The 57671-nt window shown below is 44.1% G+C and carries 59 protein-coding genes (1 of these 59 running past the window's edge); 30 read left to right on the forward strand and 29 right to left on the reverse strand.

Annotated features, from left to right (window positions below; translation table 11 throughout):
* Positions 1-267 precede the first annotated feature (267 nt).
* On the reverse strand, positions 268-1641 hold the full coding sequence (locus ACN0VI_RS00005; RefSeq protein ID WP_417445335.1) for a S8 family serine peptidase: 1374 nt from the start codon (positions 1639-1641) through the stop codon (positions 268-270).
* A 184-nt stretch (positions 1642-1825) separates the two neighbouring features.
* The gene (gene tyrS, locus ACN0VI_RS00010) at positions 1826-3022 is read right to left on the reverse strand and encodes a tyrosine--tRNA ligase (RefSeq protein WP_417445336.1); all 1197 of its coding nucleotides are present in this window, start codon (positions 3020-3022) and stop codon (positions 1826-1828) included.
* 368 nt (positions 3023-3390) lie between these two features.
* Between tyrS and ACN0VI_RS00015 the strand changes: the two genes are divergently transcribed.
* The 3 genes from ACN0VI_RS00015 to ACN0VI_RS00025 all read left to right on the forward strand — a co-directional run bounded on the left by ACN0VI_RS00015 (position 3391) and on the right by ACN0VI_RS00025 (position 7116).
* Positions 3391-4794: a peptidoglycan DD-metalloendopeptidase family protein gene (locus ACN0VI_RS00015; RefSeq protein ID WP_417445337.1), complete on the forward strand. Its 1404-nt coding sequence runs from the start codon at positions 3391-3393 to the stop codon at positions 4792-4794.
* Positions 4795-4801: 7 nt separating this feature from the next.
* A complete protein-coding gene (locus ACN0VI_RS00020) occupies positions 4802-5908 on the forward strand; it encodes an anhydro-N-acetylmuramic acid kinase (protein ID WP_417445338.1) in 1107 nt (368 codons plus the stop codon).
* An 80-nt stretch (positions 5909-5988) separates the two neighbouring features.
* Positions 5989-7116 carry a diguanylate cyclase gene (locus ACN0VI_RS00025; RefSeq protein WP_331891614.1) on the forward strand — a complete coding sequence of 376 codons (1128 nt, stop codon included), beginning with the start codon at positions 5989-5991 and terminating at the stop codon, positions 7114-7116.
* A gap of 31 nt (positions 7117-7147) precedes the next feature.
* On the opposite strand, the gene erpA is transcribed toward ACN0VI_RS00025, so the two are convergent.
* The 3 genes from erpA to ACN0VI_RS00040 form a co-directional block, all read right to left on the reverse strand.
* Positions 7148-7474, reverse strand: a complete 327-nt coding sequence (gene erpA, locus ACN0VI_RS00030; protein WP_012800345.1) for an iron-sulfur cluster insertion protein ErpA — start codon at positions 7472-7474, stop codon at positions 7148-7150.
* Between the two features lie 162 nt (positions 7475-7636).
* On the reverse strand, positions 7637-8152 hold the full coding sequence (locus tag ACN0VI_RS00035) for a polymer-forming cytoskeletal protein (RefSeq protein WP_331891613.1): 516 nt from the start codon (positions 8150-8152) through the stop codon (positions 7637-7639).
* Positions 8142-8894: a DUF6776 family protein gene (locus ACN0VI_RS00040; protein WP_331891612.1), complete on the reverse strand. Its 753-nt coding sequence runs from the start codon at positions 8892-8894 to the stop codon at positions 8142-8144. Before ACN0VI_RS00040 ends, ACN0VI_RS00035 begins: the two co-directional genes overlap by 11 nt.
* A gap of 163 nt (positions 8895-9057) precedes the next feature.
* On the opposite strand from ACN0VI_RS00040, the gene ACN0VI_RS00045 reads away from it, so the two are divergent.
* Positions 9058-10833: a chloride channel protein gene (locus ACN0VI_RS00045; RefSeq protein ID WP_331891611.1), complete on the forward strand. Its 1776-nt coding sequence runs from the start codon at positions 9058-9060 to the stop codon at positions 10831-10833.
* Between the two features lie 10 nt (positions 10834-10843).
* Entirely contained in the window at positions 10844-11263 is a 420-nt protein-coding gene (locus ACN0VI_RS00050; RefSeq protein ID WP_331891610.1) for a CopD family protein, read from the forward strand.
* Here the strand turns inward: ACN0VI_RS00050 and ACN0VI_RS00055 are convergent.
* The 6 genes from ACN0VI_RS00055 to ACN0VI_RS00080 all read right to left on the reverse strand — a co-directional run bounded on the left by ACN0VI_RS00055 (position 11199) and on the right by ACN0VI_RS00080 (position 15546).
* Positions 11199-12056, reverse strand: coding sequence for a DUF817 domain-containing protein (locus tag ACN0VI_RS00055; protein ID WP_331891609.1), 858 nt, complete (start codon positions 12054-12056; stop codon positions 11199-11201). The two genes, ACN0VI_RS00050 and ACN0VI_RS00055, sit on opposite strands and share 65 nt — an antisense overlap.
* A 92-nt stretch (positions 12057-12148) precedes the next feature.
* Positions 12149-13480 carry a peptide-methionine (S)-S-oxide reductase MsrA gene (gene msrA, locus ACN0VI_RS00060; protein WP_417445339.1) on the reverse strand — a complete coding sequence of 444 codons (1332 nt, stop codon included), beginning with the start codon at positions 13478-13480 and terminating at the stop codon, positions 12149-12151.
* Positions 13481-13595: 115 nt separating this feature from the next.
* Complete coding sequence (locus ACN0VI_RS00065) at positions 13596-14258, reverse strand: hypothetical protein (RefSeq protein WP_417445340.1); 663 nt, start codon at positions 14256-14258, stop codon at positions 13596-13598.
* A 2-nt stretch (positions 14259-14260) separates the two neighbouring features.
* On the reverse strand, positions 14261-14590 hold the full coding sequence (locus ACN0VI_RS00070; protein ID WP_331891606.1) for a YbjQ family protein: 330 nt from the start codon (positions 14588-14590) through the stop codon (positions 14261-14263).
* Between the two features lie 16 nt (positions 14591-14606).
* Complete coding sequence (locus ACN0VI_RS00075) at positions 14607-15044, reverse strand: zf-HC2 domain-containing protein (RefSeq protein ID WP_331891605.1); 438 nt, start codon at positions 15042-15044, stop codon at positions 14607-14609.
* Positions 15031-15546, reverse strand: coding sequence for a sigma-70 family RNA polymerase sigma factor (locus ACN0VI_RS00080; protein WP_331891604.1), 516 nt, complete (start codon positions 15544-15546; stop codon positions 15031-15033). Before ACN0VI_RS00080 ends, ACN0VI_RS00075 begins: the two co-directional genes overlap by 14 nt.
* Before the next feature lie 194 nt (positions 15547-15740).
* Between ACN0VI_RS00080 and yghU the strand changes: the two genes are divergently transcribed.
* Together yghU and ACN0VI_RS00090 are read left to right on the forward strand one after the other, a co-directional pair.
* Positions 15741-16610 (forward strand): glutathione-dependent disulfide-bond oxidoreductase, encoded by an 870-nt coding sequence (yghU, locus tag ACN0VI_RS00085; protein WP_331891602.1) that lies wholly within the window; start codon positions 15741-15743, stop codon positions 16608-16610.
* A gap of 14 nt (positions 16611-16624) precedes the next feature.
* Positions 16625-17236: a DUF2238 domain-containing protein gene (locus ACN0VI_RS00090; protein WP_417445341.1), complete on the forward strand. Its 612-nt coding sequence runs from the start codon at positions 16625-16627 to the stop codon at positions 17234-17236.
* 25 nt (positions 17237-17261) lie between these two features.
* Here the strand turns inward: ACN0VI_RS00090 and ACN0VI_RS00095 are convergent, their stop codons facing one another.
* Positions 17262-17870 (reverse strand): hypothetical protein, encoded by a 609-nt coding sequence (locus ACN0VI_RS00095; RefSeq protein WP_331891599.1) that lies wholly within the window; start codon positions 17868-17870, stop codon positions 17262-17264.
* 87 nt (positions 17871-17957) lie between these two features.
* Here ACN0VI_RS00095 and ACN0VI_RS00100 point away from each other — a divergent pair, with 87 nt between their 5' ends.
* The gene (locus tag ACN0VI_RS00100) at positions 17958-18245 is read left to right on the forward strand and encodes a hypothetical protein (RefSeq protein WP_417445342.1); all 288 of its coding nucleotides are present in this window, start codon (positions 17958-17960) and stop codon (positions 18243-18245) included.
* 45 nt (positions 18246-18290) lie between these two features.
* On the opposite strand, the gene ACN0VI_RS00105 is transcribed toward ACN0VI_RS00100, so the two are convergent.
* Both ACN0VI_RS00105 and ACN0VI_RS00110 read right to left on the reverse strand, forming a co-directional pair.
* Entirely contained in the window at positions 18291-18797 is a 507-nt protein-coding gene (locus tag ACN0VI_RS00105; protein ID WP_331891596.1) for a type VI secretion system tube protein Hcp, read from the reverse strand.
* Between the two features lie 140 nt (positions 18798-18937).
* Positions 18938-19126: a rubredoxin gene (locus ACN0VI_RS00110; RefSeq protein WP_012800329.1), complete on the reverse strand. Its 189-nt coding sequence runs from the start codon at positions 19124-19126 to the stop codon at positions 18938-18940.
* A 124-nt stretch (positions 19127-19250) separates the two neighbouring features.
* Between ACN0VI_RS00110 and ACN0VI_RS00115 the strand changes: the two genes are divergently transcribed.
* Together ACN0VI_RS00115 and hemL are read left to right on the forward strand one after the other, a co-directional pair.
* Positions 19251-20312 carry an aspartate carbamoyltransferase gene (locus ACN0VI_RS00115; RefSeq protein ID WP_417445343.1) on the forward strand — a complete coding sequence of 354 codons (1062 nt, stop codon included), beginning with the start codon at positions 19251-19253 and terminating at the stop codon, positions 20310-20312.
* A gap of 47 nt (positions 20313-20359) precedes the next feature.
* Positions 20360-21634, forward strand: coding sequence for a glutamate-1-semialdehyde 2,1-aminomutase (gene hemL / locus ACN0VI_RS00120; RefSeq protein ID WP_417445344.1), 1275 nt, complete (start codon positions 20360-20362; stop codon positions 21632-21634).
* Positions 21635-21752: 118 nt separating this feature from the next.
* Here hemL and ACN0VI_RS00125 read toward each other — a convergent pair whose 3' ends face one another.
* Both ACN0VI_RS00125 and ACN0VI_RS00130 read right to left on the reverse strand, forming a co-directional pair.
* Complete coding sequence (locus tag ACN0VI_RS00125; RefSeq protein WP_417445345.1) at positions 21753-22283, reverse strand: REP-associated tyrosine transposase; 531 nt, start codon at positions 22281-22283, stop codon at positions 21753-21755.
* Between the two features lie 59 nt (positions 22284-22342).
* Positions 22343-22753 (reverse strand): hypothetical protein, encoded by a 411-nt coding sequence (locus ACN0VI_RS00130; protein WP_417445346.1) that lies wholly within the window; start codon positions 22751-22753, stop codon positions 22343-22345.
* A gap of 180 nt (positions 22754-22933) precedes the next feature.
* Between ACN0VI_RS00130 and ACN0VI_RS00135 the strand changes: the two genes are divergently transcribed.
* Positions 22934-23722 (forward strand): SDR family oxidoreductase, encoded by a 789-nt coding sequence (locus ACN0VI_RS00135; protein ID WP_417446544.1) that lies wholly within the window; start codon positions 22934-22936, stop codon positions 23720-23722.
* 29 nt (positions 23723-23751) lie between these two features.
* Positions 23752-25197: an aldehyde dehydrogenase gene (locus ACN0VI_RS00140; protein ID WP_417445347.1), complete on the forward strand. Its 1446-nt coding sequence runs from the start codon at positions 23752-23754 to the stop codon at positions 25195-25197.
* A gap of 66 nt (positions 25198-25263) precedes the next feature.
* Here the strand turns inward: ACN0VI_RS00140 and ACN0VI_RS00145 are convergent, their stop codons facing one another.
* From ACN0VI_RS00145 to ACN0VI_RS00155, 3 genes are all read right to left on the reverse strand, one after another.
* Positions 25264-26373: a hypothetical protein gene (locus ACN0VI_RS00145; protein ID WP_417445348.1), complete on the reverse strand. Its 1110-nt coding sequence runs from the start codon at positions 26371-26373 to the stop codon at positions 25264-25266.
* A 24-nt stretch (positions 26374-26397) separates the two neighbouring features.
* Positions 26398-27162, reverse strand: coding sequence for a hypothetical protein (locus tag ACN0VI_RS00150; protein ID WP_417445349.1), 765 nt, complete (start codon positions 27160-27162; stop codon positions 26398-26400).
* A 287-nt stretch (positions 27163-27449) separates the two neighbouring features.
* Positions 27450-29387 (reverse strand): DUF885 domain-containing protein, encoded by a 1938-nt coding sequence (locus ACN0VI_RS00155; protein WP_417445350.1) that lies wholly within the window; start codon positions 29385-29387, stop codon positions 27450-27452.
* A 278-nt stretch (positions 29388-29665) separates the two neighbouring features.
* Between ACN0VI_RS00155 and ACN0VI_RS00160 the strand changes: the two genes are divergently transcribed.
* The 8 genes from ACN0VI_RS00160 to ACN0VI_RS00195 all read left to right on the forward strand — a co-directional run bounded on the left by ACN0VI_RS00160 (position 29666) and on the right by ACN0VI_RS00195 (position 37080).
* The gene (locus ACN0VI_RS00160; RefSeq protein WP_331891028.1) at positions 29666-30151 is read left to right on the forward strand and encodes a YajQ family cyclic di-GMP-binding protein; all 486 of its coding nucleotides are present in this window, start codon (positions 29666-29668) and stop codon (positions 30149-30151) included.
* Positions 30152-30480: 329 nt separating this feature from the next.
* Positions 30481-30903, forward strand: a complete 423-nt coding sequence (locus ACN0VI_RS00165) for a RidA family protein (RefSeq protein ID WP_331891027.1) — start codon at positions 30481-30483, stop codon at positions 30901-30903.
* An 11-nt stretch (positions 30904-30914) separates the two neighbouring features.
* Positions 30915-31457, forward strand: coding sequence for a 3-hydroxyanthranilate 3,4-dioxygenase (locus ACN0VI_RS00170; RefSeq protein ID WP_417445351.1), 543 nt, complete (start codon positions 30915-30917; stop codon positions 31455-31457).
* 3 nt (positions 31458-31460) lie between these two features.
* Positions 31461-32480: an amidohydrolase family protein gene (locus tag ACN0VI_RS00175; RefSeq protein ID WP_417445352.1), complete on the forward strand. Its 1020-nt coding sequence runs from the start codon at positions 31461-31463 to the stop codon at positions 32478-32480.
* On the forward strand, positions 32477-33346 hold the full coding sequence (locus ACN0VI_RS00180) for a cyclase family protein (RefSeq protein ID WP_417445353.1): 870 nt from the start codon (positions 32477-32479) through the stop codon (positions 33344-33346). Before ACN0VI_RS00175 ends, ACN0VI_RS00180 begins: the two co-directional genes overlap by 4 nt.
* Before the next feature lie 26 nt (positions 33347-33372).
* Positions 33373-34650 (forward strand): kynureninase, encoded by a 1278-nt coding sequence (kynU, locus tag ACN0VI_RS00185; RefSeq protein ID WP_417445354.1) that lies wholly within the window; start codon positions 33373-33375, stop codon positions 34648-34650.
* 7 nt (positions 34651-34657) lie between these two features.
* Positions 34658-36037 carry an FAD-dependent oxidoreductase gene (locus tag ACN0VI_RS00190; RefSeq protein WP_417445355.1) on the forward strand — a complete coding sequence of 460 codons (1380 nt, stop codon included), beginning with the start codon at positions 34658-34660 and terminating at the stop codon, positions 36035-36037.
* Positions 36034-37080, forward strand: a complete 1047-nt coding sequence (locus tag ACN0VI_RS00195) for a M20/M25/M40 family metallo-hydrolase (RefSeq protein WP_417445356.1) — start codon at positions 36034-36036, stop codon at positions 37078-37080. Before ACN0VI_RS00190 ends, ACN0VI_RS00195 begins: the two co-directional genes overlap by 4 nt.
* Positions 37081-37172: 92 nt before the next feature.
* On the opposite strand, the gene ACN0VI_RS00200 is transcribed toward ACN0VI_RS00195, so the two are convergent.
* Positions 37173-37601 carry an HIT domain-containing protein gene (locus ACN0VI_RS00200; RefSeq protein ID WP_331891015.1) on the reverse strand — a complete coding sequence of 143 codons (429 nt, stop codon included), beginning with the start codon at positions 37599-37601 and terminating at the stop codon, positions 37173-37175.
* Between the two features lie 77 nt (positions 37602-37678).
* Positions 37679-40000 carry a penicillin-binding protein 1B gene (mrcB, locus tag ACN0VI_RS00205; protein WP_417445357.1) on the reverse strand — a complete coding sequence of 774 codons (2322 nt, stop codon included), beginning with the start codon at positions 39998-40000 and terminating at the stop codon, positions 37679-37681.
* 91 nt (positions 40001-40091) lie between these two features.
* Between mrcB and thpR the strand changes: the two genes are divergently transcribed.
* Complete coding sequence (gene thpR / locus ACN0VI_RS00210) at positions 40092-40643, forward strand: RNA 2',3'-cyclic phosphodiesterase (protein WP_417445358.1); 552 nt, start codon at positions 40092-40094, stop codon at positions 40641-40643.
* A 26-nt stretch (positions 40644-40669) separates the two neighbouring features.
* Here the strand turns inward: thpR and ACN0VI_RS00215 are convergent, their stop codons facing one another.
* From ACN0VI_RS00215 to ACN0VI_RS00225, 3 genes are read right to left on the reverse strand one after another with little or no spacing between them, the layout of a single operon-like run.
* Entirely contained in the window at positions 40670-42457 is a 1788-nt protein-coding gene (locus tag ACN0VI_RS00215; RefSeq protein WP_417445359.1) for a diguanylate cyclase domain-containing protein, read from the reverse strand.
* An 8-nt stretch (positions 42458-42465) separates the two neighbouring features.
* Positions 42466-42717, reverse strand: coding sequence for a hypothetical protein (locus ACN0VI_RS00220; protein WP_417445360.1), 252 nt, complete (start codon positions 42715-42717; stop codon positions 42466-42468).
* 39 nt (positions 42718-42756) lie between these two features.
* Positions 42757-43518, reverse strand: a complete 762-nt coding sequence (locus tag ACN0VI_RS00225) for an SAM-dependent methyltransferase (RefSeq protein ID WP_417445361.1) — start codon at positions 43516-43518, stop codon at positions 42757-42759.
* 68 nt (positions 43519-43586) lie between these two features.
* Between ACN0VI_RS00225 and ACN0VI_RS00230 the strand changes: the two genes are divergently transcribed.
* Positions 43587-44129, forward strand: a complete 543-nt coding sequence (locus ACN0VI_RS00230; RefSeq protein WP_417446545.1) for a GNAT family N-acetyltransferase — start codon at positions 43587-43589, stop codon at positions 44127-44129.
* A gap of 17 nt (positions 44130-44146) precedes the next feature.
* Here ACN0VI_RS00230 and pepB read toward each other — a convergent pair whose 3' ends face one another.
* Positions 44147-45415, reverse strand: a complete 1269-nt coding sequence (pepB, locus tag ACN0VI_RS00235; RefSeq protein WP_417445362.1) for an aminopeptidase PepB — start codon at positions 45413-45415, stop codon at positions 44147-44149.
* A gap of 56 nt (positions 45416-45471) precedes the next feature.
* Positions 45472-46053, reverse strand: a complete 582-nt coding sequence (gene ribA, locus ACN0VI_RS00240; RefSeq protein ID WP_331890635.1) for a GTP cyclohydrolase II — start codon at positions 46051-46053, stop codon at positions 45472-45474.
* Between the two features lie 109 nt (positions 46054-46162).
* Here ribA and ACN0VI_RS00245 point away from each other — a divergent pair, with 109 nt between their 5' ends.
* Positions 46163-46696, forward strand: coding sequence for a hypothetical protein (locus ACN0VI_RS00245; protein WP_417445363.1), 534 nt, complete (start codon positions 46163-46165; stop codon positions 46694-46696).
* 55 nt (positions 46697-46751) lie between these two features.
* Here ACN0VI_RS00245 and ACN0VI_RS00250 read toward each other — a convergent pair whose 3' ends face one another.
* Positions 46752-47570: an alpha/beta hydrolase gene (locus tag ACN0VI_RS00250; protein WP_417445364.1), complete on the reverse strand. Its 819-nt coding sequence runs from the start codon at positions 47568-47570 to the stop codon at positions 46752-46754.
* A 119-nt stretch (positions 47571-47689) separates the two neighbouring features.
* Between ACN0VI_RS00250 and ACN0VI_RS00255 the strand changes: the two genes are divergently transcribed.
* Together ACN0VI_RS00255 and ACN0VI_RS00260 are read left to right on the forward strand one after the other, a co-directional pair.
* Positions 47690-48007 carry a Rieske (2Fe-2S) protein gene (locus ACN0VI_RS00255; protein WP_331890638.1) on the forward strand — a complete coding sequence of 106 codons (318 nt, stop codon included), beginning with the start codon at positions 47690-47692 and terminating at the stop codon, positions 48005-48007.
* Positions 48008-48146: 139 nt separating this feature from the next.
* Positions 48147-50810, forward strand: coding sequence for an EAL domain-containing protein (locus ACN0VI_RS00260; RefSeq protein ID WP_417445365.1), 2664 nt, complete (start codon positions 48147-48149; stop codon positions 50808-50810).
* 614 nt (positions 50811-51424) lie between these two features.
* Here ACN0VI_RS00260 and ACN0VI_RS00265 read toward each other — a convergent pair.
* Entirely contained in the window at positions 51425-52582 is a 1158-nt protein-coding gene (locus ACN0VI_RS00265) for a hypothetical protein (protein ID WP_417445366.1), read from the reverse strand.
* Between the two features lie 47 nt (positions 52583-52629).
* Positions 52630-53211, reverse strand: coding sequence for a hypothetical protein (locus ACN0VI_RS00270; RefSeq protein WP_417445367.1), 582 nt, complete (start codon positions 53209-53211; stop codon positions 52630-52632).
* Positions 53212-53502: 291 nt separating this feature from the next.
* Between ACN0VI_RS00270 and sfsA the strand changes: the two genes are divergently transcribed.
* From sfsA to folK, 5 genes are all read left to right on the forward strand, one after another.
* Positions 53503-54237, forward strand: coding sequence for a DNA/RNA nuclease SfsA (gene sfsA, locus ACN0VI_RS00275; RefSeq protein WP_417445368.1), 735 nt, complete (start codon positions 53503-53505; stop codon positions 54235-54237).
* A 202-nt stretch (positions 54238-54439) separates the two neighbouring features.
* A complete protein-coding gene (dksA, locus tag ACN0VI_RS00280) occupies positions 54440-54886 on the forward strand; it encodes an RNA polymerase-binding protein DksA (RefSeq protein ID WP_012800292.1) in 447 nt (148 codons plus the stop codon).
* A gap of 62 nt (positions 54887-54948) precedes the next feature.
* Complete coding sequence (gene gluQRS / locus ACN0VI_RS00285) at positions 54949-55824, forward strand: tRNA glutamyl-Q(34) synthetase GluQRS (protein WP_331890643.1); 876 nt, start codon at positions 54949-54951, stop codon at positions 55822-55824.
* A gap of 51 nt (positions 55825-55875) precedes the next feature.
* A complete protein-coding gene (gene pcnB, locus ACN0VI_RS00290) occupies positions 55876-57246 on the forward strand; it encodes a polynucleotide adenylyltransferase PcnB (protein ID WP_331890644.1) in 1371 nt (456 codons plus the stop codon).
* A gap of 12 nt (positions 57247-57258) precedes the next feature.
* On the forward strand, positions 57259-57671 hold the 5' portion of the coding sequence (folK, locus tag ACN0VI_RS00295) for a 2-amino-4-hydroxy-6-hydroxymethyldihydropteridine diphosphokinase (protein ID WP_417445369.1). The gene runs 118 nt beyond the window's last position; the window shows 413 of its 531 coding nt (coding positions 1-413); the start codon lies at positions 57259-57261; its stop codon lies beyond the right edge, outside the window.

A 57671-nucleotide genomic window follows, 5' to 3' on the forward strand; every position in this document is an offset into this window, starting at 1 on the left:
CAACACCTTTTCAAAAACATTTTTTCAACACCTTTGAAACCGCCCTTCCTGGACTTTCCCTCCGCGACTTATGCCTCGAAAGTGGTGCGCATTATAAGCACCATTTTTGACTTCGCAAGCTCTTTTTTAAGGTTTTATTAAATTTATTTTCTAACGCCTGTTTTGTAATCAAAATGTCTATAAATCAGACTGTTATCGTATGTTTTTAATACAAACATAAAAAAGGCCACCGCAGTGACCTTTTCATCATAACTTTACGATTCAATATTAATAACCAGAAGAGGCTCTTCCGTGGCCAGTTTCATCATCTTTGCCCGGCTTATTAATATCATCTGAACGCTTGATTAGCTCCCGTTCTACTTCAACAGGCGACATATCACCACCATTTTCACTGATGATTAAAGCTGCAACGCCCGCCACGTGAGGGGCCGCCATACTGGTTCCAGCATTCCAGCCCCAACCTGTAGGAGTCGTACTTAATACCATGTCATATACATAACAAGTAAAACCCGGCAATACAGGACCGTTACATGGCGCATTTCCGTAGGTAAAGAAAAGATCATAGTTGCCACCAGGACCGGCAAGATCAATTCCATTTTTACCATAGTTTGAGTAACTAGCCATAACGTCAAGATTGGCAGAAGTGTCTAAACCCCAGCCAACTGGTCCTAATGAAGAAACAGATACCACGTGATTTCCTTCTGCTGGAAACGCTTTTAATGATGCGTCATGATTGAGGTCTCGTGCATCATTACCTGCAGCAGCAATAATGACACTGCCTTTCTTATTTACATAGTGTGTAACACGGTTCAGGGCAGTGAACAAATCTGCACAGTCTTTTGCAGGGATATGATCATCCCCAAAAGTACAGTTACGAGGAATATCGGCCCCCAAACTCATATTGATCACATCGGCGTCAATATCGGCAGCATAAACCATACCTTGGAAAATAGATGAGAATGGCCCACTACCTGAAACTCCTGACAATACCTTGACTGTTACAATTTCCGCTTCAGGCGCAACACCAATGGTACCGAATGCATTGTCGGCTGCTGCGATGGTGCCTGCAACGTGAGTTCCATGAGAACCAGCAGGATTATTATAAGCTTCACCATTAATAAAAGAAGTGCTCAACGCCGTATTTAGGTTAGGGGCTAAATCTGGGTGAGTCGACATAATACCGCTATCTAATACAGCAACTCGCACGCCCTGACCTTTAACACCAGCTTCCCAAGCTTCTGGTGCATTGACTGCATCATGGCCCCATTGCAGATCAAAGTAGAAATCGTCATCTCCGGAGGTTGGAGGATTAATTGACTGCTCCTCGAAACTGATATCAGGTAACGCTTGCTCTGAAGGAGTCACGTATTGCAGATGAAGATCGGCGAAAGTTGTTTGAATCTTTGCATTACTACTAAGACGCTCACGAATATCCCCATTATCACTATCAACCATCAGCATGCCCACTTGTGGCAACTGGGCGGTGACCGTTGCGCCCTGAGCTTCGATCTCCTGGATCAAGGATGAGTCTATTTTGTTGCCTTTGGTTAAGACAATATAGGATTCTGCTAGCAAAGAAGAAGGTAGTGTAAGAGTAGCGCCTAGTAGAGCCAGGCTAGATAATTTAAACTTGTTTTTCATTAATTGTTCTCCAGCATTATTATTTCCATAATTCCGTGTTGCCCCATGCAACTGAGCTAGCCTATAAAATACTGGAATTTAATTGAATACTTTTTATGCCATTTTCAGGGCGCAAAATACAAAAAAGCCCGCCTGGGGCGAGCATTTTGTAAAAGAGTCTGACGAAAGCTAGGCAAAATGTGACCTACTTCAAAGTTACATAGGCGATCTTCTTTTTACCAGCCTGGATAAGGTATTTACCCGGTTTAAGCATCAAGGATGGATCGACCACCTCCCAGTCAACTTTAACGCGTCCATTTTTCAGCATGTCTTTGGCTTGGGCTGAGTTAGTCGCCAAACCAGCCCGATTGATAGTTGCACCAATAGGAAATTGTTCGGCGCCATCCATATCAACTTCAACTTCAGGCGTTCCTTCGGGCACTTCACCTTCTTTGATAATATTGCCCGCTGCTTTATGCGCGTTGTCCGCGGCCTCTTTGTCATGGAAGCGTTCAATGATTTCTTTGGCCAGTTCAATTTTAATATCGCGCGGGTTAACACCCTGCTCAACTTTCTCTTTCAGCTCTTCTATTTCCGGTAAAGGGCGGAAGGAAAGCAATTCAAAGTAACGCCACATCATACTGTCTTGAATAGATAGCAGTTTCTGGTACATAACTCCGGGGGCTTCTGTGATGCCCACATAATTACCCAGCGACTTGGACATTTTCTGAACGCCATCCAAGCCCTCTAATAAAGGCATCATTAATACAGTTTGCGGACGCTGCCCATAATGCTTTTGTAGCTCACGCCCCATTAGCAGGTTAAAGCGTTGATCGGTACCACCTAATTCCACGTCCGATTCCAACGCGACTGAATCGTAACCTTGAACCAGCGGGTAAAGAAACTCATGAATTGCAATCGGTTGTTCATTACCATAGCGCTTTTTGAAGTCGTCGCGCTCCAGCATACGAGCCACGGTAGTATGCGATGCAAGTTTGATCATTCCTGCTGCACCCAGCTTTTCGCACCATTCTGAATTAAAGGCGATAGTAGTTTTTGCTGGATCCAAAATTTTGAATACCTGCTCTTTATAGGTTTCTGCGTTTGCCAGCACATCTTCGCGGGTTAGCGGTTTACGCGTGGCATTTTTACCGGTTGGATCACCGATCATGCCGGTAAAATCACCGATCAGAAAAATAACCTCATGACCTAACTGCTGAAATTGACGTAATTTATTGATTAAAACAGTATGTCCCAAGTGTAAGTCAGGTGCAGTCGGGTCAAAGCCAGCCTTAATTTTCAATGGCTTACCCGATTTCAGTTTCTCAAGTAATTCGTCTTCTAACAGAATCTCTTCGGCGCCACGCTTAATTTCTGCGAAAGCCGCTTGAACATCAGTCATTGTCTCGTATTTCCTCTATTTACATTGGGCACAAAGATACACGAAAACCCCAAGGATGCAACGAATTTGCTTCTCAGATAGCTCCGCGACGCAGTTCACAAAATATCGTCTTTTTCACACTTTTCGATCTTGGATCAAAAAAACGGCCCGTTTTTATCATTTTACATTGACCGAAACACCTATTATGGTTAAGGTTATTGCGCAAAATATGTTCAACCAACTTCTTAACTAATGCGATGATTAACCGAGATTACAAAGGCTTTAACAAAAGCAAACCACTCTTTGCGCGTAAAAAAACGCGCCGAAAGGGCATTTTGCTATTTTCTGCCACGTTTATCGCTCTTTTAGCAGTGACCAGCTACATAAAGATGACTCCAGGAGAAGAGTCAGAGCAAAAAACCCAGCAAGATACTGAAATCCTTCCATTAAACCTTTCATCGGACGAAATACCAATTACCCAATCATCAGACCTCATTACTGTTGAAGGTCAACCTATGGAAAGTCAGTCTACGGGGGACTTTTCTTCAGAAAAACTATCCCTGACTGAAATTGCATTGAAGGCAAGCCGTGAAAATGCAGCCTTTGAAAAAGAAGTTGAAGAAGAAATTGTTGAGCCAGAACCGCAAGAGCCACAGATTCAGTGGGAAAGCCTCACTGTAGAAAATGGTGATAGTCTTGCTAAAATTTTCAAACGTAAAGGTTACAGCGCATCCGACTTGCACTATATGATGCTGAGCGATGAGAAGATCGACATTCTCAAGAAAATTCGCCCAGGCCACACTCTAGAGTTTGCCAGCAATGATGACGATAGCTTCCTTGGCCTTCGCTACCCATACAATATTAGCGAAACCTTGCAAGTCACTAAATTAGCAGACAAAGAATTTGACGTAGCCATCGACGAAAAAGAAATTGAATTTAAAACTCGCTTTGCCACCGCAACTATTTCAAGCAGTTTTTATAATGCTGGTAAAGAAGCAGGACTACCAGACGGTGTGATCATGGAGCTTGCGGGCGTATTTGAATACGACATCGACTTTGCTTTAGAGATCCGAAAAGACGATAGCTTCTCCGTCCTTTATGAAGAAAAATTCATTGATGGTGAAAAAGTCGGCTATGGCAACATCCTGTCTGCCGAGTTCACCAATCAAGGTGACTCCTTTGCTGCCGTTCGTTATACCGACCTGAATGATCGCACTGCATACTACACGCCTGAAGGTAAAGCACTACGTAAATCATTCCTTCGTGCGCCGTTACAGTTTAACTACGTTAGTTCAAACTTTAATCCAAAGCGTTTTCACCCCATCCAGAAGCGTGTCAAACCACACCGTGGTGTTGATTACCGAGCGCCAATTGGTACGCCCGTGCGTGCAGCTGGGGATGGCCGTGTAACCAACTCGGCTTACAATAAATACAATGGTAACTATGTTTTCATCAAGCACGGCAATAACATTACCACCAAGTATTTGCACTTCTCTAAACGCGCCGTAAAATCTGGCGAGCGAGTTAAACAAGGACAAATTATTGGCTATGTTGGTTCTACCGGCATGTCACAGGCGCCGCACTTGCATTATGAGTTTGTAGTAAACGGAGTTCACCGTAATCCTAGAACGGTAAAGTTGCCTCATGCAGCTCCGGTTCCAAAAAACGAAATGGAACGCTTCAGAGAACAAAGCAAACCATTAATCGCACAACTTGAAACTGAGCGTACAACCTACTTCGCTCGTTTGAACGAGCCTAGCTCTAGCAGTAACAACAGCAAACTACAAAAGTAACAGGTAAATGGCCTACTACATTGGCTTGATGTCGGGTACCAGCGTCGACGCAATCGACGCAGTACTCTGTAACATCGACGAATCCTCTGCAAACCCCATCCAACTCCTTCACAGCAAAAGCCTGTCCTTTCCGAACGTTATTCAGCAACAGATCCACTCCATCAGCAATGCTGAATACGCGCACGATCCGATAGAAGAAATGGCATTGCTGGATCGAGAGCTGGGAGAGCTGTTTGCTGAAGCAGTCGATGATCTGCTTAAAGAAAGTGAGTATACAAAAGATGATATGACAGCCATCGGCAGCCATGGCCAAACTATTCGCCATAGACCCGATGCCTATCATCCCTTTACCATTCAGATTGGAAATCCACACAGCATTGCAGCACGAACAGGCATTACCACGGTAGCCGATTTCCGTACACGAGACATGGTCTACGGTGGTCAGGGTGCACCGTTAGTGCCAGCCTTCCATCAAGCCATCTTCCATAATCCGCAACAAGATCGCGTGGTCGTTAACTTGGGGGGTATTGCCAATATCACTTACTTGCCGGCACAGGGTGAAGTGCTTGGCTATGACACTGGTCCAGCGAATACTCTGATGGATCAGTGGATCGGTCTGCATCTCGATGCAAACTATGACCAGGATGGAAATTGGGCAGAGCAGGGCGAAATTATTCCCGAGTTGCTTAAGGATTTCCTTAGTGATAATTACTTTTCCCAACCTTACCCCAAGAGTACTGGTCGTGAGCATTTTAATTTGAGCTGGCTCAAGCAGTTTTCAATAGAGCCATTCAAGCCGCAAGATGTTCAGGCGACCTTACTGGAATTAACAGCAAAAACCGTTAGCGACGCCATTAAAAACCATTCTACAGATACCACCGTGATTCTGTGTGGCGGTGGAACCTACAATCCATTATTACGGCAACGCTTAGCAGCACACCTGAATGGATGTGAGGTAATATCATCACAAGATCTGGGTGTTGCTCCAGACTGGATAGAAGCCATGGCTTTTGCCTGGCTGGCCTACCGCTGCCTGAACAAACAACCCGGTAATTTACCAGCGGTCACTGGTGCAAAGTCGTCTACGGTTCTTGGAGCCATATACACCCCCTGAAATCAATTCGTTAAGTTTTGGTTGCCTATTTAATGTCAATATTGCATATTAATTAATGCATATCTGCATTGGGAGCCAATATGACAGAACCAAATCAATCATCTGTTACGGCAAAATGGCAACTAATACTCGATCAAGCCATGGATCGTCTAATAGTGCTATTGGTTCTTTGCACCATACCAGCCGTTATCAGCTCACTGGCCAGAATTCCAGAAATGGGCTTTCAAATTTCGATGCTATTTCACATAGTTGTCGGTCTACTAATGATTACCGTTGCTGTGTTTCGTAATATCCTATCTTTTCATGTCAAAACCAATGCAGTTCTAACCCTTAGTGTCACCATCAGTGTTGTAGGCTTATGGGACTGGGGTCTGGTTGGCAATGGCTTCGTCTGGATGTTACTCAGTGCCAGTTTATTTGCACTCATCTATGGTGGTAGAGCAGTCCTGATATTTAATTCAATATTTATCGGCTACTCAATCTTTATCGCAGTTCTTTATATCAATGGCACTTTAAGCATTCCAGTATCACACAATGAATACTCACACAGTCTTAGTGCCTGGAGTACAGCCATTATTGGTGCTGCCATGCCACTTATTATTGTCAGTTATGCAATCACAGCTTTGGTCAAGAAAGCTGGACTACTGATTGTTGCTCTGGAAGATCAAAAACATAAGGCAACCCAGCTTGCAGAAAGGGACCCTTTGACTGGTCTATATAATCTAAGAGTTTTAAATAACAGGCTTGAGCATGCGCTGCAGTTATCAGACCGCCAGCCGATGCAAGTTTATTTACTTAACATTGATCTCGACGACTTTAAACAAATCAATGACCGCTATGGTCATGCCGCCGGAGATGTCGCTTTACAGTTTGTTGCCCGCTGTCTGCTGAACGTCACCAGAGATTCCGATACGGTATGCAGGGTAGGCGGTGATGAATTCCTGGTTCTAATTGATACCGTTTTGGAAGTCCATATTGATCAAGTAGTAAAACGTATTCGAAGAGAGTTAGAACATGACATAACTTTCGAGGATAAGACTATCAAATTAAAGGCAAGTATTGGTGTTGCAGAATTTAACCAGGCCACTAATCAAGATATATCAAGTGACAGAATGATCAGAATTGCAGATGAAGCCATGTATAAAGAAAAGGCCTGGCGTAAACAAAAAAAGCTGAACCCGCAGAATACCGAGTCAGCTTTTCATTAAGTAAAAATGACTATTAAGGATTACGTAAGCACTATAAAGAAAATGAAGAACCGCACCCACATGTAGTTTTAGCCTGTGGATTGCTGATAAGGAAACGAGAGCCTTGCAATCCTTCCGTATAATCGACTTCAGAGCCCATTAAATACTGAAAGCTTAACGCATCGACCAGAATCTTAACGCCATCCTGCTCAATCGCCATGTCGTTATCATTCTGCTTTTCGTCAAAGGTAAAGCCGTACTGAAAGCCAGAGCACCCGCCACCAGTTACGAAAACTCGCAACTTAAGCTGGTCATTTTGCTCTTCGTCGATGAGTTGCTTCACTTTACGACTTGCAGCTTCTGTTACTGTAATTGACATTAAAATCTACCTGAACACATGAATGTTTCTATTATACCAGAATATGGGGGGCTTACTTCAAGATCTCAAGAGGATAGTTGGTATGCAAACAATAGAAACTAGAGAAGAAAGAAACGCCACCCACCATCTATTCGACAAGGGTAGCGCCTATTACCAATAAAATTAAGCTCTTACAGCTTCATTGTCATCCGAACGCATTGCTTTATCGGACTTTTTTTCGTTCGAAGACTCCTTGCTAGCCTTGTCTTCGCCGACTGTCGGCTCGGTGATCTTTGGTTCAGAAACCACAGCACTACGATCGGGTTTATGCTCCAACGCATGCGGCTCACCCAAGTTAACCATCTTACCGTTAACAGTTGCGCCCGCATTCATCTCAATGATTTTATAATACAAATCACCGTTTACTTTTGCGCCAGGCTTAAGCTCAACCTTTTGCGACACACGCACATCACCATCCACCTGACCAAAGATGATCACAAACGGCGCTTCAATATTACCTTCGATTCGACCATGAACCCCTACCGACAAAACCGACTTTTCATGGTTCGTACCGTGAATATCACCTTCAATCACTCCATCGACAAATAAAGCGCCTTCAAAACTCAAATCGCCTTTGATGCTGGTTCCTTCCGCTATCAGTGTATCCACATTGTGTGATTTACTTTTATTACCCCACATTATTGTCTTCTACCTCATTTGGAGTTTGCTGTCGTGAAACAACTTGCCAAGGAAAGTCCTGCACAATGGTTTCACCACCACGACCAGAAGATGTGACTTGCACCCGAACCAGCTCGGGCTCAAAACCTTCTGGAATATTAAATGTTCCTCTGTGGCTTCCCACATACCGGAACTTGAACTGTGTATCCTGCTGAGAAAGAGCTTCTAGCTCCAACATGCTATAAGTTTTCTCTTCACCGCTTTCCTTTCCTACCAGAGTAATGGAATAGGTTCCCGAGACATCTCGTTGCTGTTGGCCAGCCTGAATCAGCATTAACCGGAAGTTAAATTGATTAACTTTTCCTGCTACAGACTCCCATACAAAGCTAGCGATTTGCAAGCCACTTTCCACAGCATTGGGATCGAATATACGTAAAAATGCCTGTTTTTCTTTTTCCAGGTTATGGATTTTGGTGTTTAGCTTTTGAATTTCATCTTTCAGTTGCGCAGTCACCTGGTGCTCGACCTGATATTGTTGCTGCCAATGAATTTTACCGTTATTGGCTTCATCTAATTGTGTACGCAAGTTTCCTAAACGATCATTAGCCGAGCCAAACCCACTGTACTGGCGCTCACTGAGCCAATAACCGAGCCCAATCGCGACCAGTAAAATAACAAGGACCAAGCCGGCCCAACTCCAGTACCAACTGGCTTTGCGACGTTTGCGAATAATATAATCAGGCTGATGGGATTCTTTAGTCATAAATCGTTGAAATCGTTTGTTCTTGAGGCTGCATTTTCTTATTATGTAACTAATTGAATACAATGGCTAATTTTTTTAGCCAAAGCCGAAGCGACGATAGTTTGCGATTCAAGCAAATTTATACATCGCAGGGAACAAAACTTATCACAAACTCACAACGCCAATGACACTGATCGACCGCTTACGATTACGACTTGGGGGCTTTGATGCATTAGCCCTTATGGCGCTTATTGGGCTAATCTGTGGTCTGCTTGCTGGCGGTTCAAACATCCTGTTTCGCCTCTTCACCGAAAGCTCGCTAGTTCTATGGGCAACCGATCCTAACAGCAACACCGATTATGAAACCATGGACTGGTTGTATCGACTTTTATTGCCAACTATTGGCGGCCTAATCGTTGGCCTCTTATTGCAACAACTGAAGCCGGAACATCGTCAAGTTGGTGTATCTCACGTATTGGAACGCATGAGTTATCACCAGGGACACTTACCGCCACAAAATGCTTTTGTGCAATTTATCCTCGGTGGCTTGACCATTGCCTCTGGCCAGTCGGTAGGTCGTGAAGGCCCCGGCATTCACTTGGGTTCGGCATCGGCCAGCTGGGTTGGACAAAAGCTCAAGCTGCCCAATAATAGTACTCGTATTCTAGTCGGCTGTGGTTGTGCTGCAGCTATTTCTGCTAACTTTAATACACCGTTAGCAGGGGTGATTTTCGCCATGGAAATCATCATTATGGAATATGCGGTAGCAAGCTTTATTCCAATCATCCTGGCGTCCGTTGCTGGTGCTATTTTGACGCGATTAGTGTTTGGTGATGGTGCTTCGTTTGATGTACCTTCCAAACTGGATATTCAGTCTCTCTGGGAAATGCCCTACTTTCTGTTGGTTGGTTTTGCCGGCGGTGTTTTGGCCAGTATATTTATCATGGCTACCCGTAAAGTCAGACAGGTTTCGCGGGAATGGCCGGTATGGCTAAAAACAACAGTGGCAGGAACCAGTGTAGGCGTCATTGCGATTGGCATTCCGCAGGTTATGGGGATTGGTTATGACTCAGTTAATAGTGCGCTACAGGGCGAACTTGCGCTAACCATTCTAGCCTTGGCCTTAGTTGGAAAAGTGATCGCAACTATTATCTGTTCGGGACTAGCATTACCCGGCGGGGTTATCGGCCCAGCCCTGTTTATGGGCGCCATGCTCGGTGGGGTCATGGGTAATATCGGTGGAGAACTATTCCCTGACCATGCCAGCTATACTGGCTTTTATGCCATGATTGGCATGGCAACCGTCATGGGGGCAGTACTGCAAGCGCCGCTAGCTGCTTTGATGGCTTTATTGGAACTGACCAATAACCCGAATATCATTTTCCCCGGCATGTTCTCTATCGTTATTGGCAACCTGGTTGTGACCCAGCTGTTCAAGCAGCAATCTTTCTGGGAAACTCAGATGACCGACCGTGGGCTCGATTTACGCGTCAGTCCAATCAAGCAGGTACTTCGCAGTATTGGTGTAGCCGGCGTTATGTCGCGCAGCATAGCAACACTCAACTTCCGCTCCACTCCTGATGAAATCGAAGTTGCTCTTAAAGACAAGCCGCGCTGGGTCCTGGTCATGGAAGATGACCATGTAACTTCGTTGATGGTCGCCAGTGATCTGGTTCGCTATATGATGGAGCGTGAAGAAAAACAGCGTGAAGAAACGCCAAAGCCTGACTCAGAGCAAAAACGTAAAGTCATTAATTTGTTGAAAATACCAGCAAACAGACAAAATCTGGTATCCATCACTTTGCAAGCAACGCTTGAAGAGACTTTCGATAAGATGGAGCAGGCAAAAATGTCAGCCGCTTATGTGTACCGGATCACACACGATGGACAAGAACGTATTTATGGTGTCATCACACGCGATATGATTACTGACCAATACGTTTATTCAAAAAAACCATAAGGCAAAACGCATGTTGTGGATTAAAACTTTTCATATCTTTTTTATGGTTGCCTGGTTTGCCGGCATATTTTATTTACCGAGAATTTTTGTCAACCTGGCGATGACAGAAAACGATGGTGCCTTTAATCAACTCAACATAATGGCACGCAAGCTTTATCGATTCATAACACCATTCATGATCCTGACCGTGATCTTTGGCCTATGGCTCGCCTCCTACAACTGGAGCTACTACATGAGCTCGGGCTGGTTCCATGCCAAGATGACACTGATCGTCTTATTGATCATTTATCACTTCATCTGCGGCATGTACCAAAAACAATTTGCCGACGGCAGCTGCAACAAAAGCCAAACCTATTTCAGAGTCTTTAACGAGTTGCCGGTTCTGATTCTGCTTGGAGCTCTGATTCTGGCAATTGTGAAGCCTTTTTAGTTCCAGGCATTTGTATTGGTAATTTTATTCGATTAACTAAAGTCACCAGCACAAAACTCAACAGCATCAATAAATACCATGAAGACAGCTTGGCAAGTGGGACCATTTGCCAGGCGTCTTTTTGATTGGGATAAAGCCAGATATTGGCATAAGTCGCGATATTTTCAGCGAACCAGATAAAGAGCGCGACCAGTAACCAGCCAAACAGCAACGGCATTTTACGGTGCGTTTTAATGACCTTGAAATGGATCTCAGTCGTTAAGAAAAGATAGAAAGTGATGGCCAGTATTACCCAGCGCAAGTCATACCAATAATGATGCGTGAAAAAATTAATGTAGACTGCAATCACTAAAACAACCGTGATCCATTTCGGCGGATAGTTGCTGTAACGGAAATCGAAGATGCGCCAAACTCGCGCCAGATAGCTACCCACCGCGCTATACATAAAGCCGGTAAAAAGCGGCACATTGGCGATACCAAAAATAAACTCTTCAGGATATTGCCATGACTGAATGGCATCAGATGTCTTAAACAATTCCATCACTGTAGCAACCAGGTGGAAGACGATAATGACCAGTGCTTCTTTCCAAGTCTCCAGCTTAAACAGCAGCATGAAAACTTGAAAGGCAATCGCAGCCAGAAAAATAAAATCATAGCGATGCAGCCCTTCAATTGGATACCAGTATTTGGTCACCAGCATCACCGCCAGCAAGAAACCACCAAACATACAGGCATAGGCCTGCTTTAGGCCAAACATCCAGAACTCATGAACAAACTGTTTTACATTATTCATTTTGGTAGTGCCATTCCCCAGTTAATGAAATGATACTACCGAATTTATGGGACAAAATCCTGTGCAATTATGACTAATTCTGTTAACGACAATTACAGCTCTGCTCTGGGCACAAACTCCAGGACTGTGGCATTGATACAATAGCGCTTCTTGCCATTCGGGCCATCATCGAACACATGCCCTAGATGAATGCCAGTAGAAGCTGATCGAAGCTCGATGCGCTGCATACCGAAACTATTATCTTCATGATAAGTCACCGAACCATTAACCGGTTTGGTGAAAGATAACCAACCAGTTCCTGAGTTAAAACGATCACGTGTATCGAACAAAGGCTGGCCACTGAGCTTATCAACAAAAACACCATCGGGTGTATCTTTAAATATTTCATACTGCTTGCAAAAACGCCCATCGGTGCTCTTCTGGAAAGCAACATTAAATGCTTCAGAATCACCGAGCTTAAAGTAACCCAGCGCCTTGTAGAATTCTTTAGCTGATAAATAGCCCTGATAACCCAGCGACTCTTTACCATTTTCCAGAAACAGGATGGTTGGTGTTGCCCAGGTTGGTGTTTTAACCTCTAGCCCTTCCAGTTGAGAGGCATAGCGAAAAGCCATCGGAATCGTGCCCTGATAATCATTCGCCACGTCTTTTTTGAATTTCTCACAATAAGGACAATAATCCTGAGAGTCGACAATGACAATCTGCTTTCCAGTAAGCAACGCTGAATTATCGATGCTCTCGCTTTCGGGCTTGCCATCAAAAGTTACACCGGTGGAAAAGTCAGGACAATATCCATTCGGATTTTTGAATAAATAATCCTGGTGGTACTCCTCGGCAGGATGGAACTTGTCGAGCGGTTTAATCACCGTCACAATTTTGCCATAGCCCGCTTTAGTCATCAGTTCTTGAAACTCATCTTTTAATCGATTGGCCACTTTTTCCTGTTCAGGACTATTGGTCAAAATCGTTGAACGATATTGTGTGCCGACATCATTACCCTGTCGGTTCAGTTGAGTCGGGTCATGAGATTCAAAATAATCTTTGATAATGGTTTCGAGGCTGATTTGTTGCGGATTAAAAGTGACTTTCACCACTTCCGCGTAATTGTCTGGATTGGACTTATGTTTTGCTTTGGTGATTTCAGCATAAGTGGGCTCATGACCGCGGCCATCGGCATAGCCAACTTCTGCATCGATCACACCCTCCAAGGCCTCTAGTCGCTTCTCAGCACCCCAGAAACAGCCTTCTCCCAGCACAATGGTATCCACATGCTTAGTGGCAGGCATATCCTGTTCAAGACTTTGAGGTTTTTCTTTATTAACAAAGGGTTGCTTGGATAAGCTTGCCGATTGAGCTCGCATCATCACGAATGTCAGTCCTGAGACGAGCAGTACCGTGATAATCAAAATTAAAAAGTTTTTCATCTAACTCACACCATTTATTCAGGGATGGATTTAGTATGCATTAAAGGCGATGAAATTTAAGTCAACGCAACCTACATACTCTATGTCTAAGTTAGATGGTTGAAATTCTCTTTTGTTACAACTTTATAAGGCTTAAGTCATAGTAGTTTATTATATATATTTCACTAAATTTACTAACTCCAAATTCCAGACGTCCTTGTAATTTTTCACTTAATTCTTTCAGGTCAGATAAATGAAGAGATTTATAGTGCTCAAACAAGACCCCAAGCATATATTTACCTGAGTAGTTTTTCCGCTCCTTCTGTTTAATTCTACAAATTACTTTATTTAAGATTTCCTCAATAATCTCTCCATCACTTCTTGTGACCACTTCATGCAAAATATCCTTACTACCCTTGCCTTTTCTTCTATGTGTTGAAGCTACACCACCAGCCCGTCCAGTATTAAATATTGACTCCCTTTGTAATTGTTCAAAATAATCAACCGTTGAAACCACTTCTATTTTAGAATTTAGGTTAATCCAACCCTCGATGCTAATTTCAGCATCATACGGTTTGGAACCAGCATGTGGCTTGATAGCCACTTCTAATCCTGGTCGATTCCAATGCAAACCAATAGCAGTTATTGCAGGCAACTCCTCTAGATACTTTCTTTTTAATTGGTCCTGTCTCATTAAAAATTCTTCAGTGTTTAAACTTTCTACGGACATTTTCCAGTAATCATAAAGCTCAAGAGGGCTTCTAGTTTGCTCGTATTGTTCTTCTGGAGCTTCCTGCACCTTTATTCCTTCTCCATCACCACCGCAGTGCCAAAGGCTAACAACTCAGCAGCCATGCTGGCGATCATGGAGGTTTCGAAACGCACACCAACGACAGCGTTTGCACCGAGCATTCTGGCTTCGTCACACATGCGGTCAATTGCTTGCTCGCGGCTTTCGGCCATCAGTTTGGTGTATTCAATTACTTCACCACCAACCAGATTTCGCAATCCTGCCAGAATATCTTTACCCACATGCCGTGTGCGCACGGAGTTACCACGTACTATGCCGATGACTTTGCTAACCTTGTGACCAGGCACTTGCTCCAATGTATAGACTTCAATATCGCTCATCGTTTTATTCCTTCTTTTAAAATTTAACGTTTTTGTATTTGTCTGTTTTAAGGGCAATCATTCGTTGGCGTAATACGCTCCCTAATAGTAACAGCACACCTGCCTCTATCAAAAAGACGCCGACTTTTAACCAAACTGGAACTGATGGCTCGGTATAGAAGGTAAACAGCTGCCACACCATAAACCCAGCAAAGCCTATTATTAAAATAAACCAGCCAATGATCGCCATACCTTTTGCTAGCGGCTCTTTCATGATTTTGTCCAATTGTGCCTCCTCGCATTCAGGGTATTGTAAGTTACCCATCTCCTGCTTTATCGCCAATAAATCGTCATAGACGACTCGACATTGCTCGCATGATTCAAGATGCACACGCACTCTTTGCCGATCCTGCTGGTTCAGTTCATGATCGATATAACCGCTGATAAGTTCCTGGGTTTTATCACACTGATTCATGATTCACCTCATTCAATTCGTTACTTGCTTGCTCTTCCTGTAAAAGCGTTCTTAATGCCATTCGTGCCCGATGCAGTCTCGACATCACGGTGCCCGCCGGAACCGCCAATATTTCGGCAATGTCCTCATAGCTATTGCCATGATAATCGCGCAACACAATTAGCTCGCGTTGCATCAAGGGCAAAGCATTCAAGGCTGTCATTAATCGCGCTTTAATTTGTAGTTGCTCAAGATGTCTTTCCGGCGACTGAGTCAACGAACTTTGCTGTTCAGTATCCAGCTCGTCTTCTCGCGACAATTGTCGAATCCGATCAATCGCAGCATTACGCACCACTCGATAAAGCCATTTCTGCAAATCGATACCGCCTTTGGGTGCTTTGGGATGCGCCAGAGCTTTTTCCACACTGGCCTGCACCACATCCTCCGCATCGCTTTGGCTGCCCAATAGTTGCACTGCAAAAATTAAGGCTTTTCGGCTGTAATCAATTAATTCCTGCGACAATGACTTTACCCTCTTGTTGTCGTTCTCAATGGTTTAACGAGGAGAGACCCAATTTATTCCATTATTTTTCATCTTTTATACCATGACCATAACGCATATCCATTATTAAATGGACTTGCTTGGTATTAATGATATGGCGATGGCATTATGCTAGCTTTATACGAATACCAAAAAGTAACGTCAGGAGCACACTTATGAGCAATACTTCGGACTATACCCCACCCAAAGTCTGGCAATGGGAAAAAGAAAGTGGCGGCAAATTTGCCAAGATTAATCGTCCCGTATCAGGTCCCACTCACGCCAAGGATTTGCCGGTAGGCAAACATCCTTTGCAGCTTTATTCATTGGCTACGCCTAATGGTGTTAAAGCTACCATTATGCTGGAAGAGCTCCTCGCTAAAGGGATCACCGAGGCCGAGTATGATGCTTACCTGATAGATATCAGCGAAGGTGATCAGTTTAGTAGCGGCTTTGTACAAATCAATCCCAACTCGAAAATTCCGGCCATGGTCGATAACAGCACCAATCCACCGACTCGTATTTTTGAATCAGGCGCCATTCTTTTATATCTCGCTGAAAAATTTGATGCCTTCCTGCCGAGCAAACCTGAACAACGCGCTGAATTATTGTCATGGCTATTCTGGCAGGTCGGTAGTGCACCCTATGTGGGCGGTGGCTTTGGCCATTTCTATCAATACGCGCCTATTAAGATCGAATACTGTATTGATCGTTTTACCATGGAAGTAAAACGTCAATTGGATGTACTGGATAAACGTTTAGCCAATAACCAATACATTTGCGGTGATGAATATACCATTGCCGATATGGCGATTTGGCCCTGGTACGGCTGCCTGGTCTTGAATGAGGTATATGAAGCTGCCGAGTTTTTACAGGCAGATACCTACAAACACGTGATGCGCTGGGCCAAAGACATCGCCAATCGTGATGCGGTCAAACGAGGGCGCATGGTCAATCGCACCTGGGGCGAACCCTATGAGCAATTGCATGAACGCCATGACGCGAAAGACTTCGACACCAATACTGAAGACAAGAAAAACGACTAAGGGATTAAACGGCCATGCAAAACAATACAATAGCCATCAGCATTTGGATTGCCATATTCATGGCCGTATTAATCTGGTCAGGGATAGGCCCCAAAGATTATCCAACCTGGGGGCTGGAAGTTGCTCCCGCAGTACTTGGCTTTTTAGCGCTGGGCATGACCTACAAACGCTTCCCTCTGACGCCGATGCTATACATCCTGATACTCATACACAGTATTATTCTGATCGTTGGTGGTCACTACACTTATGCCGAAGTGCCCTTGTTTGACGACATGAAGGAATGGTTCGGCTGGGAACGCAACAACTACGACAAGCTCGGCCACTTTGTACAGGGTTTTGTCCCAGTTATGATCGCGCGCGAACTCACGATACGACTCAATGTCTTTAATAGCGCCAAATGGCGAACCTTTTTTATCATCAGTTTTTGTCTCGGTTTCAGCGCCTTCTACGAATTGATTGAATGGTGGGTCGCTCTACTCTCCGACGAAGCCGCCGATTCATTCCTCGGCACTCAAGGCTACGTTTGGGACACCCAGTCCGACATGTGGTGGTGCCTGATTGGAGCTATTATTGCATTGGTGAGCTTAAGCAAATGGCATGATAGACAATTAGAAAGATTGGATTAAAACACTCGGTGAGGCAAGGCACACCCTACTCGGGTATATCTCCAGGCTGCGTATAAAACACAACTTTTCCATCTGCGGGGTCTATTGACTCAGGCACAAACTTTAACTCTCTTTGAGCAAATTCCTGTGACAGTGATTCCAGTGCTATTACAGTATTTTCAGGGCCATTCACACTAAGGTTTACCGTAACTTCGCAAGTTGAAGAATTACATTCAACCTCAGAGTCTTTCACAAATGCTTTTGCCCCAACGAATAGTACAATCGTCTGTAATTCATTTTCCCAATACCCTGACCAATGATAATCCTTACCCTCATTATTAAACCGTTGTGCTAAATGCTCCTGATTGGTCATTATGTCCAGACCAGAAGGCGGAGACTCTTCATCTGTTGCGCCTACAGGGTTGTCGGCGACATCATTGGTCTTATCAACATTGTTTTTGTTAGATGGTTTATCAATGGTAACTTCTTGGCTATCAAGTTTTATGGATTCTAGCTGCGAATAAGCCTCCTCACTTTCTACTTGTTTAGCTGAGATCTCTGGCTCAGAGTCTTCCCCACTAAACAGAGTTACTATCAATAATGCAGAGACAATCAGCAGCATAATAATGATTAATGCTATTTTTGTTTTTCCCATAAGTAGATTCCTTTTGAATGAGCTTAAATTATTTGTTTCAGGATTTGAGATTAAAGATAGACCAAAAAGTTCTACACAAAATTTGTCTTGGGATTAATTGCGCCAATCGGTTTGATTGTCTGCTTCATCATAGCAGGTGTAGCGGAAGCCTCGACTTACGGAGGCATTGATACCAATTCGATATTAGCGATAGTTACTGGCTTATTCATGCTTTTATTCATGATTATGGGATTAGCTACTTTCGGCATTGGTATTGGGGCATTCGTGCAAAAAGGTTATAAAAAAGTACTTCCAATAATAGGATTTACTTTTTCTACCGTAGTGTTATTAATGGCGGTGATACTGATGATTATTGGTGCAAACGCGGGTTATTAATGATAAAAAAAGCCTCCCGTCGGAGGCTTTTTCAACAAAATAGACTTAATTACAGCGTCCGGATGACACAGTCGCACTAACGACTTCTCCTGCGCTATGATCCTCTGCCTGACGAGTATATTGATATTCTAAATTATCAAAGGTTAACGATACCGATTCCATAGGAAGCCCATCGCTTGCAGTGCCGGAAGTATCAAAGCGACTGATTTGCACATTGGTCATGGTTATGACGAGATAATCCAAACGGGCTTCGCCACTATCTTTTCGTACCGATAAAACCGCAGTCGGATAGCGTGCTTGATTGGCTTGACCTAGCAGTAACAAAGGTGAACTTCTATCCACATACTTGACTAACTTTATATCTTCGATACAGGCACCTTTACGATTGGATTCTGCGCCCCAGGACCAGGAAATAATGTCGATTTCATCTTCATGATCTACTCGCTGACTTTCACCTTTAATATCACCAATTTTTAAATAGGCGGTGCTTGCGGCATCAGCCAACTGAGGGGTAACGAGAAGGGATAAACAGATTAGACTTGTCTTTAACATAAATAACTCCTTTTAATTTATGGTAGAGGAGACACCTTACTCCTTTAGCTGTTAAACCGTCTGACACAGTTCATAATTCCCATAAAAAAAGCCCCCATGAGGAGGCTTTTTTATAATCTGATATTACGAGAAAGAATGACTTAAAGACTTTTCTTAAACTCGTCGGTCATTAACTCAAAATCTTCTTTGCCAACGCCGCAATCCGGGCAGTACCAGTCTTCGGGAACATCTTCCCAGCGAGTACCAGGCGCGATGCCGTCTTCTTCCCAGCCTAGCTCTTCGTCGTAAACAAAATCACACACCAGGCAACGGTATTTTCTATATTCCACCAGCTAAACCTCTCGAATCTATTGTCTGTATGGGCATTTCAGGCCCACATTGTAAGCATTTTGCGCTGAAATGCTAGCCAATGACCTCGGAAAACGGTCAAAGATACACCAATTGGCTAACTTCATGTTAGAATTGCGCCAACTTAAAAGTCATAACAAACATTTGGGTGCACACATGGTTTTTCAGGGCCAACACATTCTCTCCATTGATCAATTAGACCGCGAGGCGGTTGAGCGAATTCTTCAAGTAGCTGATTTAATGCACCCTTATGTCGCCCGCGAAAAAAGCTGTCGCGTCCTTGATGGCGCTGTTCTTGCTAATATGTTCTTTGAGCCCAGCACTCGCACCCGCATCAGTTTCGGTACGGCTTTTAACCTGCTGGGCGGCCATGTTCGCGAAACCGTTGGCATGTCCACCTCCTCCTTAGCCAAAGGCGAATCCCTGTACGATACAGCGCAAGTTCTATCAACTTACGCTGACGTGGTGGCGATGCGCCATCCACAAGCTGGCTCAGTAGCCGAATTCGCTGCTGCCAGTAAAATCCCGGTCATTAATGGCGGTGATGGTCCTAATGAGCACCCCACTCAGGCGCTGCTTGATATCTACACCATCTTCAATGAACTGAATCGCATTCAAAAAGGTACCGAAAATCTGCGCATCGCTATGATGGGTGATTTAAAGAATGGCCGTACGGTTCACTCGCTGACTCAGTTGCTGTGTGTGTTCCCGAATGTAGACTTCACCTTCGTCGCACCGAAAGCTCTCTCCATGCCAGAAAAAGTGCTGGCAGTATGCGACAAACACAATCATCGCGTGACCATCACCGACAGTCTTGAAGATGGCCTGCACAGTCAGGACGTTATTTACCAGACACGGATTCAGGAAGAGCGCTTCGAAACACAACGCGAAGCGGATTTATACCGCGGCAAATACCGTCTCAACCAATCGCTTTACGAAAAACTCTGCGACCCGAACACCATCATCATGCATCCGCTGCCACGCGACTCGCGCCCGGAAGCTAATGAGCTGAGCGATGACATGAATGATAATCCTAATCTGGCGATTTTCCGCCAAGCTTACTTCGGCGTGAAAGTGCGCATGGCGCTATTCGCCTTGGTGCTCGGTGTTGAAGACAAGCTCAGCCAATTCGAAGCTCCGGTCTCCTGGCACTCGAATAAGCTGTAGACCCATATCGTTACGTTTCACTTTTATACCTAATTATCGGAATTTATATGACCGCATCAGATCAACTTTTTAATCGCGCCAAACAGCATATCCCTGGTGGCGTAAACTCTCCTGTTCGTGCCTTCAACGGCGTTGGTGGCACTCCGATTTTCTTCAAATCTGCTAACGGTGCTTACTTCACCTCAGCCGACGACAAACACTACGTCGACTACGTTGGCTCATGGGGGCCAATGATTCTTGGCCACAACCATCCAGCCATTCGAGAAGCAGTGATTAAAGCCGCTGAAAAAGGTTTGAGCTATGGCGCTCCGACTGAAGTCGAAGCGGAAATGGCAGAAAAGATCTGCGAATTGATTCCATCGATTGAAATGGTACGTATGGTCAACTCAGGCACCGAAGCGACCATGAGCGCGATTCGTCTGGCGCGTGGTTATACCCGTCGCGACAAGATCATCAAATTTGAAGGCTGCTATCACGGCCATGCCGACTGCCTTTTGGTTAAAGCAGGGTCAGGCGCATTAACTTTGGGCGAACCAACCTCGCCGGGCGTGCCAGCAGATTTTGCCAAGCACACCCTGACCGCTGAGTTTAACAACCTGGATAGCGTTAAGACGCTACTGTCTGAATTTGGCAATGACGTGGCTTGTATCATCGTCGAGCCGATTGCCGGTAACATGAATTGCATTCCGCCGGTTCCGGGCTTCCTCGAAGGCCTACGCGAACTGTGTGACCAACACGGTGCCGTGCTGATTTTCGATGAAGTGATGACAGGATTCAGAATGGGCGTGGATGGCGCGCAAGGTTATTACAACATCAAACCTGACATGACCTGTTTAGGTAAAGTGATCGGCGGCGGTATGCCTGTCGGTGCCTTCGGTGGTAAAAAAGAAATCTTCGAACAGCTGGCACCACTTGGCCCTGTCTATCAGGCAGGTACTTTATCAGGCAACCCAGTAGCCATGGCAGCAGGCTTAGCCGCTTTGAATGAATTATCAAAGCCAGACTTTTACCAACCTCTGTTCAACTACACGGAACAATTGGTTGAGGGTATGCGCGCCATTGCTCACGAAGCAAGCATCCCCTTCACCACCAACCATGTAGGTTCCATGTTTGGCTTCTTCTTCAACGATACCGAAACAGTCACCAGTTATCAGCAAGTCGCTAACGGTGATATGGAACGCTTCAAAAAGTTCTACCACGACATGCTAAACCAACACATCTACCTGGCACCCTCCGCCTTCGAAGCAGGCTTCGTCTCCGCAGCCCACGGCGAAAAAGAACTCGACCTGACCTTAAGCGCCGTTAGAAAATCATTAGCTTAAGCCATAAAATAATCCCGCAGCAATGCGGGATTTTTGACTCTAAAGTTAACAATAAGATAATTAACTGTAGGGTGCGTCGTGACGCACCGCTCTTATAACCTGCAATCTACCACCAAACTTAAACCTCACCAAACCTGCCTTCAAATTCACCACATCCCGCCCAGTCAATGGGGCACAACCCTCGTTTAACATCACGGTGAAATGTCGAATATGGCCAATCTCTTACCCTTTTTACCCATTGATGCTTCACAGGATTGATATAACAATAATGGATATGGTTTATGTAATCTTCGTCGTCGCGGATTTGATGTTCCCAAAAACGTCGTTGCCAAACACCTTTCTCATTACGGGTTAACCTTGAAAGATGATCGGTAGCATTGAGATTAAGCCGCTTGGTGAATCCCTCCTTAATTAATCTCAACCGATTTGAATAATCTTCATCGTTTTGCGGTAAGGTCATCACCATATGAAAGTGATCCGGCAAAACGACCAAGGCATCAAGTTTAAAAGGGTAATGTTTTTTGACATGATTAAACGATTGGCGAAGTTCGTTAATATGGCGAGTTAATAATCCTTTATTACGATCCAATGTGTTGACGGTAAAGAAATAGGTGCCTCCCTTTACCTTGGCTCTTCGATAGTTCGGCATCCTTGCCCTCCTTGAATTCGATGGTGCGTCACGACGCACCCTACGTTAGTTACACTTAATTAAAATTTACCCTCATCAAAATTACATCCATCCTCTTGGAGCGGAATTATCCACTTCTTTTTATCAGCATGGTATAAAATCTCTTTTCCATTCACTACCGCTGGAAGAGCAAGCACTCTTGCAGCACAGGCACTTATTGAACCATCTTCTCGAACGATATATTTATCTGCAAAATGAATCTCAACTTTAAATTTTTGGCCAAGCCCGATTGGATTATTAGAAGCAAATCGATAGGTTTGGTCATTATCGAGAAGAATGAACGTTTCACTTGGATGATCTGAAACATCCTGCCAGTGGAAGCTCACTTCTTGAACAATTCCCTTAACTACTTTCGCATCTAAAGGGAGCGATATTATCAGGCCACAAAACGTTACAAATACTAAATAAATCCTACTGTATGTACTTTTCATATAATCTCTCTAATTATTCAGCTCTAACCGTAGGGTGCGTCATGACACAAATCCCGCCCCTTGGGTGCCGCTCTATTGACCGATAATCTACCATCAAATCATCACCGTACCAAACCGATTAAAATCCCCCGCGAAATATGCTTAAATACTTCTTTTTATAGAATTCGATGATTTCCTATGATGAATTTAGATTTAACGGGTAAAAGAGCTTTGGTCTGTGGTTCCAGTCAGGGCATGGGCAAGGCAATTGCGGAGCAGCTGGCGTCCCAAGGTGCTTCGGTGGTTCTTCTGGCACGAAATAAGGCAAAGCTTGAGGCTGTGCTTAATGGGCTGGATAAATCGAAAGGTCAGCAGCACGCAGTGCTGGTGGCGGACTTTGCCTATCCTGAGCAGGTTAAGGCGACAGTTGCTGAGTTTTTAAAGCATGGTCAACTGGTTGAGATTCTGGTCAATAATACGGGCGGTCCAGCGCCGGGTCCTGCTAACACAGCGGAAACCGATGATTTTCTGGCCGCGTTTAATCAGCATTTGATCTGTAACCATGAGTTGATGAAATTGCTGGTTCCGGGAATGAAAGATGCTCAATACGGTCGCATCATCAATGTGATTTCCACCTCAGTTAAGCAACCACTACACGGTCTTGGTGTGTCGAACACAGTGCGTGGCGCGGTGGCAAACTGGGCGAAGACGTTAGCCAATGAGCTTGGTCAGTTTAATATCACGGTGAACAACGTGTTACCGGGCGCGACCAATACGGTTCGTTTAGAAGCCATTATTCAGAACAAAGCCAAGAAGCAAGGCGTTTCCATCGAGGAGATGGAAGAGGAAGAAAAGTCTATTATTCCGATGCGCCGTTTCGGTGAGCCGGAAGAGTTCGCCAATGCAGTGGCCTTTTTAGCATCGCCAGCCGCGGCTTATATTACAGGTATTAATTTACCGGTTGATGGCGGACGCACCAGCTGTCTGTAACTGCTCTCTCAATGCACTAGAGAAACACTATGCAAATCATCAAGAACTACGTTAATGGCCAATTGCTCGATCCATTTGCCGGTCAATATATTGATAATGTTGAACCGGCTACCGGGCAGGTCTATAGCAAAATACCCAACTCGGACGAACAGGATTTAGAGCAGGCGGTGGTTGCTGCGGAACATGCGCAAAAAGGCTGGGCCAATACTCCCAATGAAAAGCGCGCGCAGATTCTGTGCCACCTGGCAGATATTATCGACGCCAATGCCGATATGCTGGCGGAAGCCGAAGCGATCGATAACGGTAAGCCGATCACTTTGGCTAAGAACGTCGATATCTACCGAGCTTCAGCCAATATTCGTTTCTTCGCCCAGGCGATCACTCAGTTCGCCAGCGAAAGTCATGCCATGGAAGATGTTGCCATTAACTATACCTTACGCGATCCGATTGGCATTGTGGCCTGTATCTCGCCGTGGAATTTACCGCTTTATTTATTTACCTGGAAAATCGCTCCGGCGCTAGCCAGCGGTAACGCGGTTATTGCCAAGCCATCCGAAATCACACCAATGACCGCTTTTCTGTTTTCTAAGCTGTGTGTCGAAGCTGGATTGCCGGATGGCGTGCTTAATATTCTGCATGGCACTGGCCCAAGCATCGGTGGTCCACTGACCACTCATCCAAAAATTAAAGCGATAAGCTTTACCGGCGGCACAGCAACTGGCGCGCAGATCACTAAGGTGACAGCGGGCATGTTCAAGAAGTTATCGCTGGAGTTAGGCGGTAAGAACCCGACCTTGGTTTTTGCCGATTGCGACTTTGAGGATACGGTGGACAATGTGGTTCGCGCAGCGTTCTCTAATCAGGGACAAATCTGTTTATGCGGTTCGCGCATTTATATTGAGCGCCCTATTTACGACCGGTTCAAAAAGGCCTTTGTCGATAAAGTTAAACAAATCATAATTGGCGACCCGCTGGAAGCGGATACCCAGCACGGCGCGCTGGTGTCTAAACCGCACATGGATAAAGTATTGTCTTATATTGAATTGGCACAGCAAGAAGGCGGCACCGTATTAACTGGTGGCAATCAGGTCACTATCGAAGGTCGTTGCGAAAATGGTTACTTTGTTGAGCCTACCGTAATTGAAGGCTTAACCAATCACTGCCGTACTAACCAAGAAGAAATTTTTGGCCCTGTCTGCACCATCATGCCGTTTGATACTGACGATGAAGCGATCATGCTCGCCAATGGCACCGAATATGGACTGGCGTCCAGCGTCTGGACCAATGATCTAAAACGTGCCCACCGAGTGGCCAAAGAAATTGAAGCGGGCATCGTCTGGATTAACTGCTGGTTACTGCGCGATCTGCGCACACCTTTCGGTGGCGTCAAAAGCTCAGGCGTTGGCCGCGAAGGTGGATTGGAAGCTTTGAGATTCTTCACTGAAGCTAAGAATGTGTGCATTAAATATTCCTAATTAAATAACCGCACTCATATTAAAAAGCCCCGATTATTTCGGGGCTTTTTTTCATCGCCTAAACCATTAATTCACTCGAATAGGGATGTAAGTTGCGTTATTGCTTTCTTCGACTTCGGCGATGGTGTTGTTAGGATCTAACAAGCCACCTAAGAAGTAGTTTTGGCCAGAGTTCAAGGTGGATGGAATAGTTACCGTTCTGGTCGAAGTATAGACGCTGCCTTCTGGTTGCAATGCAAAAGATGTACTGGCAATCAGAGTATCAGCGGTACTAATGAAGTTATTGGTTGAAACATAATAGTAAATCGTTGGTGCCTGACCGGATTCACCATTATTTTCATAAGTTAACTCCATACGAACCTGCTGCCCTTTGCTGACGTTGTAACGACGCTCGCCGTTCACTGTAGTGTAAGGCAGTTCAACACCCGAAGTGTTATACAACTTGGTACGAATGTGTGAGCTGTAGGCACCACTGGCACCACTGTATTTCCAATGCACTAGACCGACGTCCTGAATATTTCCTGCGTTATTACCATACAGCTGACGCAGACCGTAGTTAGCATCTTCGCCCATGTAGGCTAAGGCATAAACATAGTTACGATGGATGTGGTCCCAATCCTGCCCCATGATGCTGTAGCGACCATTTTCATGACCTAGACCAGCTCCATGACCAAACTCATGCAAGGCAGTGGTTTTGAAGGGACGTGATGCACCGCCATAAGGGATTAAATTATCAGCGCGTGCACGAATACCATATTCTACGCCGGGGATATAATTTACCGTATTCTTAAACACAATGTCTGATTCAGAGATGTTATTACTCCAACCAAAGAACCAGGTACATGAGCTCCAGGTGTAGGCAACTGCTGGTGCGCTGATACTGCTTGACCACCAGACTTCGTTTTGACCATTGTTCATGCCAACGGATGTATCGCCGTATTGCATGGAAAAACGAATTTTACTAGGGTTTTTATTGAATTGAGTAATGACATGTCCCAATGCTGTGCGGTAGTCATTACCAACTGGAAAGCCCACAGAACTGGCGCGATAGGTCACGCTATTAGTATTCCACTTTTTATAGACACCATTACATGATGTATCCAAAGTTGCTGCTTGCGTTTCCATTCCTAAAAATGATGCAGCGATTACGCTAGAGATTAAGATTAACTTCTTCATTATACTTCCTCCGTGAAGTAGTGATTATTGGTGGTCAACATCATCGACGATGTCTTGAGCGGATTGCTTGGCACGTGCTGGCACAGCTGGTGCAGGCATAGCAACAGGAATCGAAGCCGAGAATCTTTGAGCAATGTTTGCGCTCTGGATTTCTTTGGCTGGTTTTCCTTTCATAGCAGACTGTACAGCTTTCTTAAATTGCTGAACTGAAGCGCCTTTTGCTTGAGCTTGCGCTGATAATGTCTTACCGGAAATCTCGCCTTGTTCATCATCCATTGCTACCGGGCGTTGCGCATGTTCAGAAGACTTACCGATTTGCACGGGTCTGCCGCTTTCAGTAAATACTTCACCGCTTTTCACTTTGAAGAAGCCTTCTGAACAGCGAACCAATGGACACTGCCCATCACTTTTCTCTGCAATCATTAAAATGTTCTCTTCGCCAAGATTGAACTCAGGAACATTCGACACTTCAAGCACATCGTACTGAGTGTCGCTGATCTTTTTGATACCGCCAATAAAGCGTAGCGTTACTTGACGACCCTTTTGTAAACCTTGTATATCATCTTCAATTTGGTAGGTCACAAAAGTATGAGGGATGCCTTCAACAGAATCCTTGTAGTCAATTTTCATGACTTTTCCCTGGACAATGTTTTGAGCTTCTTTGGCTAATGATTCAATTCCATTTGAGTCATAGATTGATGCCATGGTGGGTAGTGAGGCAAATGTTAGCGCAGAAACCACTGCTCCCAACACTGCACTTTTTTTTGTATTAAGATAACTTTTTTTCATAAAACTTACTCCTTGTTGATTGATCGCTTATTCCATATAAGCAGGAGTTATATTATGAATTCCTAGAGTCTTGACAAGACACAATAATTTGCAAGTCATTGATTTTCATATTTGCATTGGGTTTTTGGTGTTTTTTCAGCGATTGCATGATGAATTGTGAGAAATGTCTTACACAAGAACGGCTGATTTGCCGATGGGTTAATACCTGCTGATTTACTCATAAGATTATTAGAGCATAAAAAAAAAGGCGAGCACACTGGCTCGCCTCAACTCTATAAAGAGAGCTATTAATACTTCGGCTTCTTGCTTTCTATCCATGCATCAATTTTATCATTGAGTACCGACATAGGAACGGCTCCACCCAGTAACACTAAATCGTGGAACTCTTTAATGTCGAATGCTTCGCCTAATTCTTCTTTGGCTCTTTCACGCTGGCGGACAATGTTGATCATCCCCAGCTTATATCCCAAAGCTTGTCCAGGCCAAACCATGTAACGCTCGATCTCAGCAACCACATCCGATTGAGCTGTTCCGGTGGTTTTCGCCATATAGTCAATCGCCTGCTCGCGAGTCCATTTCTTATGGTGCATACCTGTATCGACCACCAGGCGAACGGCACGGAACAGTTCTGCTTTCAAACGTCCCAAATCACCAAACGGGTCATCTTTATACATGCCCATTTCCCAGGCAACCAATTCTGAATACAAAGCCCAACCTTCTACATAACCATTATAAGGTGCTATACGGCGAATCATCGGCAAGCTTTCTTGCGCCATGTTCAGGGCGATTTGCCAATGATGCCCCGGGTTGGCTTCATGATAAGTCAGTGTTTTCAAATCAAACTTTGGATTAGCTTTCATATCGCGCAAGTTAATCCAGTAAACCCCAGGTTCAGAGCCATCCAGCGGCGGTGGCGTATATTGACCACCAGGAGCTCCTTCTTGACGCTCTACCGGAATTCGACGGATTTCTACATCATATGGTGGGATGGTCGCAAATTGAGTTGGCATCACCTCATTAATGTCCGCCAGCATTCCATTTAAGTCATCCAATAACTTCTGACGTCCTGCGTCGGAGTCTTCGTAAATGAAACGGTCTTCTTCATTTAAAGCCGCCATGCGCTCACCAACGGTGCCGTCTTTGTAGCCTTCAGACTTGAGAATCGCATCCATTTCAGCAGTGATTCGGTCAACTTCTTCAAGGCCAATTTGATGTACTTGCTCCGGTGTCAGGTCGGTATCGCCCAACTCGCTCACCGCATAGCGATAAAACTCAGCGCCACCCGGTTGTGCCCAGATACCAGACTCCTCTGGTGCCTTTTCCAGCAAATCTTCCATCACCATGGCCAAGGTTTTATAAGCAGGGTAAATGGTGGTTTTGGTAATGCTGACTGCGTCAAACATCATCTTTTCCTTTTGCTCAGCAGGAAGGTCGAGTTTGTCGAGTTTGCTTTGCAAGTTAGTCACTAAGGCATGCTGTTCAGGCTCGGCGGCAGTAAAACCATTAAGAAAGTTTAATGCGCCATTGATAATCACTTTGGGCGGAATCCAGCCTTGCTCTGCATCGGCCAAAACTTTAGTCTTAATGCCTTCGACCATATCGCCAAACAAAGCCATCCTGGCCAGATAGTCTTTGGCATTTTGTTCGCTTTTAATCGGGTGGTTGTTTTGTAATACGTTGGGAACATCAATGGCTGGGCCATTAATTTGGCTGACGATAAATGGCGAGTGCCCCATCCAGGCGTCAATAAAGCCAAATTCAAACTGTTTTTCACCTGAATAGTATTCAGCCAAGTCGATCACTACTTTACGATTTTCCTCGCCCTGAATTGTATCTGACTTTAGCATAGCCAGCTGATCGGCATAGTGACGCAAGCCCTGACGTAATGCCTTTTCGGCGGCAGGCGAGTAATCGGGTAATTTATCCTGATAATAGCCACCTGCGATTTCCTCACTGACACCATACATGGACGCGTCCATTGGGCGAGCAGCAAACAGCGCCGTGGTGATTTTTCCATAAAGAACATCAGGAGTTACCTCGGTCTTCTGTTCGTATGACTGCTCTTTCGAGACCGCCGTCTCCACTGACATCTGTTCCTGCTGAGCACTTTCTGGAGTGGTTTGCTCCTGCTTCTCTTCTTCTTGCTGGCAACCAGCGCTTAGTAAAGCAGCGCTAACCAGTATGCTGATAATAGTTTTACGACTTGCTCGTTGTGTGAAAGACATAACCTACACCCTAATTTTATGATTTATGTGTGACTGATTATTAACAATTATCTGACAAAAGTCACACCCAGCAGTTCAGAGTTGCTGAGCAACGGTAATCATTGCTGCAGAACCGGTCACAGATTTATTAGGGTTGAGGTATGATAGAACCCAAAGTTTACGCCCCCTGTAGGCTGATGGTGCATCCAAGTGCAACCAAACCCATACCGCAAAACTGGTCTGCTGATAATTTTGCCTTATAATAGCGTCTATTCTTTATTTGATAGATAGGATTAACCATGCCTTCGTTTGATATTGTTTCTGAAGTGGATAAACACGAGATTACTAATACTGTTGATAATGCTAACCGTGAGCTATCGACTCGCTTCGATTTCCGTGGGGTGGATGCGAGCTTTGAGCAGACTGGTGAGAGCATCAAAATTACTGCTGAAGCTGAGTTTCAGGTCGATCAGATGATCGATATTCTTTATAAGGCCTGTGTAAAGCGTGATATTGATACCAATGCGTTAGATATCACCGATGATGCGACCCATTCTGGCAAGACCTTTTATAAGACAGCCAATTTCAAACAAGGTATAGAAAAAGATATCGCCAAGAAAATCGTTAAATTGATTAAGGATTCAAAATTGAAAGTTCAAACCGCGATTCAAGGCGAGGAGCTGCGCGTAACTGGTAAAAAACGCGATGATCTGCAACAGGCGATGGCATTAGTGAAACAAGCAGAACTGGGCCAGCCGTTTCAGTTTAAGAATTTCAGGGATTGATGTTTTCGGGCAGGCACATTGGCCTGCCCCAACACCGAATCATTGAGCCCCTTGCCTAATAATGGCTTTTCCGCTATAAAAGAGCCCATGCACTATTTCCCACACCAAAAAACATCAGGATTCATCTTTGCCCACCAAGGTGGTTGCAAGTGGATTCTCGATTGAATACGCATTCCTTTCTTGCGCCGATTGCGCGCGCCTGTTTTTCCTAGTATTTTCGTTTAACAGTTTCGTTATTTATTCTAGCTAATTAACAGCATGTTTAACTTGTTTGTGCTGTAACTCATTGAATTTATAGAATTAGCTAGCTAATTTGATTTGAGGTTTATATGAGTCAGAAATTTGTTTCTTCGACGGCCCCTGAACCTGTCGGTTTATACCCCCATGCTCGTCGTGTTGGTCACTTGTTGTTTTTGTCGGGTGTTGGCCCACGTAAAAAGGGCAGTAAGGATATTCCCGGTGTCACTTTAGATGATGAAGGCAATATAACCGACTATTGTATTGAGACTCAGTGCCGCAGTGTTTTTGACAATGTTCGCGCTATTTTACAAGACTCCGGCTCCAGCTGGGATCAGTTGGTGGATGTGCAGGTCTTTTTAACCAACATGAAAGATGATTTCAAAACCTACAATAAAGTTTACGCAGAATACTTTGCTGATAATCAACCTTGTCGCACCACCATTGAAATTAGTTCTTTGCCAACGCCAATTGCGATTGAGCTGAAATGCATCGCCACTATTTACGATGATTAAGGAGAATCGCTATGAGTCAACAAACATTAACACCGGTTCCACCTTTTAATTTCCAGAAATGGATTGATGAAAACCGCCATCTATTACAGCCACCGGTTTGCAATAAGCAGGTTTTCGAACAAGACGATTTTATTGTCATGGTTGTCGGTGGCCCTAACGGTCGTCGTGATTTTCATTATGATGAAGGCCCTGAATTTTTCTACCAACTAGAAGGCGAGATGGAATTGCGTACCATCCAAAATGGCGAGCGTGTCGATTATCCGATTAAAGCGGGCGAAATCTTTCTGTTACCCCCGAGAGTTCCTCATTCGCCGGTTCGCTTTGAAAACTCTATTGGCCTGGTTGTTGAGCGCAAAAGACTGGACCACGAAAAAGATGGCTTGATGTGGTTCTGTGAAAACTGCGATAACAAACTGTACGAAGAATATTTTCAATTGACCAATGTGGAAAAAGATTTTCTACCGGTCTTCGAGCGCTTTTTAGAAAGCGAAGAGCATCGTACTTGCAACCAATGCGGTACGGTCATGCCTAAACAAAACAAACTGGATCTTTAATTTATGTCTGATTTAAAGATTGATATACATACTCATATCCTGCCCAAGAACTGGCCCGATTTAAAAGAACGCTACGGCTATGGTGGTTTCGTTAAATTGGAACATCATAAGTGCGACTGCGCACGGATGATGGTTGATGGCAAATTCTTTCGTGAAGTACAGGATAATTGCTGGTCGCCTGAAGTGCGCATGAAAGACTGCGATCACCATGGCGTTCACGTACAGGTATTGTCCACTGTACCGGTCATGTTCAACTACTGGGCTAAGCCGGAAGATACACTGGATTTATCTCGTTTTCTTAATGACCACATTGCCGAAGTGGTTGAGCGCTACCCTACCCGCTTTGTCGGTTTAGGCACACTGCCGATGCAGGCACCTAAATTAGCCATTCAGGAGTTGGAGCGCTGTGTTAAAGAGCTGGGACTGGCTGGCGTACAAATTGGTTCGCACATCAATGACTGGAACCTTAACGATGAAAACCTGTTTGAAGTATTTGCAGCAGCTGAAGAGTTAGGCGCAGCCGTTTTCGTGCATCCGTGGGATATGGTCGGCAAAGAGAAAATGCAAAAATACTGGATGCCCTGGTTAGTGGGTATGCCTGCGGAAAGTTCTTTAGCAATTTGCTCGATGATTTTTGGTGGTGTATTAGAGCGTTTGCCAAATCTGCGAATTGCTTTTGCCCATGGCGGAGGAAGTTTCCCTGCGACACTTGGCCGTATTGAACATGCTTATGAAGTTCGTCCTGACTTGATGCGCGTCGATAACCCTCATCATCCTCGCAAATATCTTGAGCAAATATATCTTGATACCTTGGTTCATGATCCAAAGATGCTAGAGTACCTGGTTGATTTAATGGGCCCTCATAAACTGGCGCTCGGTACCGACTATCCCTTTCCATTAGGTGAACTTGAACCGGGTAAACTGATTGAGTCCATGAACTATGATAAAGCGATTTCTGATCGTTTATTGCATGGCACAGCGCTGGAATGGCTCAATCTTGAGAAGGGACATTTCATTAAATGAGTAAGTTCAACTTAACCACAGAGTTTATGGGCAAGCGCTACCATGTTGATGTTGAACATCCGCAATCAATTGCTATTCCTTTAAACTTTGATGGCAAGCAGCCTAATCATTTTGGTGCCGAAACTGCAAAGCGGCAGCCGCTACAGGCAGGTAGTTTTATTGGCGATACGACGAAAGGCGGTAGCTGCAATGTGGATACCATTCAATTAGTTCCTCATTGCAATGGTACCCATACTGAATCAATTCATCATATTAGCGATCAAAAGGTTTCAGTCGGAGCTATTTTCAATCATAGCCTGAGCATCGCTTGTGTAATTAGCATTGAACCGAAACTGGCAGAAGCAACTAATGATAGCTATCGGCCGAATCTTGAAAACGCTGATCGCGTGATCGATAAAGCACAACTGCAACAAGTTCTTGCTAGCGAAACGCTGGAAAACATCGAGAGTTTAGTCGTTCGAAGCGTTCCTAATCATGATGTCAAGAAATCCAATCGTTACGATGACACCAATCAGCCACCCTTCTTTACTCAAGAAGCTATGCAATGGTTGGCAGACAGTCCAATTAAACACTTACTGGTAGATTTTCCTTCGGTGGACAAAATGTATGATGATGGGCATTTAACCAACCATCATATTTACTGGAACTTAGAAGCCGATAGTCATCAGCTGACTGATAACGCTCGTTGTGATCGCACCATTACTGAAATGGTGTTTGTGCCCGATGATATCGATAATGGCATCTATTGTTTAAATCTGCAAATACCCGCATTTGAGTTAGACGCAGCTCCCAGCCGTCCGATTCTTTACCCATTGATTGAATGTTCTGACGACAATTTTTCTGCGAATAAAAGTTCAGAGCAGTAACAATAAAGCATTGAGAAAAAACCATTATGAACAATTTATTTTCACTTGAGTATGCGCAAAAACTGGATCAACAAGATCCGTTACAACAGATGCGCAAGCAATTTCATATTCCCAAGCAAGATAATGGTGATGATGAAATTTATTTGTGCGGTAACTCACTAGGCTTGCAGCCCAAACGTACTCAGGAATACCTTAATTATGAGCTGAGCCAATGGCAAAATCTTGGCGTTAAAGGTCACTTTTCGGGCGATTTTCCCTGGATGCCTTATCACGAGTTTTTAACCGAAGAATCCGCTAAGTTAGTCGGCGCAAAGAACTCTGAAGTAGTTTGCATGAATTCATTAACTGCTAACCTGCACTTTATGATGGTCAGCTTTTATCGCCCAAGCAAAACGCGCAACAAAATTCTGATTGAAGATCATGCCTTCCCTTCTGATCACTATGCGGTTGAGTCACAGATCCGCTTCCATGGTTTTGATCCTGATGAGGCCATGCTATTAGCAAAGCCACGCGAAGGGGAAGAAACTTTACGGACTGAAGACCTTCTCAACCTTATCCAACTCCATGGTGAGGAAATTGCATTAATTATGTTGCCCGGTGTTCAGTATTACACAGGACAGGTTTTGGATATGAAGGCGATTACTGCAGCCGGTCATGCCAAAGGTTGTATGGTGGGTTTTGATCTGGCGCACGCTACCGGCAACATTCCGATGAGTTTGCATGACTGGAATGTGGATTTTGCTGCCTGGTGTACTTACAAATATTTAAACTCTGGTCCCGGTTCAGTGGCTGGTTGTTTCGTCCATGAAAAACATCATGCCAATCTTGAGCTTCCACGTTTTGCTGGCTGGTGGGGACACGATAAAGAGTCGCGCTTTAGAATGGAAAATCGTTTTGTACCGATGCAAAGTGCTGAAGCATGGCAAGTATCCAACCCGCCCATTCTGTCTTTAGCTGCTATTCGCGCATCATTAGATACGGTCAAGGAAGCGGGCGGCATTCATACCCTGCGTGAGAAATCACTCCAGCTGACCCGCTACTTGCGCGACTTGTTAGAACAAGAACTGGCGGATGAAATAAATATCTTAACCCCTGCCGATGAAAGAGCTTCCGGTTGTCAGTTATCGCTGACTGTAAACCTGCATGGCCTTGATGGCAAAACTGTGTTCGATCGCATCGAAGCGGCAGGCGTTACTTGTGATTTCCGTCATCCCAATGTGATTCGCGTTGCGCCAGTGCCTTTATACAACTCTTTCGAAGATGCGTACCGCTTTGTCGCCATCTTAAAAGATAGCTTACAGTGAGGTTTGTATGTCAGTAACTCAAGATAAACACATCACTCTCATTGGCGCTGGTTTGGTTGGTTCGTTGGCTAGTATCTATTTAGGCTTGCGTGGTTACAAAGTCGATGTTTACGAAAAACTTCCGGACATTCGTCTGGAAGATATTCCAGCAGGCCGCTCGATCAATCTAGCACTGGCTAATCGCGGTATTCGTCCTTTACAGCAGGTTGGCATCATGGAGCAGGTTGAAAAACTGCTGATCCCCATGAAAGGTCGCATGTTGCATGACGAACAGGGTGAGCTGCAATTCCAGGCTTATGGGCAACGTCCTGAAGAAGTCATTTATTCGGTGTCCCGTGCCGGCTTAGTCAGCTTATTGCGCGATGAAGCCGAAGCCACTGGCAATGTCACTTTCCACTTCAAGCACCCTTTGATTGATATTGATTTCGACAAGCAGATGTTTACTGTTGAAGATGCCTTGACCGGCAACAAACAAACTTTGGACTATGACATTTTGCTGGCAACCGATGGCGCGGGCTCTCCGGTACGTCAATTTATGGAAGCTGCCAAGGTTGGTCATTTTAGTTCAGAGTTGCTTGAACATAACTATAAGGAGTTAACCATTCCTGCCGATCAAGCTGGCAACTTCCAGCTTGAAAAAGAAGCGCTGCATATCTGGCCGCGAGGTGGTTACATGGTAATTGCACTGCCTAACCTAGATGGTTCCTTTACTGTGACCCTGTTTATGCCAACCAATAATGGCGAAGCAAGTTTTGCCAGTCTAAATACACCTGAAAAAGTCGACAGTTTCTTCAAGAAATATTTCAACGATGCTTATGACTTAATGCCGAACCTGACGGACCTATTTTTTGATAACCCTACAGGAGTGCTAGGTACCGTACGTAGCAAAAAATGGTTCCAGGGTAACGCATTGATATTTGGTGATGCAGCGCATGCCATCGTGCCCTTCCACGGACAAGGCATGAACTGTGGCTTCGAAGATTGTGCTGAGTTGAATACTTTGTTGAATCAGTTTGATGACGACTGGCAACAGGTTTTTCCAGCTTTCAATGAGGCTCGTCGTGACAATGCCAATGCGATTGCTGATATGGCGCTGGATAATTACATTGAGATGCGTGATTCGGTACGCGATCCCAAGTTCCACCTCAAGAAGTCCATTGCCTTTGAATTGGAGAAGCGCTTCCCAGAACAGTTCATTCCGCGCTATTCAATGGTCATGTTCCATCACATTCCTTATGCCCAGGCGCAAAACCGTGGCGCAGTCCAGGCTAACATTTTGCAACAACTTGCTGAGGATATTGAAAACCTTGATCAGGTAAACTGGGAACTTGCTACTCAATTAGTTCAAGACCAGTTATCCGTATTACCGAAGGACTATCTACAATGAAATCAGTTTTAGCCTCCATTCTGGCTGCGTTATTAAGCTTGACGCTATCCAGCACAACCCTTGCTAACAATGTTCCGCAATCTACCGAAGAAGCTCGAGTGGAGCATGCGCAACAATGGATCAATTTTTTAGCAAGTGATGAACTTAAAGGTCGCAAGACCGGCACTCCTGAAATGGTAAAAGTGCATCAGTGGCTTGAAAAGCGCTTTCAAGCTATTGGCCTGAAACCTTTGCCCGAAACAGATTCTTATCGTCAGGAATTCTCTTTTCAACGCAAAGGCAAATCAATCGATGCGGTTAACTACTTAGGCTACATCGACTGCCAGTGTGAAAGTGATCAGTATCTTATGGTTGGCGCGCATTACGATCACGTTGGTCAAAATCCTGCGCTGGAAGGCGATATCACTTTTAATGGTGCCGATGATGATGCCAGTGGTGTGGTCGCGAGTCTGCTTATTGCGGAGCTGTTAGCCAAAAAAGAAAGCTTGCCTTTCAACATCATTATTGCCGCCTGGGATGCCGAAGAAATGGGACTGTTAGGTTCAAAACATTTTGCTGAAAATCCTCTGGTACCATTAGACAGGATTGAAACCGGTATTATGTTTGAATTGGTCGGAACCCCACTCGAAGAGCACCCAAACAGTGCCTGGATGACGGGTAATCAATATTCCAATCTTTTTGACTTACTGCAGAATGACTTCAACAAAGCAGGCTGGTCGCTGGATGCAGACCCTTTTGCACAGATGGGTTTATTCATGCGTTCCGATAATGCCCCTTTTGCATTGATGGATTTAACTGAGCAGAAAGCGGAACAGGTTTTTAGGCATGGTCAACAAGCTGATATTACCGGAATTCCAATGCATGCAATTTCGGTATGGCGCGGTCAGGATCATTACCACCAAGTTCATGATGAAGCAGAGTTAATTGACGTTCCGAATTTAGTAGCGCTTTCCGAAGTGATCGCTGAGGCTATTGCTAATTTGCCAGCAGATACAAAGGTTGTATGGAAAGAAAATCCACACTTTAAGTTTTCACGTCCTTGAGTTCTTTCTTGTCCTTAAATTATTTCACGTTTATAGGTTGGGTTAGAGGTTATGCCTCGTAACCCAACTCCTCATTTTCTAATAAGCTATAACTAAACCTCTTTAAAACCAAAGTTATCTTTGAGTTCGGCTAGCAACGGACTGACTTCTTTGATCATCTCATTCTCACCATAGTGAATAGGCTTCTTCACACCCCAAACCGGGCTTGGCCAGGCAGGATCATTTTTATAACGTGCGATATGGTGAATATGCAATTGTGGCACCATGTTCCCCAATGCGGCAACATTCATCTTGTCTGCTTTAAATACTTTGGTCATGGTTTCCAGCAGAAAATTAGATTCTTCCATCGCATTAATTTGCTGGGCCACCGTTAGTTGATACAGCTCTTGTATATCATTCACGCGCGGCACTAAAATTGCCCATGGATATTGCTTGTCGTTCATCCATAACAATTTGCACAAATTAAAATTGCCCAGTTCTACCGCATCTTTGGCTAAAGTTTCATTCAGAATAAAACTCATTAACTATCCTTATTGTTGGTTCATTTGTTTGAGACTTACTGTCATTGACCTGTCTCTTCTGTTCTCTGTCGAACAGTTTATGGTAGGCCCAAGTCAGGCTGACAATCCGCAGTTGCTTTTGGCGCTGTACCGCGAATATAGGGTACGCTAACCGTATTGCGACAGTCGTCGGTAGCCAGCAGACCACTTCGATAATCCACTAGTTTCCACTCAATGTTATCATGGTAACCCATATCGATGGCCGACGTATTGATGCCGGCAAATATGTCTGAGAAGACGGGTAACGCAGCCGTTGAACCAGTGATATTCGCATCCTGATTATCATCGCGCCCAACCCATACCACAGCCAGGTGTTCCCCGGACAAGCCGACAAACCAAGAGTCTTTAAGATCATTGGTGGTACCGGTTTTTCCAGCAAATGAGGTAAAGGGGTTGGATTGTTGCAGATACTTAGCTGTGCCCTTCTCTACAGCCAGCTGCATAGCGGCCTTGACCAGATAAACATTCATTTCGCTGGCAACCCTTTCGGAATCCACCGGATACCGCTCCAGTAACTGACCGTTATTATCCGTAACCGCGATAATCGAGGATGGCTTTATACGCAACCCGTTACTGGCAATCGATTGATACAGTTGCAACAACTCCAATGGAGTTAATTCCAAGACGCCTAACGGCAAGGCATCCAGCGGGCGTACGTCTTTTTCAACCCCTGCACGTTCGATAAAGTCCGCCAGACGCTGAACCCCTACTTCCTGACCTAACCGTGCCATAGCCACATTATAGGACTCGCTGAGAGCACGATAGAGCGGCACCATGCCATGGAAGTTGCGGTCGAAGTTTTTCGGCTGCCATGTGCTGCCATCTCGTTGTTTCAATGATAATGGGAAATCGCTAACGCTAGAGGACAAGTGATAACTTGAGTTTTGCTCCAGAGCTGCCAGCAATACGAAAGGTTTGATCACCGACCCGATTTGGCGTCTGGCATCAATCGCCCGGTTGTAACCCGCATAGCCTGCTTGCCGATCACCGATCACCGCCAAAATTTGGCCGGTTTGGCTGTCGCTAATAATGGCCGCCGCTTGTAGTGAGCCTTCTTCTTGCTGTCTCTGCTTTTCGATAGTGGTTATCGACTCTTCTACCGTGCGCTCGCTGTACATCTGGATTACCGGATCCAGCGTAGTGAAGACGTTTAGACCTTCTGAATTTAATTCATCATCCGAATAAGAGTCCTGTAATTGATGGCGCACCAAATCCATAAAGGCTGGTACTTTGGATAAATGAATACTGGGCTTTCTAACCAAAGATAAGGTCGTTTGCTTTTCCTGCTTGAGCTCCTGCTCGCTAAGCACGCCGGTCTCATGCATCAAGCCTAAGACCAGATTTCGACGCTTCATGGCGTTTTCGGGATGACGTCTAGGATCATACACTGAGGGGCCTTTTAAAATAGCGACCAGTAATGCCGATTGTGCTGGCGTTAAATTCTCCACTTCTTTATCAAAGTAAAACTTACTGGCAAGACCCACACCATGGATCGCTCTTGGCCCATCCTGACCAAAATACACTTCATTAAAATAGGATTCGAGAATGTCATCCTTTTCGTAACGAACCTCCAGCAACACCGACATGACTGCTTCGCGGAATTTGCGCCATAAGCTTCGTTCATTGGTCAGGAAGTAGTTTTTCACTAACTGCTGAGTCAGAGTACTGCCACCCTGAGTGCCACCATCTGAGGTGACGTTATGCCATAGAGCTCGTGCAATTGCTTTCGGCGAGACACCGCTATGCTCATAAAAGTCGCGGTCTTCGGTAATGATCAAGGCTCTGATCAGATGTTCAGGGATCTGCTCCAGCTTAACCAGAATACGATCTTCTAATCGATTGGGGTAAATCTGTCCGATCAGTAGAGGATCCAGTCGCGCCATTTGTAATGGCTCACCCAGAACATGATCTTTCAGTTGGCTGACTCGTCCGTTACGCAGGCTAAAAGCAATCTGACGAGCAGGCTGCTTTTCGTCCCAAAATACGAATGGACGTGCATGGATATAATAATAATCACCGTATTTCTCATAATCACCAGCACGCGTCGATTTAACGGCCTTGCGGTAGCCCAAAAGCTCCAACTCTTGTTCCAAGCGAGTCGGTGTCAATGACTTGCCATTCATCAACTCTAGCGGCTGGGCATAGACTTTAGCCGGCAATTGCCAGCGATTATCATCAAATTGGCGCTTAATCACCATGTCGCAATAAATCACGAAGGCAATAAACAAAGCCGTGAAGATCAAACCGCCGCGCCAAATCACCTTTTTCCAAGGGATTCTGCGCCAGAAGGATTGATTCACTTTCTTCGGTTGCTTCTTTTTTGAAGGTTTTGCGCTTTTCTTAACAGGTTTTTTAGCCATTTCACTTTATCGGTATAAATCTGGTTATAATGATAGTAGCAAATTCAAGCCACTAAATGTTATGCCATCTATAACAAAATCTGACAAAAATATGACACGTCTCTTTTTCGCCATTGATCTGCCCCAAGCTTTCAAGAACCAATTAGAGCTATTACAAAAGCAATGCCCCTTTGCAGGACGGGCGGTTAGCCCCCATAACTTTCATATTACCTTGTTATTTCTGGGTGAATTTCCGCGCAACCAACTGGATGATATTCTCGATTCTATTGAGGTTCCAGCGATTAAGCCTTTCCAACTTCAGCTCAATCAGTTCGCCTATTACCCTAAAGCCGAAGTCGGTTGTCTTGAAATCGTGCCTAATGAGCCATTAACCGATTTGCATCAACATATTAGCCGTAATCTCAAGCAGTCTGGAATTCATATTAAGCAAACGACGAAACCTTTCCGTCCTCATATCACGCTATATCGAGATGCCATCGTACAGTCTGATATTAGCAATAGCGTTGATTATCAGCTTAAAGTTGATCATTTCTGCTTAATGGAATCTCAGTTTAATCAGAAAGGTGTTTACTACGAAGTGATTGAAGAGTGGCCCACTTATGAGCCAACCATTAAAGAACAGTTTTTTGGAATTAAAGATTAAGACTGGAGCAACTTAAAGTAGATGGATTAAGAAATTAACTTCTCGAACTCTTTAACCAAACCATCGACCACCACAATTTGATTGCGACCTTTACTCTTGGCGCTGTACATCGCCTTATCGGCATCTGCGATTAGGTCCATCAAATCATAGCCAGATAGCTCAGTGCTAGTGACACCAAAACTGGATGAGACATCAAAACGATAGCCCGTTTCAGAGGTGTCAATTTGCGATACTGTTTTACGACAGATTTCAGCCAGTTGCTCAGCTTTTTTAAGGTTGCATGCTGGTAGGAATATCGCAAACTCCTCACCACCCAAACGACCAGCCAGGTCATTCTGACGACAACAGCCTTTAACTACTTCCGCTGTTTTCTGTAAGACCCAGTCGCCCACTAAATGGCCATACTTATCATTGACCGACTTAAAATAATCCATATCAAACAATATGAAGCCCACATCCTGCTGCTCTTGCTCACTTCGTTGCAAAATCGCTTTGGCCGTATCATAAAAGTGATGGCGCGAACTTAAACCGGTTAACTGATCAGTTTGCGACTGTTTCCGCAAACGAATTTGATGACGTTTAATGCGATATGTCCAGAAAGCCAGCGTGGTCAATAAGACTATGACCAATGCCAAAATTAAACGGTTATTAGTGGCGTCTTTTTTTGCTAAATCTTGTTCGAGCTGAAGTACTTTATTCTGTTCATTTAAGAACTTAATCTCTTGTTCTTTTTCTGCGGTTTGGTGTTCAACAATTTGATAAGCCATTTCTTGCGCCAATATTTCATTTATCTGCGCTTTATCTGCTTCTGAATATTTTTCATAAAACTCCAGCGCCATTTTAAAATTACCCGCGGCTTTCTCTATTTCGTACAGCAATGCATAAGCCATCACTTTAGGCTGTATAAACGCTTCATTTTGAGAGATAGTTAAAGCCTTAGTGACTTTATTTACAGCTTCATCGGTTTGTTTTGCGCTCCACAAGGCTCTTGCGTGCACAATAAAGTATTCCGCAATGACTCTAGGGTATTTAGTGCTTTCTACTTGTTGTGAATATTTCTGAAGATAACTAACCGATTTTTCAGGAGCTGTTTCTAACCATAATCTTGCAAAGCTTATTCTTAACAGGCTAGTAGCAATGATTTCATTAACAGCTTCACATTGAGCAATAGCCTCCTGAATCATTTCTTCGCTAATCTTTTCAGGCTGTATCTGTTGGACGGACTCAATTTTTAATTGTTGAGCAAAGCAGAGATTACGCCCCTGAGGTTTCTCCTTCATTAACTTATCAGCATACTCTGAGGCAAGCTCATGTTTCTTAAAACCTTTATAGGTCATGATAATTGCCATCAAGCCTAACTGCCTAATCTCAGAATCCTCAATTTCAGGGAGCTGTTGAATTAAAGTCTGCACATTACTGATAGACTCTTGATAATTTCGAGTGATGTAAAAAATGTTTACCAGCGAAGTTCTTACTCTAAATTTCATAAGCTCACTGTTAGAGCTCTCAATTAAGGACTGTAAGTCGTTAATTGCTCCTTCGTAATTGCCGGAATAAGCTTTCGCATAACTTTCATAAAACCATAAAAGTTCCTGCTGCTGCTCGCTCAATGAATCAGAACTACGTTTGATTTCACCAAGATATTGATTAAAAGCCTTAGGATCGGAGCTTCGAATAGTATCAGCGGCTTTAAATAGCTCGTCAAGGCTAGTGGCCTGAGCATTACTGGCTTCAGCGCTAGAATAGAAGAAAAGACTCAGTGCAATGATGCAAAGAGTCTTTATCTGTTTTGATGTAAAAGTCCCTTTATTCAAAATTTATATCAAGCTGCAATTTCTTCTTCTTGGCTTGAGTCATCCTCGGAATCTTCGTCATCTTCTGCAGGTAGCAAAAGACCACAGACATTAGTGCGAGCGTTAAGCAACTCTGCAATTTTTTGATGATCGCGCTCCAGAACAGCCTTAATTTCTTGTTCATTTAGTTGATGCTCACTCACCAACTCAATGATTTCATCCTGAGTTAATGACTGTGAGTTTGCCCCCAATTGAGAAAGAAAGTTTATAATATTATTCATGTGTTACTCCTTAGTTATTTTTCCATATTTAACAGTAAGTTATAGCTTAATGTCAATTAATCTTTTGTACGGAGGTATAACCAGAGTAGAGTTCATATTTAACTCCACATCAACCAAGTTTCTTAACTCAACCCCCTCCCGCCGCACAGTATCTATTGCCAGTAACTTAGCTTCATATATTATGACTCGATGAGTAAGCGGATAGTATTCAGCAAGCTTATCAACCAGTTCCTGCAAGCTTTCTCTGGTTGTTGAAAAATTGCTGGATTTCTTATCTCCCGCCAGTCCCACCTGCCATAATATCAGTAAAGATGCTGTATCAACCTGTCTGTTATAGAACATAAATTGATTGGTTTCAAATTGTTGGCAGCCCGTAGCCCCTGGATCCAAACCTAAATCCGCGTATAAACAGGCTTCTGCTGAGATTCCCGGCTCCATATAGGCGGTATAACCTTCTTCTCTAGCCTGCTTGATTGCTTTTCTTGGTGCTAAGGCAAAAACTCCCGGATGCCCATAGAATGCCCCACATACATTTTTGCCTAAACGAACTTGTTGCAGTATTGCTTCAATCATCTCAGCATAGGTTTCTTTGCGGGAGTTTCTACCCTGATAATATGGCTGCAGACTAATAGTATTAAGATTTATAGACTTTACCCACTCCTCGACGATACCTGTTGAAGCTCCTATAAATACCACATCTGCGGACTCTATCTGCTTCATAGATGCAGGAGTGATATGTGCGCCCAAAGTCATACCAAGACCGACGCAAACCAAACTACCCTGAGATTTTTTCTGTTCCATTTTTTGCCCAATTGTATTCAAAGGTCACCACCAGTATGATTTCTTTTTATCGTTGCAAACCTTATACCATGGAATACCCATTTTACAGTCCTCATTTTAACTATCGCCTCATTGTACCGAGTGATTCGAAAGAATTTGTTAGCATTTACACGAATGAAATTCTAATGCAGCACATTTCTAGCCCAATTTCTGTTCCAGAAGCAGTGTCGCTTTTTAATCGCTTTTTGCTGCTTAATAATGCAAATCACCAAAGACACTATTTATTTGCTATAGAAGACAAAGTTACTCTGAACCTTTTAGGTTTTTGTGGTGTGAATGCAAAAGATAATGGGGGTAGTCCTCGGATCAAGGTAGGAGAAATAGGAGTGATAATGAAAGAAGAAGCAGTTGGCAAAGGGGCAGGGACAGAAGCCTTAAATGCCTTAGTGAGCTACTGCTTTAAGAAGCTAGGATACGAAAAACTCATCGGGCCGCCCTCACCCAAGAATATCGCCTCAATAAAAATGCTGGAAAAGGTAGGGTTTAAAAAAGAAACCGTGCTTAAAAGCCACTTAACGATAAAAGGGGAGCAACTGGATACTCCCCTTTATATTATTTACAACACGGACTAGATAATTACTTTAAAGAATCACTTCAACAGCTTTCCAGCTATGGTCCTGAAACCATGACCGGTGCCACCCGCTGAAAAGTAAGCGGTTGGGTTATCGTTGTAGGCTCCAGCGAGATCTACGTGAACCCAGCCTTTGCCATCATTTGGCACGAAGCGCGATAAGAAGCCGGCTGCATTGCTGGCGCCGCCTGGGCCACCACCTTTTACCGCACGGCTATTGGCAGTGTCGGCAAAGTTGGATGGGCATTTAGCAGCATGAAATGGTTCCAGTGGTAATGGCCAGTGGCGTTCGTTTTCGCTTTGAGCCACATTGAGATAATCATTACGTTCATCGTCATCCAATGCGAAAACCGCATTATAGTCTTCGCCGACTGCAGTTACTGCCGCTCCGGTAAGGGTAGCTGCGTCAATGATTAATGGTGCGCCAGTCTGTCCCGCCATCAACAAACCATCGGCTAAGACCAAGCGACCTTCAGCATCGGTATTATGGATTTCCACTGAGATGCCATTCGGGTAAGTAATGATATCGCCGAGCTTATAGGCATGACCACTGATCAGGTTTTCAGCACAACATAAATAGAGGTGCACCGGTTTATCCAGACCACGCAGAATCGCTAGCGCTAAGCCAGCTGTGACTGTCGCTGCACCACCCATATCGGCTTTCATGTGCATCATTCCGGCACTTTGCTTGATGCTATAACCACCGCTATCAAAGGTAATACCCTTGCCCACAAGAACTGCAACCGGTGCCGAGCTATCGTTTTTAGGATCAAACTCAAGCTTTAGAATCGCTGGCGGTCTGGTGCTACCACGCCCCACTTCCCAGGTGCCCACATGGCCCTGTTTTTCCAAATCCTGGCCAGAAACAATCTGATAACGAACATTGTCCGGTGCCAAACTTTGAATAAAATCAGCGGCTTCTTGGGCTAACACTTGCGGTGCTAATACTTCAGGGGTTTCATTAACGATGGAACGCATCCAGCGGCTGGCTTGTATGCGAGCTTCCAATTCTGTGTTGTCGTCATCGGATAATTCAGCAAAATCAATTTGCACATCAATTTTCGGGTCATAAGAACCCTGAAAAAATGCCCATTGCTGTTCTAATTCCCAATCGCCTTCCAAAGCGAAAAAAGATAAGCCCTGACTGACCAGCTTTCTGGCCGCCATTTGCACTAAGTCAGAGCCTTCGGCGTGAATGGTTACTGCATCTTCTTTATAGCTTAATAATGCGCCTTCGCCCCATTGCGAGGGTGCGCTATCCTTCGATAACAAAACTTTTAATGTCATACCAATCCTTATTAAATTGCGAGTCTGGCCTTATTTGCCTTTACAGATAAACGGCCCTAGAACAAATGCCCCAGTTTCGATTGCTTTGTCGACAGGTAATCTTCGTTGTGAGGGTTTTGACCATACATAAGAGGAACGCGCTCAACCACATCAATTCCCGCATCAATCATGGAACTGACTTTACGCGGATTATTAGTCATTAAGCGAATTTTTTGGATCCCCAACTGATCCAGCGCATCGGAAGCGACTTTAAAGTCACGTTCATCCGCACCAAACCCTAAATGCTCATTGGCCTGTACCGTATCCATGCCCTGATCTTGCAAAGAATAGGCACGAATTTTATTGGTTAAGCCAATACCGCGACCTTCCTGACGCAAATATAATAGAACACCAGCGCCCTCTTCTGCGATCTTTTGCAAGGCGGCTTTTAACTGAAAACCACAGTCGCAACGCAAGCTAAACAAGGCATCGCCAGTTAAACATTCTGAGTGGATGCGCGCTAACACTGGCTGTTTACTGTTCCAATCGCCGAATGTCAAAGCCACATGTTCTTTCCCATCATCAGCCTCAAGCGCGTGAATCATGAAGTCGCCCCAAGGCGTGGGTAAGCGTGCACTCTGGCTATCTTTATGCGTCATTAAACCGTTTTCCAGGGTATTTAATTGAATGAATGCGTTATTTTACACCATGTTCAAAGCAGAAACAGCATGATAATATTCGATGGCTACTATAATCCGAGGACATATAATGAAACTCACTCAATCTCTGGCTTTATTTTTCTTTACTATTTTAGGCTCAAGCGCTTCATTGGCGAATGACCAAGGTCAATCTGATGAAGCACACACACAGGCCATTATTGATATTCTGGATGCAATTGATACACCTAATATTACTCGTCGAGCAATGATGGACTCTTTTGCGCAAGATACATCTGGCGACATGACCGATGAATTCGCTAACTGCGTTAATCAGAATCTTACTGATGATATGCTGTATGAGATGTTCATTCCTGTCTACCAGACCAATCTTGACCAAAATACAGCAGTAAGGCTTGTTGAATTCTTTCAAACCGAAACTGGTGAAAAATTCGCTATCATTGTCCGTATTCAAACTGGCGAAAATTTACCAATGCCAGATATGACCGCTGAGGACTTGAAAGTATACACCCAATATGAGAACGACATTCTTAGTCTGGGTAACGAGCAGCTGGTAGCGGATGCTGAAGCTGCGGGTATGCAAATGGGTATGCAGTTGGGGTTAGACTGCGCAGAATCACTGTAATTTTTACAATATCGTATCTTGAAAGCCGGCTAGTCCGGCTTTTTTATTGCCGAAATCAATCCTTAAACACCACTGGCTTGAGAAACTTTTCCAGCTCTTTCCAGAATTCATCCCAATCACCGGGCGTATCTGCATGCGCTGTCTCGTACACTTTGTGAGTCGCGTCTTCTCTAACCGTCAGTAATTTGTGCAAAGCATCGATGGGAACGGTTTTGTCAGCTTTGCCATGGATCATATAAACCAAGCCTTCATACTCGGACAGCGCTTTGACATTATCGAAAGGATGTTGCACCAGAAATGCGGGAAGTAAGCGTTTATAGGCCAAGTCTACAATGCTGGCGTAGGTGGACATTAAAACAATAGCAACCGGCTGGTGTTTCGGTACCAGGGTTAAAACCGCGCCGCCACCCATCGAACGGCCCAACAATACGATACGGTTTTTATCCAACTGCTCCTGCTGCTCAACCCATTCATAAGCAAAGTTCATGGTTTCGGAAATGCTGTCAAAGCTAGGCCTACCGTCGCAACGGCCATAACCAGGATACTCCACCAACACCACGGCATAGCCATGTTCTCGCATATAGTCCACTCGTGGCGCCCAGTCATCAATAATATTGCCATTGCCATGCGCCACCATTAATACCGGAAAAGGCTGTTTAAACTTTTGCAATGGCGGTAAATAAGCCAGCTCAAACTCACCGTCTGAAAAAGCCAAGCGCACCAGTTCACCACCAGCATCTGTGATTAAGTTGGGATAGGAAGGTGGCAATTCATGCACAGGAAAGAGCATCCGATGTTGGATGAAATAAAAAGAGACAAGGTAAAAAAGATAAGCAAAAAGTGGAATGGCAATAAACCAGAGTAACGTTGTCATAGAGCTCCAATAAGCTTTTTATTGCGTCTGTTTTTTATACTGTTAGAATCAATTCCATTCTAACATTGTTTAGACACTTTTGACCCCGATTTTAATATAACACTTCGAGTAATATTGATATGTCACACATTTGCTTAGTTACCGATATCCAAGATGGCCAGGCCAAAGCTTTTCCTTATAAGGATCGCGATCTGATCGTGGTCCGTCGTGGATTGAATGTATATGGCTATGTCAATCGCTGCCCCCATGCCGGTACCGATTTAAACTGGCAAGATGATCAGTTTATGACTGATGACGAACAATTTTTAATGTGCTTTACCCACGGTGCCTTGTTTGAGCCAGAGACCGGTAAATGTGTTGCTGGCCCCTGCGCAGGAGCGCATCTGAGCGAAGTTTCTCTTGAAGTTGAAAACGGTAAAGTATACCTCGCAGGCTAGTCATACTGTGAGTTAGGCGACATCCTCAAGGCTCATCAAGTAAAAAAACTAATCTCCTGTTGCAATTCAAACTAATATTCTTAATACTGTTTTTCGTGAGGCACTTCACAATTATGAAGCCTTAGGGAGAGCTTTATACATGTATTTTGTAACTTTAGCATTCTCATCGACATGGCTACCCTTAATTCTGATTTTAATGTTAGCCTCAGGTCTTATCATTGCCATTTATGCTTGGCGCAAAGCCAGCGATGATGCTGTTGTTACAAAAAACCAACTCACCGCTCAATACAGAACTTTAAATTCTGTTGTTAAATTCAAATCTCTCGAAGACAAACTTGACGATGTTTGCTCACTGATTGAAAGTCAGATTGATGACGCCCTATGCTCAGTTATGTTGGCCGATGACAAGTATGAGTCGTTAGTCCCTATTGCATCACCGCAACTTCCTCAAAGCTTCCTACTTGCACTGAAAAACTTGCCCATTGTCGATGGCGTGGGAGGATGTGGGACTGCGGCTGCTACCGGCAAAGCAGTTATCGTTGCCGATATGCTGGAGGATTCCCGTTTCGATCAATTTCATGACCTGATTCATGGTTATGATCTTCGTGCCTGCTGGTCACACCCTATCTTCACCAGTGAAAGCCAAAATCCGGCAGGTACTTTCGCGGTCTATTTCAGAAAAGTTCGGGAACCGAGTGATGCCGAACTTGAGCTGATTTTACGCAGTCGAGATTTAGCCGCCCTGATCATTGAACAACACCAGCATCGCATCAAACGTGAGCGTTTTGAACAGCAAAACCGTTCCTTATTCATCCATAATCCGGAAGCGGTTTACACGCTGGATTTGGAAGGTAACTTCACCAGTATCAATAAAGCTGGGTGCGAATTATTAAAGCTTAACGAACGCCAAGTTATCGGTAAGCACTTTAGTACGGCAATGGCCAAAGCAGATCGTGCAAGATCGCAGGAACATTTCGAAGCAGCCAGCCGTGGCATACCGCAACGGTATGAAATTAATGTTTATGACAACTCAGGTAAACGGCTCCAACTTTACATTACCAAGATGCCGATTATCGTTGACGGCGAGGTCACAGGGGTTCATGGGATAGCTCTTGACTGGACCCGTAAAAGGCAGAATGAAGAACGCCTTAATATATTAGAACGAAGTGTTGAGTCGAGCACGCACGGCGTTTTAATCAGTGACGCTAGAGCCGTTGACTTTCCTGCGATTTACATCAACCCAGCTTTTGAAAAAATTACCGGTTATAGCCAGGAAGAAATACTCGGCAAGAATTGTCGCCTATTACAAGGTCCTGAAACCGATCAAAACACTCGCAGAGAGATTAGGGAAGCAGTAAAGCAGAAAAAAGAAATCTCCACCATCATCAAAAATTATAAAAAAGATGGCACGCCATTTTGGAATGAGTTACTCATTTCTCCTGTAAAAGACTCCGGAGGTCAAGTAACGCACTTTATAGGTTTCCAGAATGACATAAGTGATCGCATTCAACGTCAGGAAACACTCGAATTCCACGCGTCACATGATCCTTTAACCCACCTTAAAAACCGTGCAGCTCTTGAACGCTATTTAAGCAACTTACTTAAAGGAAAAGCTCAAACGAACACTGCCTATATCCTGTTCATTGACCTGGACGGCTTTAAGCCAATTAATGATAGTCTGGGGCATGAGTTTGGTGACCAGGTTCTAGTCGAAACTGCGCAGCGCCTTAACGATGAAATTGTTGAGCCCAACTTATTGGCACGTTTTGGTGGTGATGAATTTGTTGCCGTCATTCAAGATCTTCCCGATCATAAACAAGTTGAAGTCCTTGCACGCAGATTACTCGACCGAGTTGCTGAATCCTATAAAGTCGATGATATTGAAGTGTCGCTTTCTGCTGCGATTGGCGTCGCTAGCAGTGAGCAAGAATTTCTGCATCCGATGGAGCTCATTCAGCGCGCTGATATTGCCATGTATGAAGCAAAAAAACGCGGTGGTAGTTATATCTACTGGTACAGTGCTGATCTCAATACCAATGTTGACCAGCAGGTAGCCGTTCGAGCCCAGATGCAAGACGCGATTCTGCATAATCAATTTGAGCTCTTCTACCAACCGATCATGAGCTATGATAATCAAATCGGTGGGGTGGAAGCGCTGATCCGTTGGAAACACCCAACCAAAGGTTATATATCTCCGGCCGAGTTTATTCCGGTTGCTGAAAGAACCGGCCAAATTATCCCAATCAGCGAATGGGTCCTAAACCAGGCCTGCACCGACATCCATGAACTCAAGCGGTACGGCATCAACTCGGTGTCGGTGAACTTTTCACCGATTCAATTTTACCGAGAAGATTTTGTTGCCAAGATTGCCGAAACACTTAAAGTCCATAACATCCAGCCTGGTGAGATCACCGTTGAAATCACTGAAAATGTTTTAGTGCATGATACCGACCATATCACGGAACTACTGAATGAATTACGTCACCTAGGAATGGATGTAGCTATTGATGACTTCGGCAGCGGCTTTGCCAGTTTGCGTTATCTCAATATGCTGCCCGTTAATAAGCTTAAGATTGATCGCTCCTTTACCGGCAACATTCATCAAAATGCTCATAACGCTGCGATTACACGCGGTATTTTAGGCATGACCTCAGAAATGAATATTGAAGTGGTCGCCGAAGGCGTTGAAACAGACGAAGAATATCAATACTTGCGCGAACACAAATGCGACTTTATGCAAGGCTATTTATTCTGTCGCCCCATCCCGATTAAAGAGCTGATAGAATGGGTGCAAATTCGTTAGCCTAATACAATACTACTGGTTGGCTTTTCTGAGTTTTCTAACTCTTTTGTCAATAACATATAAAACGATGCTAGGGCAATAATTGTTGCAACCTACCTCGATGTCGGCAGGTCAGAGAAGTTCCTTAATACATAAGCAATTACAAATATAATCTGAGAATTCTTTTCTTGATACCTTGCTCTTCTCACAATCAGTATTTATCTTTAAACTGTTGATTCATCATTAACAGTCTCGATCTTAACTGCGCTCTCTTATAACTTTCTTTTAACTTTACCAATATTGGCCCCCTAATCTATGGTCTATTCAGGAAAACGAATACAATTAGAATTAATATACCACCAGTTAACAATAAGGACTGTTGCATATCTAATGCCTCAGACAACAACTTGTAGCTAAGCAATAAAACCACTATAAAATTAAACCGCCACTTAACTCAAGCCATAAGGGTGTTTTGACACAAATACTTCCATAATTATTACGGTGCTAGCTTTTTCACATTATAACAATTAAGTCTTTGTTCTTCATAAACACCTAAACCTCTTAATTGCATGTTAAAATCACAATATTTTCGTATAAAATCAAGCATTATAGTTTTAGCTACTAATCATACCCTTTTAATTTAAGAGTCTCTCTGGAATCTCAGATTTCGATTTCGCTACATTTATTTTCATTAAAAGCTGGTGCTGATTTCCACCGTCAATTATGTCAACAGCGACAAGAGCACTGGGATCCAGTGATTGCATATACAGTTCATATTCATAAATAGTTGAAAACGACTTGCCATTTATGCTTTTTAGAACTCCTTTTAAATTTGAACAACTCTCTATATTCATACAACTAAATATTATTTCCCTGTAGGATCCAACATCAATCTTTTTATAGGCGTACTTCCCATCTATATACTTATATCTCGCGATATTTAACGCACGATTTAAGTCAAATCCAGTTAAATCTATCGCCTGCAACAATTCATCACTTGTAACAGATTTTTTATTTCTTAAACGCTCTAAAATTTCCGATAATACCCCTTGCTCTGCAATCTTCTTTACTAATATAAATGAAAGGTCATACAAGTCCTCCTCACTTGATGAAGGCCAACTCAGAAGGTTCTCATTTTTGATAAAGAAGTCCAATAGTCGTGCTGTATACATCTGTCTTGATGTTCGATTAAGCACTTCTTCCTGGAGCAGATGAGCACAGTATTCAGCCACGCCTTCGCGAAACCAACGAGTTTTGTTGGTAGAAATCCAAAAATAAGCCTCTTTTTCATCTGCTGATAAATTTTGCACTATTAGCTCGGCCTCTACCCACTCGTGCAACTCAACACCTAGTGCCTCCCCAAAATCAGGGAAATATAGTCTAGGCTCTCCCTTTAAACTCTTTATTAAAATACTTGGCACTAATAATTGTAGACTATTCCCTTTTGCTGTTAGTGTTAAGTTAGTATTTGCATGTTCTTCATCATAAACAAACAAGCGAAGTATTGGATTTGCTTTAAACTCCAGTCCTGTAATCTTTTGACAAATATCAACCCCTTCCTCAAATTTATCCGCAATCTCCTCAATCTCTTTACTATAATTACTTTTTGCAACTGTTGAAAAGTGCCTCTTCTTTAGAACAATGTAACTCTCCTCTTCACGAGGTTTTTCGACCCTAATCTCTATATTGCTCTTCCCAAGATAGCGTTTGCTAGTAATTGATTTTGGCGAAAAGGTATGAGTTACGCATGAAGATACAGTTGTAAAAATTAAAATATATAAATATATTCTCATCAATAGCAAAATAGAGCGAGCAAGCTCGCTCTAGCTCCTTCTTTTAATTATGGTACTTGATAGCAAATCCCTGTATCTGGATTACAGGTTGGCCCCAAAGAAGGCATGATAACACCAGCATCTGTTCTTCCTCCATAACTACTATTATCATACTTTACTTCAGCTGTAATAACCGCTGTACTACCAACATTATTAGACACTTTATACCCAACCCCTAGCTCAACATCATATCTAACGATATTCGAATTTGATACTTTAGAAGAAAGCCAGCTATTTACTAATGCTGGGCTATCAAATATTACTACACCATTATTCAAGCTTGACGAAAAGTATCGACTATCCAAGCGTTGACCACTGTGGTTATACACACTTATTTTTAATGATGATGCTCCCGTTAATTGGGCATTGCTAAAGCTAATAGGGAATGAAACTCTTGATACATCATACGAGTATGGATCTTCACTACCATCCAAATCGAACTCTATTACCGTAGAAAAAGTTTTGGATTGACCAGCTTTCCATTCAACAGTAGTTTCATCCCCATCTTTTGTTTTGTGAGTTATTTTACAGCCGGCTAAACCCATCATGGCTATAAAAGTAATTACACCTATCATTATTTTTTTGTTCATAAAATCTCCTATGTTTTATATATCTCCATGTTTCCATGTCAAAGTTTAATTATACAAAATTGTTAAAGCGCTTCAACAGACGAAGAAGTTACAATATTTAGAAATAGGCGAGTAGTATCTTTTTATGTTATTTTGTATCGATTCAGATTTGCATTAAACGCAGTTAATTACAGCCGTACTTTCCCTTTATAATTAGCAATCTCAAAACAAACCTTTATCACTCTTGCCATTACTATTTTTTTCACATAGATTCATTAAATAATTTTATCAATAATATTCTCTTGGATTCGTATGCGCTTTATACCTCCGCTCGAAAAAGCCACTCTTAAGAAACGATATAAACGATTTCTGGCCGATGTTCATAACACCAAGCATGGTGATTTTACGGCACACTGTCCTAATACTGGCTCAATGAAAAACTGTTGGCAGGAAGGCGATACTGTGTGGTTACTGGACTCTGACAACCCAAAGCGAAAATATCAATACACATGGGTTTTGGATGAAACTGCCACTGGCGATTTGATTTGTATTAACACTCACCTTGCCAATCAAATTGTGATGGAAGGTATTTCCGAAAACAAAATCAAGCAACTTAAAGGCTATGACTCTGTCAGACAGGAAGTGAAATATGGCGATGAGAACAGTCGCATTGACCTATTACTTGAGGCTGCTGATAAGCCTGACTGCTATGTTGAAATCAAAACGGTGACCTTGCTCGAACAGGGTGAAGAATTTAAAGCTGGTGCCGGTTTCTTTCCCGATGCAGTCAGTACTCGCGGACAGAAACATCTTCGTGAACTGATGGCTATGATCGAACAGGGCCATTGTGCGGTGCTTTTCTTTTTGGTCCAGCATACAGGTATAAAATCGGTCAGCCCGGCTGCGCATATTGATCCGCAATATGCTAAGTTATTAGATCAGGCAGCAAAGGCTGGGGTTGAAATCATTGCCTATAACACCCATATCAGCTCAGCTGAAATTTATTTAAGCAAAGAATTGCCTGTAATTATCCCTGATTTTTCATAGGGTTAGACAGTCAATCAAGGCAAAAGAGCCTATTTTTTGCACTTTTTTATACCATTTTACGAAGAATAGGCTTTTCAATTGTCAGTCATAGGGATAATATCCCTGTTTCACTTTTTCAAAGCCAGCCTTATATGGGCTTGTTTTTTTGCCAAGTGCGCGCCGTGAGGCGTCTGGTTTTAATACTAAATGGAGCGTTGCTTAGATGCCACGTAAACAATCAGTAACAAATAGCACTCTCGAGAAATTAGGCCTTAAGCCTTATAAAGAGAAGAAAGGCGAAGAGTACATGAATGATGCTCAATATGAGCATTTTCGTAATATTCTTGCCGCATGGAAAAAACAGTTGATGGAAGAAGTTGATCGTACTGTGCACCATATGCAAGACGAAGCTGCAAACTTCCCGGATCCGGTTGATCGTGCTGCCCAAGAAGAAGAATTTTCTCTTGAATTGCGTACTCGCGACCGCGAACGTAAATTGTTGAAGAAGATTATTCAATCGCTGAACAAGATCGATGATGATGAATATGGTTACTGCGAATCATGCGGTATCGAAATTGGTATTCGTCGCCTTGAAGCGCGTCCTACTGCTGAGCTTTGCATCGACTGCAAGACGCTGGCAGAAATCAAAGAAAAACAATACGGTAGTTAATCGACATGGGCAGATATTCTAGTCTGCCCTTTCTACTGTAAGCCATTAACTGTCTCCAAGCTATGGCAGGACGTTTCGCACCCTCACCTTCTGGCCCCCTCCACTTTGGCTCGCTGATAGCAGCTGTCGGTAGCTACCTGATCGCAAAATCTCGTCATACTGAATGGCTAGTACGGATTGAAGATATCGATCCTCCGCGTGAGGTTACTGGCGCCAGCGATTTAATTTTGCGCCAACTGGAAGCATTTGGTTTGCACTGGGATAGTGAGGTCAGTTATCAGAGCCAGCAGCTCGATCACTATGCGGAGATTATTGAGCAATTAAAATCTCAAGGCCTGGTCTACGCCTGCAATTGCACCCGTAAGAAAATCAAATCACTCAGCAAAACCGGGTACTACCCCAATATCTGTGCGGCAAAAAAATTGAGCTTTAACGGTGAAGTGGCCATTCGCCTTCGCCATGGCGAGGCCGATTATAGCTTTGTTGACCAGATTCAAGGTCCTTGCCAGTTCGAAGACTCTCTCTATGCTGAAGATTTCGCCATCCGACGCAAAGATGGCTTAATCGCTTATCAATTGGCGGTGGTCGTAGATGATATTGAGCAGGGAATTGATCATGTGGTGCGCGGGTGCGACCTGCTGGACTCGACTCCTCGTCAGTTACGTTTATATGAAGTGCTCAAGGGCAAAGCACCTGATTGGTACCATTTGCCGCTGGCCATCAACCCTGACGGCAATAAACTATCCAAACAAAATCACGCACCGGCGATTGACAGTCAGCAAGCTTCCAAAATGTTATGCCACGCACTGGAGTTTTTGGGCCAGCCCATTCCCAGCGAATTACAACAGGAAAAGCCGGCTGTCATACTCGATTATGCGCTGTCGCACTTTCAAATGAGCCAAATCCCCGCTAACCAACAAATTCTTTATTTAGCTTAATTAGATAGGCGCTTGTGCTATGATCGCCCCATACTGTCAAATTCACACTTTATGAGTTCAATAATTAAGTCTGTAAAACGTTGGTTTGCTACCCCGGCTACTGAAACGCCTGGCGCAGGCGCCAACACCCAAATCATCTCGCGCGATCAACATTCGATCTCACGCAAAGATATCAGCGACAATGCCTTAAAGGTGTTATATCGCTTGAGTAATGCCGGCTATGAGTCTTTCCTGGTCGGCGGCGGCGTGCGCGATATATTGCTTGGATTACATCCCAAAGACTTTGATATTGCGACTAACGCAACTCCCGAGCAGATTAAAGAATTATTCCGCAACTGCCGTATTATTGGCCGCCGCTTCAGGCTAGCGCATATTCTGTTTGGTCGCGATGTTATCGAAGTGGCCACTTTCCGCGCCCATTGTGATGACAATATTCAACAAGCCAAAGAAGGCATGATCTTGCGCGATAATGTCTACGGCGATATTGAAGAAGATGCCATTCGTCGCGATTTCACCATCAATGCGCTTTACTACAATATTAAAGACTTCTCAGTGCACGACTTTTGCGATGGCCTGGCGGATCTGCGCAAACGTCAATTGCGCATGATTGGTGATCCGGAAACTCGCTATCGCGAAGATCCGGTGCGCATGTTGCGCGCGGTGCGCCTGGCTTGCAAACTTAACCTGACCATTGAGCACAATACGCTTAAGCCAGTTGCTGAACTTTCCCATTTCTTAGAGCAGGTTCCAGCGGCTCGCTTATGGGAAGAATACCGAAAGCTATTTTTGGCTGGCGCCGCTAAACTGACCTTCCAGAAGCTACGTGAATATGGCTTGTTCCATGCTCTATTCCCAGCAACTGATCGCGCTCTAAAGCATGATGACTCGCCACAAACAAATGCGACCGAGCAGTTAGTGCTTGATGCGCTGGAAAATACCGATACTCGAATTGCCACTGAACAAACTGTCAATCCAGCCTTTTTAATGGCAGTGATGCTATGGCAGCCTTTACTGGAGAGTACCGAAGCTCTGCAACAAAAAGGCACTAACTTCAACGATGCCTTTTTCAAAAGTATGGCGCGCGTGCTCAATGCGCAAAATCAACATATTTCTATCCCTCGCCGTTATGCACTGGTGATCCGTGATATCTGGAGCATGCAGCTACGATTGCCTGCCTATCATGGCAAAAAAGCCTGGAGCGTTTTTGAGCATCCACGCTTCCGCGCCGCTTACGACTTCCTGCTGCTACGTTCGCAGTCCGATCCACGCCAGAAAGAGCTGGCCGATTGGTGGACCAAATTTCAGGAAGCCGATGCTAATGACCGCCGCCAGATGTTACAGAAAACAGGTACAGGCAAAAAACGCAGACGACGCAAACCTCGTAATCAAAAGCGTCAGCCTGCGAATAAAAATAAACATTAAGTCATTACGCCCATGGCAAGACAATCTATTACAGAACGTTCTATTGCATACATTGGTCTTGGCAGCAATTTACACCAGCCTATTCAGCAAATTGAGCAAGCCCTTTTGGCGCTCGATCTACTGCCCAATAGCTACCTGCTGAGTTATTCCAGCCTCTATCAAAGCGCTCCAATGGGTCCGCAGGACCAACCGCCCTTTATCAATGCCGTAGCTAAGCTAGCCACTGGCTTTACGCCATTAGAGTTACTCGACCAGCTACAAGGTATTGAAAACCAACAGGGGCGAATTCGTGAAGAACGCTGGGGTGCCCGCACATTAGATTTGGATCTGTTGCTCTACGATCATACAATCATGCAATCAGACCGTTTAACCCTGCCCCATTACGGTATTAAAGACAGGGACTTTGTATTAAAACCATTGGCTGA

Origin of the sequence: Kangiella sp., from assembly GCF_048265365.1 — a bacterium.
Lineage (GTDB): Bacteria > Pseudomonadota > Gammaproteobacteria > Enterobacterales > Kangiellaceae > Kangiella.

Bases quoted from the DNA above. Each gene is read 5' to 3' on its own strand.
- ACN0VI_RS00005 (WP_417445335.1), bottom strand. From the start codon at position 1,641: ATGAAAAACAAGTTTAAATTATCTAGCCTGGCTCTACTAGGCGCTACT.
- tyrS (WP_417445336.1), bottom strand. From the start codon at position 3,022: ATGACTGATGTTCAAGCGGCTTTCGCAGAAATTAAGCGTGGCGCCGAA.
- ACN0VI_RS00015 (WP_417445337.1), top strand. From the start codon at position 3,391: ATGACTCCAGGAGAAGAGTCAGAGCAAAAAACCCAGCAAGATACTGAA.
- ACN0VI_RS00020 (WP_417445338.1), top strand. From the start codon at position 4,802: ATGGCCTACTACATTGGCTTGATGTCGGGTACCAGCGTCGACGCAATC.
- ACN0VI_RS00025 (WP_331891614.1), top strand. From the start codon at position 5,989: ATGACAGAACCAAATCAATCATCTGTTACGGCAAAATGGCAACTAATA.
- erpA (WP_012800345.1), bottom strand. From the start codon at position 7,474: ATGTCAATTACAGTAACAGAAGCTGCAAGTCGTAAAGTGAAGCAACTC.
- ACN0VI_RS00035 (WP_331891613.1), bottom strand. From the start codon at position 8,152: ATGTGGGGTAATAAAAGTAAATCACACAATGTGGATACACTGATAGCG.
- ACN0VI_RS00040 (WP_331891612.1), bottom strand. From the start codon at position 8,894: ATGACTAAAGAATCCCATCAGCCTGATTATATTATTCGCAAACGTCGC.
- ACN0VI_RS00045 (WP_331891611.1), top strand. From the start codon at position 9,058: ATGACACTGATCGACCGCTTACGATTACGACTTGGGGGCTTTGATGCA.
- ACN0VI_RS00050 (WP_331891610.1), top strand. From the start codon at position 10,844: ATGTTGTGGATTAAAACTTTTCATATCTTTTTTATGGTTGCCTGGTTT.
- ACN0VI_RS00055 (WP_331891609.1), bottom strand. From the start codon at position 12,056: ATGAATAATGTAAAACAGTTTGTTCATGAGTTCTGGATGTTTGGCCTA.
- msrA (WP_417445339.1), bottom strand. From the start codon at position 13,480: ATGAAAAACTTTTTAATTTTGATTATCACGGTACTGCTCGTCTCAGGA.
- ACN0VI_RS00070 (WP_331891606.1), bottom strand. From the start codon at position 14,590: ATGAGCGATATTGAAGTCTATACATTGGAGCAAGTGCCTGGTCACAAG.
- ACN0VI_RS00075 (WP_331891605.1), bottom strand. From the start codon at position 15,044: ATGAATCAGTGTGATAAAACCCAGGAACTTATCAGCGGTTATATCGAT.
- yghU (WP_331891602.1), top strand. From the start codon at position 15,741: ATGAGCAATACTTCGGACTATACCCCACCCAAAGTCTGGCAATGGGAA.
- ACN0VI_RS00090 (WP_417445341.1), top strand. From the start codon at position 16,625: ATGCAAAACAATACAATAGCCATCAGCATTTGGATTGCCATATTCATG.
- ACN0VI_RS00095 (WP_331891599.1), bottom strand. From the start codon at position 17,870: ATGGGAAAAACAAAAATAGCATTAATCATTATTATGCTGCTGATTGTC.
- ACN0VI_RS00105 (WP_331891596.1), bottom strand. From the start codon at position 18,797: ATGTTAAAGACAAGTCTAATCTGTTTATCCCTTCTCGTTACCCCTCAG.
- ACN0VI_RS00115 (WP_417445343.1), top strand. From the start codon at position 19,251: ATGTTAGAATTGCGCCAACTTAAAAGTCATAACAAACATTTGGGTGCA.
- hemL (WP_417445344.1), top strand. From the start codon at position 20,360: ATGACCGCATCAGATCAACTTTTTAATCGCGCCAAACAGCATATCCCT.
- ACN0VI_RS00125 (WP_417445345.1), bottom strand. From the start codon at position 22,283: ATGCCGAACTATCGAAGAGCCAAGGTAAAGGGAGGCACCTATTTCTTT.
- ACN0VI_RS00130 (WP_417445346.1), bottom strand. From the start codon at position 22,753: ATGAAAAGTACATACAGTAGGATTTATTTAGTATTTGTAACGTTTTGT.
- ACN0VI_RS00135 (WP_417446544.1), top strand. From the start codon at position 22,934: ATGAATTTAGATTTAACGGGTAAAAGAGCTTTGGTCTGTGGTTCCAGT.
- ACN0VI_RS00140 (WP_417445347.1), top strand. From the start codon at position 23,752: ATGCAAATCATCAAGAACTACGTTAATGGCCAATTGCTCGATCCATTT.
- ACN0VI_RS00145 (WP_417445348.1), bottom strand. From the start codon at position 26,373: ATGAAGAAGTTAATCTTAATCTCTAGCGTAATCGCTGCATCATTTTTA.
- ACN0VI_RS00150 (WP_417445349.1), bottom strand. From the start codon at position 27,162: ATGAAAAAAAGTTATCTTAATACAAAAAAAAGTGCAGTGTTGGGAGCA.
- ACN0VI_RS00155 (WP_417445350.1), bottom strand. From the start codon at position 29,387: ATGTCTTTCACACAACGAGCAAGTCGTAAAACTATTATCAGCATACTG.
- ACN0VI_RS00160 (WP_331891028.1), top strand. From the start codon at position 29,666: ATGCCTTCGTTTGATATTGTTTCTGAAGTGGATAAACACGAGATTACT.
- ACN0VI_RS00165 (WP_331891027.1), top strand. From the start codon at position 30,481: ATGAGTCAGAAATTTGTTTCTTCGACGGCCCCTGAACCTGTCGGTTTA.
- ACN0VI_RS00170 (WP_417445351.1), top strand. From the start codon at position 30,915: ATGAGTCAACAAACATTAACACCGGTTCCACCTTTTAATTTCCAGAAA.
- ACN0VI_RS00175 (WP_417445352.1), top strand. From the start codon at position 31,461: ATGTCTGATTTAAAGATTGATATACATACTCATATCCTGCCCAAGAAC.
- ACN0VI_RS00180 (WP_417445353.1), top strand. From the start codon at position 32,477: ATGAGTAAGTTCAACTTAACCACAGAGTTTATGGGCAAGCGCTACCAT.
- kynU (WP_417445354.1), top strand. From the start codon at position 33,373: ATGAACAATTTATTTTCACTTGAGTATGCGCAAAAACTGGATCAACAA.
- ACN0VI_RS00190 (WP_417445355.1), top strand. From the start codon at position 34,658: ATGTCAGTAACTCAAGATAAACACATCACTCTCATTGGCGCTGGTTTG.
- ACN0VI_RS00195 (WP_417445356.1), top strand. From the start codon at position 36,034: ATGAAATCAGTTTTAGCCTCCATTCTGGCTGCGTTATTAAGCTTGACG.
- ACN0VI_RS00200 (WP_331891015.1), bottom strand. From the start codon at position 37,601: ATGAGTTTTATTCTGAATGAAACTTTAGCCAAAGATGCGGTAGAACTG.
- mrcB (WP_417445357.1), bottom strand. From the start codon at position 40,000: ATGGCTAAAAAACCTGTTAAGAAAAGCGCAAAACCTTCAAAAAAGAAG.
- thpR (WP_417445358.1), top strand. From the start codon at position 40,092: ATGACACGTCTCTTTTTCGCCATTGATCTGCCCCAAGCTTTCAAGAAC.
- ACN0VI_RS00220 (WP_417445360.1), bottom strand. From the start codon at position 42,717: ATGAATAATATTATAAACTTTCTTTCTCAATTGGGGGCAAACTCACAG.
- ACN0VI_RS00225 (WP_417445361.1), bottom strand. From the start codon at position 43,518: ATGGAACAGAAAAAATCTCAGGGTAGTTTGGTTTGCGTCGGTCTTGGT.
- ACN0VI_RS00230 (WP_417446545.1), top strand. From the start codon at position 43,587: ATGGAATACCCATTTTACAGTCCTCATTTTAACTATCGCCTCATTGTA.
- pepB (WP_417445362.1), bottom strand. From the start codon at position 45,415: ATGACATTAAAAGTTTTGTTATCGAAGGATAGCGCACCCTCGCAATGG.
- ribA (WP_331890635.1), bottom strand. From the start codon at position 46,053: ATGACGCATAAAGATAGCCAGAGTGCACGCTTACCCACGCCTTGGGGC.
- ACN0VI_RS00245 (WP_417445363.1), top strand. From the start codon at position 46,163: ATGAAACTCACTCAATCTCTGGCTTTATTTTTCTTTACTATTTTAGGC.
- ACN0VI_RS00250 (WP_417445364.1), bottom strand. From the start codon at position 47,570: ATGACAACGTTACTCTGGTTTATTGCCATTCCACTTTTTGCTTATCTT.
- ACN0VI_RS00255 (WP_331890638.1), top strand. From the start codon at position 47,690: ATGTCACACATTTGCTTAGTTACCGATATCCAAGATGGCCAGGCCAAA.
- ACN0VI_RS00260 (WP_417445365.1), top strand. From the start codon at position 48,147: ATGTATTTTGTAACTTTAGCATTCTCATCGACATGGCTACCCTTAATT.
- ACN0VI_RS00265 (WP_417445366.1), bottom strand. From the start codon at position 52,582: ATGAGAATATATTTATATATTTTAATTTTTACAACTGTATCTTCATGC.
- ACN0VI_RS00270 (WP_417445367.1), bottom strand. From the start codon at position 53,211: ATGAACAAAAAAATAATGATAGGTGTAATTACTTTTATAGCCATGATG.
- sfsA (WP_417445368.1), top strand. From the start codon at position 53,503: ATGCGCTTTATACCTCCGCTCGAAAAAGCCACTCTTAAGAAACGATAT.
- dksA (WP_012800292.1), top strand. From the start codon at position 54,440: ATGCCACGTAAACAATCAGTAACAAATAGCACTCTCGAGAAATTAGGC.
- gluQRS (WP_331890643.1), top strand. From the start codon at position 54,949: ATGGCAGGACGTTTCGCACCCTCACCTTCTGGCCCCCTCCACTTTGGC.
- pcnB (WP_331890644.1), top strand. From the start codon at position 55,876: ATGAGTTCAATAATTAAGTCTGTAAAACGTTGGTTTGCTACCCCGGCT.